The organism is Paenibacillus taichungensis, assembly GCF_047302525.1.
GTDB lineage: Bacteria > Bacillota > Bacilli > Paenibacillales > Paenibacillaceae > Paenibacillus > Paenibacillus taichungensis_B.
In genome coordinates, this window is sequence record NZ_CP168020.1 from 5,416,034 (window position 1) to 5,473,704 (window position 57,671).

41 protein-coding genes (2 of these 41 running past the window's edge) are annotated in these 57,671 nt (G+C 48.1%); 11 read left to right on the plus strand and 30 right to left on the minus strand.

Translation table 11 applies throughout. The annotated features are described in order from the left end of the window. Together ACDJ58_RS24465 and ACDJ58_RS24470 are read right to left on the minus strand one after the other, a co-directional pair. A protein-coding gene (locus ACDJ58_RS24465; protein WP_413373421.1) for a WIAG-tail domain crosses the window boundary here: on the minus strand, positions 1–2,705 show its 5' portion. It extends 2,551 nt beyond the left edge of the window; the window shows 2,705 of its 5,256 coding nt (coding positions 1–2,705); its start codon is at positions 2,703–2,705; its stop codon lies off the left edge, out of view. A 109-nt stretch (positions 2,706–2,814) separates the two neighbouring features. Further along, a complete protein-coding gene (locus tag ACDJ58_RS24470; protein ID WP_413373423.1) occupies positions 2,815–2,964 on the minus strand; it encodes a hypothetical protein in 150 nt (49 codons plus the stop codon). A gap of 178 nt (positions 2,965–3,142) precedes the next feature. Here ACDJ58_RS24470 and ACDJ58_RS24475 point away from each other — a divergent pair, with 178 nt between their 5' ends. Beyond that, positions 3,143–4,273 carry a YheC/YheD family protein gene (locus ACDJ58_RS24475; protein WP_413373425.1) on the plus strand — a complete coding sequence of 377 codons (1,131 nt, stop codon included), beginning with the start codon at positions 3,143–3,145 and terminating at the stop codon, positions 4,271–4,273. Positions 4,274–4,358: 85 nt separating this feature from the next. Beyond that, complete coding sequence (gene asd / locus ACDJ58_RS24480; RefSeq protein ID WP_413373426.1) at positions 4,359–5,150, plus strand: archaetidylserine decarboxylase; 792 nt, start codon at positions 4,359–4,361, stop codon at positions 5,148–5,150. Positions 5,151–5,647: 497 nt separating this feature from the next. Here the strand turns inward: asd and ACDJ58_RS24485 are convergent, their stop codons facing one another. Further along, positions 5,648–6,433 carry a helix-turn-helix domain-containing protein gene (locus ACDJ58_RS24485; protein WP_053783204.1) on the minus strand — a complete coding sequence of 262 codons (786 nt, stop codon included), beginning with the start codon at positions 6,431–6,433 and terminating at the stop codon, positions 5,648–5,650. 124 nt (positions 6,434–6,557) lie between these two features. Continuing rightward, a complete protein-coding gene (locus ACDJ58_RS24490; RefSeq protein ID WP_413373427.1) occupies positions 6,558–8,018 on the minus strand; it encodes a PLP-dependent aminotransferase family protein in 1,461 nt (486 codons plus the stop codon). 133 nt (positions 8,019–8,151) lie between these two features. Here ACDJ58_RS24490 and ACDJ58_RS24495 point away from each other — a divergent pair, with 133 nt between their 5' ends. The 3 genes from ACDJ58_RS24495 (at position 8,152) to ACDJ58_RS24505 (ending at position 10,658) form a co-directional block, all read left to right on the plus strand. After that, the gene (locus ACDJ58_RS24495) at positions 8,152–8,769 is read left to right on the plus strand and encodes a pyridoxamine 5'-phosphate oxidase family protein (protein WP_413373428.1); all 618 of its coding nucleotides are present in this window, start codon (positions 8,152–8,154) and stop codon (positions 8,767–8,769) included. A 178-nt stretch (positions 8,770–8,947) separates the two neighbouring features. Then, positions 8,948–10,246: an aminotransferase class I/II-fold pyridoxal phosphate-dependent enzyme gene (locus ACDJ58_RS24500; protein ID WP_413373429.1), complete on the plus strand. Its 1,299-nt coding sequence runs from the start codon at positions 8,948–8,950 to the stop codon at positions 10,244–10,246. Between the two features lie 280 nt (positions 10,247–10,526). Further along, positions 10,527–10,658 carry a YjcZ family sporulation protein gene (locus ACDJ58_RS24505; RefSeq protein WP_236703600.1) on the plus strand — a complete coding sequence of 44 codons (132 nt, stop codon included), beginning with the start codon at positions 10,527–10,529 and terminating at the stop codon, positions 10,656–10,658. Positions 10,659–10,817: 159 nt separating this feature from the next. On the opposite strand, the gene ACDJ58_RS24510 is transcribed toward ACDJ58_RS24505, so the two are convergent. From ACDJ58_RS24510 to ACDJ58_RS24530, 5 genes are all read right to left on the minus strand, one after another. Beyond that, entirely contained in the window at positions 10,818–12,035 is a 1,218-nt protein-coding gene (locus tag ACDJ58_RS24510) for an ABC transporter permease (protein ID WP_413373430.1), read from the minus strand. A gap of 2 nt (positions 12,036–12,037) precedes the next feature. Beyond that, positions 12,038–12,790, minus strand: a complete 753-nt coding sequence (locus ACDJ58_RS24515) for an ABC transporter ATP-binding protein (RefSeq protein WP_072735467.1) — start codon at positions 12,788–12,790, stop codon at positions 12,038–12,040. A gap of 27 nt (positions 12,791–12,817) precedes the next feature. Beyond that, positions 12,818–14,191, minus strand: a complete 1,374-nt coding sequence (locus ACDJ58_RS24520; protein ID WP_413373431.1) for a DEAD/DEAH box helicase — start codon at positions 14,189–14,191, stop codon at positions 12,818–12,820. 477 nt (positions 14,192–14,668) lie between these two features. Beyond that, positions 14,669–15,442 carry an SDR family NAD(P)-dependent oxidoreductase gene (locus tag ACDJ58_RS24525; RefSeq protein WP_053783210.1) on the minus strand — a complete coding sequence of 258 codons (774 nt, stop codon included), beginning with the start codon at positions 15,440–15,442 and terminating at the stop codon, positions 14,669–14,671. A 56-nt stretch (positions 15,443–15,498) separates the two neighbouring features. After that, positions 15,499–15,957, minus strand: coding sequence for a chemotaxis protein CheX (locus ACDJ58_RS24530; RefSeq protein ID WP_413373432.1), 459 nt, complete (start codon positions 15,955–15,957; stop codon positions 15,499–15,501). Positions 15,958–16,406: 449 nt separating this feature from the next. On the opposite strand from ACDJ58_RS24530, the gene ACDJ58_RS24535 reads away from it, so the two are divergent. After that, positions 16,407–17,309, plus strand: coding sequence for a LysR family transcriptional regulator (locus tag ACDJ58_RS24535; protein WP_024632619.1), 903 nt, complete (start codon positions 16,407–16,409; stop codon positions 17,307–17,309). Between the two features lie 31 nt (positions 17,310–17,340). Further along, positions 17,341–18,150 carry a histidinol-phosphatase gene (locus ACDJ58_RS24540; RefSeq protein ID WP_413373433.1) on the plus strand — a complete coding sequence of 270 codons (810 nt, stop codon included), beginning with the start codon at positions 17,341–17,343 and terminating at the stop codon, positions 18,148–18,150. A gap of 447 nt (positions 18,151–18,597) precedes the next feature. Here ACDJ58_RS24540 and ACDJ58_RS24545 read toward each other — a convergent pair whose 3' ends face one another. From ACDJ58_RS24545 to ACDJ58_RS24570, 6 genes are all read right to left on the minus strand, one after another. Further along, positions 18,598–19,230, minus strand: a complete 633-nt coding sequence (locus ACDJ58_RS24545; protein WP_413373434.1) for a GNAT family N-acetyltransferase — start codon at positions 19,228–19,230, stop codon at positions 18,598–18,600. 170 nt (positions 19,231–19,400) lie between these two features. After that, on the minus strand, positions 19,401–20,135 hold the full coding sequence (locus ACDJ58_RS24550) for a metallophosphoesterase family protein (RefSeq protein ID WP_413373435.1): 735 nt from the start codon (positions 20,133–20,135) through the stop codon (positions 19,401–19,403). Between the two features lie 39 nt (positions 20,136–20,174). Beyond that, positions 20,175–21,116: a metallophosphoesterase gene (locus ACDJ58_RS24555; RefSeq protein WP_413373436.1), complete on the minus strand. Its 942-nt coding sequence runs from the start codon at positions 21,114–21,116 to the stop codon at positions 20,175–20,177. A gap of 177 nt (positions 21,117–21,293) precedes the next feature. Next, on the minus strand, positions 21,294–22,058 hold the full coding sequence (gene sdhB, locus ACDJ58_RS24560; RefSeq protein ID WP_315793606.1) for a succinate dehydrogenase iron-sulfur subunit: 765 nt from the start codon (positions 22,056–22,058) through the stop codon (positions 21,294–21,296). A gap of 461 nt (positions 22,059–22,519) precedes the next feature. After that, entirely contained in the window at positions 22,520–24,262 is a 1,743-nt protein-coding gene (sdhA, locus tag ACDJ58_RS24565; RefSeq protein ID WP_413373438.1) for a succinate dehydrogenase flavoprotein subunit, read from the minus strand. A gap of 43 nt (positions 24,263–24,305) precedes the next feature. Continuing rightward, positions 24,306–24,974, minus strand: coding sequence for a succinate dehydrogenase cytochrome b558 subunit (locus ACDJ58_RS24570; RefSeq protein ID WP_063566173.1), 669 nt, complete (start codon positions 24,972–24,974; stop codon positions 24,306–24,308). 303 nt (positions 24,975–25,277) lie between these two features. Between ACDJ58_RS24570 and ACDJ58_RS24575 the strand changes: the two genes are divergently transcribed. After that, on the plus strand, positions 25,278–26,201 hold the full coding sequence (locus tag ACDJ58_RS24575; protein WP_063566089.1) for a LysR family transcriptional regulator: 924 nt from the start codon (positions 25,278–25,280) through the stop codon (positions 26,199–26,201). A 63-nt stretch (positions 26,202–26,264) separates the two neighbouring features. On the opposite strand, the gene ACDJ58_RS24580 is transcribed toward ACDJ58_RS24575, so the two are convergent. Both ACDJ58_RS24580 and ACDJ58_RS24585 read right to left on the minus strand, forming a co-directional pair. Continuing rightward, complete coding sequence (locus ACDJ58_RS24580; RefSeq protein ID WP_053783221.1) at positions 26,265–26,936, minus strand: potassium channel family protein; 672 nt, start codon at positions 26,934–26,936, stop codon at positions 26,265–26,267. A 17-nt stretch (positions 26,937–26,953) separates the two neighbouring features. Further along, positions 26,954–28,288, minus strand: a complete 1,335-nt coding sequence (locus ACDJ58_RS24585) for a TrkH family potassium uptake protein (RefSeq protein WP_413379812.1) — start codon at positions 28,286–28,288, stop codon at positions 26,954–26,956. Positions 28,289–28,764: 476 nt separating this feature from the next. Between ACDJ58_RS24585 and ACDJ58_RS24590 the strand changes: the two genes are divergently transcribed. Next, complete coding sequence (locus ACDJ58_RS24590) at positions 28,765–30,462, plus strand: CPBP family intramembrane glutamic endopeptidase (RefSeq protein WP_413373440.1); 1,698 nt, start codon at positions 28,765–28,767, stop codon at positions 30,460–30,462. On the opposite strand, the gene uvrC is transcribed toward ACDJ58_RS24590, so the two are convergent. Together uvrC and trxA are read right to left on the minus strand one after the other, a co-directional pair. Beyond that, the gene (gene uvrC / locus ACDJ58_RS24595) at positions 30,431–32,521 is read right to left on the minus strand and encodes an excinuclease ABC subunit UvrC (RefSeq protein ID WP_413373442.1); all 2,091 of its coding nucleotides are present in this window, start codon (positions 32,519–32,521) and stop codon (positions 30,431–30,433) included. The two genes, ACDJ58_RS24590 and uvrC, sit on opposite strands and share 32 nt — an antisense overlap. 478 nt (positions 32,522–32,999) lie before the next feature. Continuing rightward, entirely contained in the window at positions 33,000–33,317 is a 318-nt protein-coding gene (gene trxA / locus ACDJ58_RS24600) for a thioredoxin (protein ID WP_036605788.1), read from the minus strand. Between the two features lie 263 nt (positions 33,318–33,580). Here trxA and ACDJ58_RS24605 point away from each other — a divergent pair, with 263 nt between their 5' ends. After that, on the plus strand, positions 33,581–33,736 hold the full coding sequence (locus ACDJ58_RS24605; RefSeq protein WP_090810527.1) for a YqzM family protein: 156 nt from the start codon (positions 33,581–33,583) through the stop codon (positions 33,734–33,736). A gap of 115 nt (positions 33,737–33,851) precedes the next feature. Here ACDJ58_RS24605 and dnaI read toward each other — a convergent pair whose 3' ends face one another. The 11 genes from dnaI to ACDJ58_RS24660 all read right to left on the minus strand — a co-directional run bounded on the left by dnaI (position 33,852) and on the right by ACDJ58_RS24660 (position 55,183). Beyond that, on the minus strand, positions 33,852–34,802 hold the full coding sequence (gene dnaI, locus ACDJ58_RS24610) for a primosomal protein DnaI (protein WP_413373443.1): 951 nt from the start codon (positions 34,800–34,802) through the stop codon (positions 33,852–33,854). A 230-nt stretch (positions 34,803–35,032) separates the two neighbouring features. Further along, positions 35,033–37,855 carry an alpha-mannosidase gene (locus tag ACDJ58_RS24615; RefSeq protein ID WP_413373444.1) on the minus strand — a complete coding sequence of 941 codons (2,823 nt, stop codon included), beginning with the start codon at positions 37,853–37,855 and terminating at the stop codon, positions 35,033–35,035. Between the two features lie 4 nt (positions 37,856–37,859). Then, the gene (locus ACDJ58_RS24620) at positions 37,860–41,033 is read right to left on the minus strand and encodes a beta-galactosidase (RefSeq protein ID WP_413373445.1); all 3,174 of its coding nucleotides are present in this window, start codon (positions 41,031–41,033) and stop codon (positions 37,860–37,862) included. Then, entirely contained in the window at positions 41,030–42,349 is a 1,320-nt protein-coding gene (locus ACDJ58_RS24625) for a glycoside hydrolase family 125 protein (protein ID WP_413373446.1), read from the minus strand. The genes ACDJ58_RS24620 and ACDJ58_RS24625 overlap by 4 nt, the downstream gene beginning before the upstream one ends. Before the next feature lie 294 nt (positions 42,350–42,643). After that, complete coding sequence (locus tag ACDJ58_RS24630; protein ID WP_413373447.1) at positions 42,644–45,751, minus strand: alpha-mannosidase; 3,108 nt, start codon at positions 45,749–45,751, stop codon at positions 42,644–42,646. A 4-nt stretch (positions 45,752–45,755) separates the two neighbouring features. Next, complete coding sequence (locus ACDJ58_RS24635; protein ID WP_413373449.1) at positions 45,756–48,104, minus strand: glycoside hydrolase family 3 N-terminal domain-containing protein; 2,349 nt, start codon at positions 48,102–48,104, stop codon at positions 45,756–45,758. A 34-nt stretch (positions 48,105–48,138) separates the two neighbouring features. Beyond that, positions 48,139–48,993 carry a carbohydrate ABC transporter permease gene (locus ACDJ58_RS24640; protein WP_413379814.1) on the minus strand — a complete coding sequence of 285 codons (855 nt, stop codon included), beginning with the start codon at positions 48,991–48,993 and terminating at the stop codon, positions 48,139–48,141. Between the two features lie 84 nt (positions 48,994–49,077). Then, positions 49,078–50,007 (minus strand): ABC transporter permease, encoded by a 930-nt coding sequence (locus ACDJ58_RS24645; RefSeq protein ID WP_413373451.1) that lies wholly within the window; start codon positions 50,005–50,007, stop codon positions 49,078–49,080. Between the two features lie 75 nt (positions 50,008–50,082). After that, on the minus strand, positions 50,083–51,555 hold the full coding sequence (locus ACDJ58_RS24650; protein WP_413373453.1) for an ABC transporter substrate-binding protein: 1,473 nt from the start codon (positions 51,553–51,555) through the stop codon (positions 50,083–50,085). Positions 51,556–51,837: 282 nt separating this feature from the next. Continuing rightward, positions 51,838–53,352 (minus strand): response regulator, encoded by a 1,515-nt coding sequence (locus ACDJ58_RS24655; protein WP_413373455.1) that lies wholly within the window; start codon positions 53,350–53,352, stop codon positions 51,838–51,840. A gap of 1 nt (position 53,353) precedes the next feature. Then, positions 53,354–55,183 carry a sensor histidine kinase gene (locus ACDJ58_RS24660; RefSeq protein ID WP_413373457.1) on the minus strand — a complete coding sequence of 610 codons (1,830 nt, stop codon included), beginning with the start codon at positions 55,181–55,183 and terminating at the stop codon, positions 53,354–53,356. 211 nt (positions 55,184–55,394) lie between these two features. Between ACDJ58_RS24660 and ACDJ58_RS24665 the strand changes: the two genes are divergently transcribed. Next, positions 55,395–57,671, plus strand: the 5' portion of a protein-coding gene (locus tag ACDJ58_RS24665) for an endo-beta-N-acetylglucosaminidase (protein ID WP_413373459.1). The gene runs 480 nt beyond the window's last position; only the first 2,277 of its 2,757 coding nucleotides appear in the window; its start codon is at positions 55,395–55,397; its stop codon lies off the right edge, out of view.

A 57,671-nucleotide genomic window follows, 5' to 3' on the forward strand; every position in this document is an offset into this window, starting at 1 on the left:
CTTACCGCTTCTTCTTCCAGATGAGACGTTCCGATGCTGCGTTCATGGATATGATGAGGAAGAATCTCACCATCTTGAATATGACGAGAATGTACAGCTCCTTGCTGCAGGTGAACAGCACTTGTCGACTCTGCCTGAAGATGCAAACCACTGATCAAACCTGGCTGAAGATGAGCCGCTGTAATTGATAAAGGTGCCAGATGGTCTGTTTCGACAGATCCAGGTGCCAAGTGATGGGATGTGACCACCTGTTCAGCAATATGCTCCTCATGAATGATATCTGCCTTCAGATGCTGTGAGCTCACTACTTGAGCTCCCAAATGCTCAGACTTCACGCTTCCTTCAACCAGATGGACGGATTGCACAACGGATGGCTGCAAGTGCTCGCTACCTACAGCAGCCTGTTGTAATTCTGTCCCGGATACTGAGTCTGCTGTCAAATGGTCCGCAGTTACGGACCCATGCCGCAGTTTGTTGCCAGTAATACTGCCATCGGCGAATAATTCTGGTGAACGTATTTCCTCCGACAAATGTTCCAGTGAAACGGCATGCTGCTTCAGGTGATAACCGCGAATGGTTCCTGCTGGAATATGTTTGGCGTTAATGCTTTCTGCCATAATCTTGGAAGAAGTTACGCTGCCGTCTGCCAATTTAGCTGACGTGACAGCAAAATCCGCCAGTTTATCTGTAGCAACACTCTCTGGTGAGAGCTTGGGGGAGGTAACCGCATGATCTGCCAGATGTGGCGGAAAAATGGACCCACCAGCCAGCTGGACTGAAGTTACACTACCAGGAGCCAATTTGTCTGCTGTGACCGCCGCCCGTGCAATAGCGTCCGTTTCAACACTGCCCGGCTGAAGATGAGGTACACCTACGGCATGTTCTGTCAGGTGCTCCGATTTCACTGCATAAGGTCTCAGGGCCTCGGATCCCACGCTGCCTGGAGCCAGATGTGTACCTGTGACTCCACCGCTCGCAAGATGCGAGGATATGACACTTCCCGGGGCAAGCACTCTGCTGCTAACCGATGCCGTTCCAAGTTTTTCTGTTGTCACACTTCCATCCGCGAGCTTAACGTCTGTAACGGCAGCCTCCTGCAATTCATACGTACCTACGGCCGACTCTGCAAGATGCCGCTCAGACACCACGCCATCTGCGAGAGCATCTCCGGACACACTTCCAGTAGATAGATGGGTTGCCTCGATGCTTCCACTTGCAATGTGAATGGAGTGAATTGCGGAATTGTCCACATGTACCGGCGTGATTCCACGATTCGCAATGTGTTCCGCACGAATAGACCCTTTGGCAAGATGTTTACCCTGTACGGCTTCATCCGCAATTTTGGAAGAAATGACGCTCTGATCAGAGATCTTGGAGGCCGTAATTGACTGTTCCAGCAATTTTGCTGTTCCAACAGACTGGTCTGCCAGTTTGCTGCTGGTTACTGCACCTTCCGTCAAATGCTCACTGCCCACTTCTCCATTGCCAATCTGCTCCTTGCCAACTGCATGAGCGCGAATCTGGCTTGAACCGATTGAACCGTCCAGTAGATGTCTTCCACTTAGCGAACCCTCAGCTAAATGTCTTGTTTGTATGGAACCATCCTCAATCTGGTCACTTCCAATACTGCCATTAGATAGTTGTGAACGACCGACAGCCCCTTCTGCCAGATGTGTCTGTTTAACAGCACCTGCCTGAATATGGTGAGACTCGATGGATAGTTCTTCGATTTTGCTGCCTGTGACAGCACCTTCACGAATTTTGGATGTAGTCACCGCATCGTCAGCCAGTTTGGAGGTATGCACAGCTCCTCCCGTGAGATGCCTTGTATCCACGCCGCTAATCGCGATCTTGTCTCCAGTTACAGAATGATTCTTGATTAATTCTTCCGTAACCAGCATGCGGCTGAGATGTCTTGTGCCGATGGAACCGTCGGCAATTTTGGCTGAATCGATTACCTGGTTGCCAAGCTTCTGAGAAGTAATGCTGCCATCTCTGATTTTCTCACCAGCAATAGAAGCATTTCGTATTTTGTGACCGGACACGGAGCCGTCAATCAGGTGCTCCTCGGATACAGACGCTTCCGCAAGTTTCGCGGAAACAATTGCCCCGTCTGCAATGTGAATGCTGGTCACCGCATAATCCTGCAATGCTTCACTGCCGACCGCATCCGGTTTCAGCTTGGAAGCGTCCACAGAGAACGGAGCCAGTTTGCTCTCCGTGACAGCAAATTCACTCAAGTCATCCGTGTAGATATAGTGTCCGGTATGACCCGGCATCTGGTTCTGGTTCAGGATCTGCAGCCGGTCCTTGCTTACTGTCTCCTGTTTGTTGATGCCCTGCTCTTCTTCCAGAGCAAGCGGAGCCACGCTGCTGACCTGAATCTGCTTTTCCGGGCTATCTTGCGTCTCGACTTCCTTGCTATCAGACTCTACGGGTTCCGGCTTGATGATTTTGTCTACGATCTCTAGGTCTTCCAGCTCGTTCGTTGTAGCAGGTAGTTCCGTTGATTCGGATAGGAAATCTTCTGATGCCTGAATGGCCCTCGAAACTCGTTTATTTGTATTCAAGCGTTCTTCCCTATTCAGAGTGAAACCTGAGTTCATTGTATCTGACCGTCGATTGGTCAGTTCCAGTTCCTTAAATTTGGGACTCACATGCCGCAGTTTCGGCGTAGGAACCTTCTTATTGCCTTTTTTACTCATGCAGCTAGCTCCTTCCTCTGACGTTCGTCTCCGGCATCATATGCTTCGATATAGGCATCTGCCACTTCAAATCACGACTTTTGCTGATAACATTGGATGAATGTAGGAGTCAACATGCGAATGATGTACCTGTCCATGGCGAAATAGGCTGTGCCCGGCTATAGATGAAAGGCGGCTGTCCACGCCCTTGATCCAGCAATGTCATACGATACTCCATAAGCATTTCGTATAAATCCGTAAAATGACTTCCAATCCGCACTGTAAAACCCGCCTCTATCTGGATTGAACGGAAGCGGAAGGCTAACAAGAACATGTCGGTGCATATCGATGCATCATGATTCCGGTCTACGTTATCGTGATGTCCATCATGCGGTGACAGGCCGGCATTCCATGAATGGATGATCCATGGTCGCGATAACATTGAAGGAGGAACGGTCATGCTACAAGAAACGATCGGCATTATGTTCGATTCACGCATGTACCGGGGGATACCGGCTGGAAGGACGGGTCAGGAATCACTCGCGAATTATGAACAGGCAGCGGCCTGTTATGGATTAACCCCTTGTTTTTTGCGGCTGGAGGATGTGGATTCGGACAACAAAACCTGTTTTGCTTATGTAAAAAAAGAGGGCATATACGTTCGTCAAAGGATGCCATTGCCCTCCGTTATTCATAACCGGGCTCTCCAGCTTCGCCGTACGGAGCAGCATCAGGTGACCAAACTGCTGTTGCAGGGCATACAGGTATACAATGTACGTAATCGATACCGCAAAGACCACATTCACGAGATGCTTTATCAGGACCCCGGTCTCAGGCAACATCTCCCCCGCGCGGTCAAAGCTACACCTGAGTCTTTGGCATATATGATGGAACATTACGATGATCTGGTGATCAAGCCATGCAGCGGAAGCATCGGTCACGGCATCATGCGGATTTTCCAAAAGGATGGTCAATGGAAACTGACATGTGAGACAAGGACTTCACGTAAGGGATGGGCCACCTTTCGACTGAGTAAGGGACAACTGCCATCAGCCACCCTGCGCCGTATTTTCCGTCATGCCTATCTCATTGAAGAGCGTATACCTCTGGTTCGTTATCAAGGAAGACCCGTAGATCTGCGGGTATCTGTGCAACGTGGAAGTGACGGTTTGTGGGGGATCACGGGCATATTCGCCAAGGTGGCTCCTGCTCATACGTTTGTCACGAATATCGCCCAAGGCAGCAAAGTCCTGACGCTGGCTGAAGCCGTTGACTTGGAGACAACAGACTGGCATGTACTTGAACTGGAGGCCAGAATCCGGTCTGTCGGACTCCGAATCGCACGGACTCTGGCTTCGAGCCTGCCACATCTTGCGGACCTTGGACTTGATCTGGGCATAACAGAGAAGGGCCAGATTTATTTTATCGAATGCAACGGAAGGGATCAGCGCTACGGTTTCCGCAAGGCCGGGATGAAGGAGCATTGGAAAGCCAGCTACCGGCAACCCATGGCTTACGGACGTCTCCTGCTGGAGCAGAATTCGCGCATACCGCGGCAACCCCAGACGTATGATCGTGGCCTATATTGATTTCGTGGGCATTCTGTGTCAATATTATGCAGAACGGCCGGTCCTGCCGGCCTTGAAGTTCGCACTAACCCTAAGGGGGATATTCATGGCAAAAACGCTGTTGCGGTTAATGACCGAGCTTTCTTCTCGCAAATGGATCTCCCGGACTGTGGGAGCCTTCTCCAAGAGCCGGGGAAGCAAGGCATTTATCCCTTATTTTGTCCGGACCTACGACATCCCTGTTCAGGAAGCTGAGAAAGACTGGAAGGAATATCGTTCTTTGAATGATTTCTTTACCCGTAAACTTAAACCGGGCATGCGCCCGCTTGAACTTTCAGAACATGCACTGATCAGTCCGGTAGATGCCAAAATCACGGCAGCCGGTCCTGTATCTGCTGGAACGCTCCTGAATGTTAAGGGACAAAATTATACACTTGCTGAATTATTAAACCACTCACCACATCTGGAGAAGTACAAGCACGGTTATGCCTTTGTCCTGTATCTCAGCCCACGCGACTACCACCGCATTCACGCGCCTGTTAGCGGTCGCCGCATTGAGAGTGAGCATATTAAGGGCAAGGTTTATCCCGTAAATGATTTTGGTCTGACCCATATGAAATCGGTGCTGAGTCGGAACGAACGGCTCATTACGTATATTGCTCATGATTATGGAGAAGTTGCTGTCGTGAAAGTAGGCGCAATGAATGTGAGCAGCATACAGTACGCTGGTACGGATGTAAGTTCATGGGCACAAGGCGATGATCTCGCATATTTTGAATTCGGTTCCACCGTCGTACTGTTAACACAGAGCGGCACATTTGAACCGGACCCAGGCTTGCAGCCTGGCGACTCCGTCAAAATGGGAGAATTGCTCGGTCGGTTAAAACCAATCCATTGAGCAATGCGCAGATGATTCCTGAATAACAGGAGTCATCTTTTTTAATTTCAGATCTCAAGAAAGAGATTACACAGAACTTTGACCTATATAAAAAAATATAAAAAGGTACTCACAGCCGGAACACCTTTTTAGGGTAAAGTGTCCAGGCTATGAGTACCTTTTGCCGATCAGAGAATCCGATTATCCGCTTCAGAGCTATGTAGAAGTCAGGATGATTACCGTTCCCATTCCATTTATACATGCAATACGAAGCTAAGCTTCGTCATATTGGTTTTCTGACCATTCCTTAAAACCATACGTCCTGCATTTCCTCTGCCGGTTTGGAGCGGCGCAGACGGTTCCGGAAAATATTAAAGCCCCTGATAGAGCATCCCCGGTTGCGGACCCGACGTTTTCCGTTCATCACAAGTTCCCCCTTTCGATCGTCTGGAATGCTACATACTTACCCCCGCTTCCCAGAATTGAAACGTTGCCATATTCTACCGGACAGAGAGGCCCTAACGGATCTCCGACGGACTTTTGCCGGTGTACTGCTTGAACTGACGACTGAAGAAAAAGATATCGCGGTACCCAAGGGCATCTGCCACTTCGGTTACATTCATGCCGGTATGCACCAACAGATGCTCAGCCCGCTCAATGCGCATGCGGATGATATAGGATTGCACGGACGAACCAATCAATTCCTTGAACTTGATCGAGAAGTATCGAGGCGATAATCCAGCCCTTGCAGCGAGGTCTTCCACGCGATGTGTTATCCCCGGATGTTGACGAACATAGTTAGCAACCTCCTGGATGACATCAGACAACTGGTTGCTCACCTTTTTCTCCACAGGAGCTTCTGTATCTGCACGTAGCAAATGAATCATCAACTGTTTCAGAATCAGCCGGCTCTCTTCATCCCGCCCATATACATCGGATAGGAACAGTCTTACATACCGAGCCAGCAAGTGCTCAAATTCCACCGTTTCCAGTACCTCACGATAGGACTGGGGAACATCATTAACGGGTATATCTACATCAAAATGAATATACGTAAGTACCAACGGTTTTTGCTTATTATGTGTTGCAGTAGGATGATCGCCTGGCCTGAACAGAAAACAACTACCCTTGCCAACTTCATACGACCGGTCATTCAGCACAACGGTCCCTTCACCACTCCATACATAAAATAAGTCATAGTTTTGCATCGGTTTTTCCCGCTTCTGCCACTTCCATCCCGGTTCGCAGACAATTTTGGCGACGGCGGGCAAAATAACAAAAGATGACGGCGATGCCTGCAGCATGTCGCCACTCCCCCTTGAAAGTTAATCTCTTTTGCATACTGCATCAATAATGATGCGATATGTGTCTATATATGATTTCTGCTCCTGCTGGAGCGAAACGCCTTATTCCATTATACAGCGGAATTCACCGAAACGAAAATGTGCACTTCTCCCATGCTAACCTCATTCGCCTTATCCCCTCTTGAATCTCCTCCTTCTCCAGATGTGCAAAGCCAAAACACACAGCCGGAGGACCAGGAGTCAGCCGATAACGCACCGCATCGCGGAATACGACACCTTCTTCCTGAGCCAGTGCCTTGAACCGCTCGTAACTGTCGATATTCCCTTTCCATGCAGCATAAATATGCAATCCAGCATCCCCAGGCTGCATGATGAAGGGTTCCGGTAATTCCCGCTTCATCTCATTGACAAAATAAGCATGCCGTTCCCCGTAGAGACGGGTTAACCTTCTTAGATGGCGCAAATACCCTCCTCGGGCCATAAACTTCGCAAGTGCGCGCTGCTCCAGAAGGGCAGGAGGTACGGGTTCGTATAGTGCTTTTGCAGCGATCAGTGGCTGCACCAGACTGGGTGGCAGAACCGCATAACCAAGCCGGAAGGATGCAACCATCGTTTGTGAGAACGATCCGACATAGATGACCCGTTGTTCACGATCGAGTACTTTGAGCGGTTCAATCGGCCTACCTCCCCAGCGAAATTCACTATCATAATCATCTTCAATAATGACGGCATTTCGCTCCGAGGCCCATTCAAGTATGGCTCTCCGTCTGTCCAGACCTAGAACAGCTCCTGTAGGAAACTGGCGGGTTGGTGTCACAAATAACGTCTGTGCTTCCCAGGACTGCGGAATAATCCCCCCGGTATCTACTTCCGCTGGAATAATCTTTCCTCCACAGGACTTAACGGCATGAGCAATTCCCTGATATCCCGGATTTTCCAATACGACAGCGGCCCCCTCAGGGATAAGCAGCTGTACCAGCAAAGTGATGCCCTGCATGGAACCACTAAACAGCACAATCTGTGATGCCTCAGCCTGGATGCCCCGTGTCCACCTCAGATGTGATGCGATGGCCTCACGCAGTTCAGGGTCTCCGGCAGCACCACTTCGTTCATGCGATCCGCTCCGATGAACAGCGGCCAGCGCACTTTTCCATTCCGCTTGTGGGAAATGATCGGCTGGCATACGCTGTACATGGAAGTTGATGACCCTTTGCTCCCGGTCAAGGGCTGACAATTTCTCCTTTTGATTCTGAATATTCAGCGTACTCACCCGCTCTCCCCATGGAGAAAGTTGAATGATTGCCTCCTGTTCCGCATGTTCCTGTGCTGTTATGGTGTCCGAAACAAAAGTCCCTCTTCCCCTATGTGCCCGCACATAACCATCGGCGAGCAGCATGTCATATACCTGGGCTACGGAGCCGCGTGACATTTCATATTGACGTGCCAGCTCTCGGGTGGAAGGCAGTCTTGTGCCTCCAACCAGCGTCCCAGCATGAATGGCGTCACGCAAAGCATGGTACAATGCCTCGTATTTGTAGCGGTGTTGAAGCTCGTATGAATCCATAGGCAGCCACAATTCCATCATGCACCTCTTTTTCTGAAAAAATTGGTCTATTAAAGTGAATGTAAATTGGATCTTTTTATATGTCAATGTAGGTTCTATTGTTATGGCTAAAGTACAGCGATCTAATCCACATGCCTTTCAAGGGGGAACAACGATGAGAAGAAAAGAATTCAATGTAGATGAAGAGCAGGAAATGATAACATTTCTGGACCAATGCTCCTTTGGTTTCCTGGGAACGGTCAGTCCGGACGGGCAGCCACGGGTGACACCGCTAAACTTCGTATATATGGATGGTTGTTTTTATTTCCACGGCAGTCTTGCCGGAGAGAAGATGAAGCAGATCAAGCAGGATTCCTCTGTCAGTTTTACCGTGGCAGAAGAGTTTTCCCTGATTCCATCTTATTTCAGTGATCCGGAGTTAGCTTGTCCGGCAACCTCTTTTTTCAAAAGTGTAATGGCATTCGGTCAGGCAGAGCCGATTCAGGATTTGGACATCAAGGGCAAGGTTCTGCAACGCTTTATGGAGAAACTCCAGCCGCAGGGCGGATATATCCCCATTGATGCAGCTGATCCCCGCTACAAGGGTAATCTCAAAGCCGTTGCTGTGGTCCGCATTGTTCCTGAACGGATGAGTGCCAAGTTCAAATTTGGACAGAACCTCTCGGCTGAACGCTTTGATCATATTAGCGGCGAACTGGAACAGCGTAACGAAGGACGAGATGCGGAAACTGCCGAAATGATGCAGAAATATTGTCCTTTTCATCAGAAATAACATCCATTTTCCATACTATAATCAATCGGGAGAAGTAACATTAACCTAACTCAAAAACACCTGCAACAACGCGGTGAAGTGATAAAACTGTCATTATGCGTAATTTCCGTGACGGGGGCAAGGCAAGGTGTTATAATGTTAGGCAGTTGAATCCCAAAGACTTGGAAGGATGAAAAGAATGAATCCACTGGCTGAACAGTTGAACGAAAGTATTCAGGCAGGCAGCAGTCACGTCTACTCCATGCTGTCGCAGCTCGGCAAAGAAATCTATTTTCCAAAAGAAGGTATCTTGAGTCAGTCTGCTGAAGCAGCAAGTCTGGCCAAAACCTACAATGCTACGATTGGTATTGCTCTTGAGGGTGGCGTGCCGATGCACTTAGCTGTTATTCAGGATAAGCTGTCCGCATACCAACCGAAGGATTTGTACCCTTACGCTCCGCCTGCAGGAAAGCCTGAGTTGCGGACCGTATGGAGAGACAAGATGCTGAAGGAAACACCTTCCCTTGAAGGTAAAACGTTTGGTAACCCCATTGTGACTAACGCATTAACTCATGGACTGAGTATCGTAGCCGACCTGTTCGCCGAAGAAGGGGACGCTGTTATATATCCGGATAAAAACTGGGAAAATTACGAGCTGACCTTCGGAATTCGTCGTCACGGCGAGTTAGTTCATTATCCCCTGTTCGATGATCAATTGAACTTCAACAGTGCAGGCCTACTCGAAGCGTTGCTTGCGCAGAAGGACAAAGGCAAAGCAATCGTGCTGTTGAACTTCCCGAACAACCCGACAGGTTATACGCCTGGAGCCGAAGAAGCAGATGCGATCGTGGATACGATTCTTCAAGCGGCTGAGGCTGGTGTGAACGTTGTTGCTGTGACAGATGATGCCTACTTTGGTCTCTTCTTCGAAGATTCCATTCACGAATCCCTGTTTGGCAAACTGGCGAACCTCCACCCACGTGTGTTGACTGTCAAAGTTGACGGTGCCACGAAGGAAGAATTCGTATGGGGCTTCCGCGTTGGATTCATCACGTACGCCCATGAAGATGCTGCAGTTCTCCATGCTCTGGAGCAAAAAACACTCGGTATTATCCGGGCAACCATCTCCAGTGGTCCGCATCCTTCCCAAACTTTTGTACTGGATGCGCTGAAGGCACCTGAGTTCGAAGCACAGAAGCTGGAAAAGTTTGAAATCATGAAAGGCCGCGCCAACAAAGTAAAAGCCATCCTCGATAGCGATAAATACGGTGAGGTATGGGATTACTATCCGTTCAACTCCGGTTACTTTATGTGTCTGAAGCTGAAGGATGTGGGCGCAGAGCAACTCCGGACCCATTTGCTACAGAAATACGGCGTCGGTACCATTGCGCTGGGTGAGGCTGATCTTCGGATTGCCTTCTCCTGTATTGAAGAATCCGGACTGGAAGATCTGTTCGATACGGTCTATCGTGGAGTTTTGGATCTACAGACAACTTAATTCATATGCAGTAATGCTTATCCAAATAAATAAGTCAGGGAGCGGAATAGCGTCCGTTTCCTGACAAATATGAACCCCTTTGTATCCTGATGAATATCTCTCGATACAAAGGGGTGTTTTGTGTTCCACCCTGAAAACGTATTACTATCTTGACGGGCAAATGCCCAAAACGATGATTTTCAGGCTCTACCGGGCAACGGCCCAATCAGCCTATCCCCAAAGCACATAATATACGATGTACGCAAGGGCGTGCCCAACACCACTTGAAAGGGGAATGACCATGTCTGGAGTAGTTGAAGAAACAAGAGGCGGTTATGGATGCGGCGGTTACGGAGGAGGATTTACAAATACAGGTGCCATTCTCGTTCTGTTCATCTTGCTCGTCATTATCACAAAATCGTTCCTCTGTTAGTTCATACGTCCTCACCAGGAGTCGGAACAAGGTAAGCTGACTGTAGCACAAAGAAGGGTATTCCGGGATACAGCTCGGAATACCCTTCTTTTGTTATGTTACGCAAGCGTCCCTAGTCGGCGTTGCCATTGAACGTTAACTAGTCAGACGCTCGATCGTTCATTCATCCTCTTCTTCCTTCAACCACTTGTTGCCCTGAGAACGTCGCATCAAGTAGATGACCAGCACACCAAGGACCAGTGCTGCTCCGATCATGCTCAGTCCATTCCATCCCGCAACCAGCATCGGCAGCCACATGAGCAAGGCAGTCAGTGCATGCAGATTCGAGATGAACCCCAGCACCTGGGAACGACGACTTTCTCCCGAGATGGGATAAATCATAATCCAGAACGATTCACCATGACTGCGACGCAGTGCACCCAGTTGCACACCCACAAGCAGCAGGAAGAACAGGTATACACCAATCCCAAAATAACTGCCTGCCGTCCACCAGGACAGCAGCATGCCCAGTACAACCAAGCGCACAACGATAGAGAACACTTCAGTTCGGATGAACGTTTTGGTGATCAGATAGCGATAGGCTTTCCCTGCGTTCCACGGGAGGCCACTCCCCCATTTGCTGAGCCAGCGGCGAGAACTTACTTTTTGGCCTGATGAAGGCACATCTACGAACCATCCCAGCGTGCGCATCACTCGTCCAGCCTGGCCCTGCTCCACCTGAATGAGACGGTCCCATGAAACCCGATGTTTCAGAGGGATACGCAGAGCAACGATATAAACGATGGCCAGCAGCAGCAGGAACCAGATACTGCGCTGTGGAGGCTGCCACAACCAGGCGGCAATCGCCAGTATAGCCAAAGCCCATCGGAGCAAACGATATCCTCTAGCGGCACCGATTTGCACCATGCGTAGTTCTTGCCAAGCCCCATAGCTTGATAACCCTTTCCACAACAGAAGAAGCAGGATAAACCAGCCAAATGGCCTTGCATCCTGATCTGCTCGAACATAGAGCGGCCATAACGTTACAAATACGAGCAGCATACCCAAGGTTTTATAGATAATGCCACGAGCGAAGCTGTTTTTCAGATATTCGTGCATCCGATACTCCTGCGGACGTAAAAATACGATGTCTGCCGGATGCAGATATGTACGATAGCTGCTAAACAGCACCAGTGGCGCCAACAACAGCAACGTAATCCATCGAATCGGAAATCCCGCCGGAATGTGCTGTACAAACGATGTATACCAGGCGGAGAACGCAATGACGAGAAATAAGAACACCATGGCTACGCCGCTCTGAATGACATAACCCAGATAAGGAAGAATTCCATTCCAGAATCCCGTGCGTCTTTGCTTCCATAACTGCTTGAGATCCATGCTTAATCCCTGCCTTGTACAAGGGAATAGAACATATGCTCCAACGTGGCATCCGATTCCCCGAATTGAGTACGCAGCTCATTCAGCGTCCCTTGAGCAATGACCTGTCCTCTGTGCAGGACAATAAAACGGTCACAGTAATTTTCAATGGTGGACAGAATGTGTGAACTCAACAAAATGGATGATCCCGAAGCCTTCATTTCAAGCATAAAATCAAGCAAAGAGCGGATTCCGAGGGGGTCAAGTCCCAGGAAAGGCTCATCAATGATATAGAGTGGCGGACCTGCCACAAAGGCACACATGATCATGACCTTTTGCCGCATACCTTTGGACAGGTGGGTCGACAGACTTGTACTTTTCTCATTCATTCGGAACAAGTCCAGCAGTTTCTCCGTACGCTTTTTGAAATCAGCCTCAGAAACACCATATGCTCTGGCCGTAAACTCCAGATGCTCCATGACTGTCATCTCGTCGTACAACTCAGGAGATTCCGGTACAAAGGCCATGGCGGATTGATATACCTGTGGGTCTTCGTCCCGCTTCTTGCCCATGACCCGCACTTCTCCCTGCTGCGGGGTCATCAATCCTAAAATATGCTTCATCGTAGTACTTTTTCCAGCACCGTTTAATCCGATCAGTCCGACCATTTCTCCGCGCCCAACTTCAAGATCGATGCCATGGAGGACGGGCCGTTTGGCACTATATCCTCCGCTTAGCCCGTTGATTTTCAATACGGGTGGTTGAACGTTATCCATCTATCCCTGCACCTCTTTCGTCAGGTTTTATTCTTCAGAGCGTGGCTCTTTACCTTTGCTCCATTTGGGAGCGCCCTTGTTCTTGCGATCCTGGTCCCGTTCTGTTCTGCCTGTATTGCCAGCTGGCTTGCCGCCCGCCGGACGTTGATTCGGAGCAGCAGTTCTGGCGCCGCCATTGCGGCTGGCCTGACCTGGTTTACGATCCCGGGACTGCCCTGGTTTTCTGGAGAAAGAATGCCCTTCAGGCCGCGTATCCGGACGAGGATCAGCCTCCAGCACTTTACCCCCGAACAATACACGTTCCGGCAATTCGATTCCTAGTTCCCGCGCAAACTTGCGCATAATGAAAATTTGCGTTTCGTCCACGATCGACAACACGATACCACTACGACCCATACGACCAGTTCTTCCTGCACGGTGAACATAGTGTTCCGAATCAAATGCAGGGTCATAGTTAATGACCATCGGCAAACCTTCAATATCCAGTCCTCTGGCTGCAACCTCGCTCGCGATCAGCAGTTGCAGTTTGCCGTTGCGGAATGCAGATAGCACGTTGCTGCGGGTCACTTTGTCAGCATCTCCATACAGCGCAGCTGCGGAGAAGCCCAGATGATTCATTTTCGCTTCAACCTCGCCAATATCCTCGGTAGCATTCACAAAGACAATGGCACGATCCGGGTTATACTGTCTAACCAGACGTCGCAGCATATCAATTTTGTTACGGTTTTCTTCCACAAAATAAAAATGCTCCAGTCCTGCCGCGGTTGCCCGGTCCGGTTCAATTCCGATCTGTACCGGCTCTTTCATCTCCCGCTTCGCAAGTCCTGCGGTATGTTCATCGATCGTTGCTGACAGGAAAATGAGCTGACGGTCGCGCAGGGCACTGCGCAATACGAAGTCCACGTCACTTACCCCGCCGAGCTGGAATACCTGGTCTGCCTCGTCAATAACAATCGTGGAGACGTTGTGCATTTTCAGCTTTTTCAGCGTGATCAGTTCCTTCAGACGTCCTGGCGTTCCTACAACCAGTTCCGGGTGTTCACGCAGCTTCTCGATCTGACGTTTTACTGCGGCGCCGCCAATTAGCCCCAGAACGCCAATTTTGCGTTCTTCTCCATATCTCTGTGCTTCGCGTACAATCTGCATCGCCAGCTCTTGTGTAGGAGCTATGATGAGCTTCTGTGTCCCTTTCACATCACTTTTGATCGATTGCAGCAATGGCAGCAGATAGGCGAGCGTCTTGCCTGTTCCCGTCTGAGATTTCGAAACCACATCGCGACCTTCCAAAATAACCGGGATCGTCTGTGCCTGTACCGGTGAAGGTTCGTTGATGCCATGTCTGGCGAGTACAGCCTCAAGATCCTGTTCTACGCCAATTGAAGCAAATGTTTGATTCGTCATGTATGTCCATCCTTTAAATTTATTCGTTATGACGCTATATACATTCAACTAATAAATATTTACACTAACACTCCGATGACAGAACAACCTTCCGATCGCTGTTATCCCCAGATTTTTTTGATTCATTTTTGAAAAGGGGAAATCCGGGGATAGCGTATGCTTCCGATGTAGCTTTCTTTTAGAAAGCTTTTAGGCGAAGTGTATGCTTTCGAAGTAGCTTTCTTGCAGAAAGCTTGTAGCTTCGCTTCTTCAGGTTATTTCTGTCCTCTCCGTTATCGTGTAAATGTTTAGTTGAACATATATAGCCCTGCTTGTACTAATAAAACCGAAGCCTGTCATCACATTACCTTTCATTATATGCGAAAAAAGCCTCCGGACCAAATCTTATTCATGAAACATGTCTTTGCACGCAAAAAAAAGAAAAGCCCCTCGGCGGAGCCCTTCTTTCATCCGATATATGATGCCCATTGTTGCATCTTACTTCTGATTCATTACACCGTGCGACAATCTGTCAGCGAGACGCGGAAATAGCTGATACAGCCACACTCCAGCCGAAGCCAGTCTGGGCAGATTCACTTCTTCCTTGCGCTTCTTCATCGCCCGGATCATATGCCCCGCAACCTCTTCCGGCTTCAGCATCATCCAACGTACATTATTAACATAGTTACCGGAGGGGTCTGCCCTTTGGAAGAACGGTGTATCGATGGGTCCGGGATTAATGGTCGTTACCGTGACTCCGGTCTTGCGAAGTTCTTGGCGCAGGGCATTGCTGAAGCCAAGTACGGCATGTTTGGTCGCCGTATATGAAGCGGATTTTGCAGTTCCGATCTTGCCAGCCATGGAAGCTACATTTACGATTTGTCCTCTGCCTCGTTGTAGCATCTGCGGCAGCACTGCCTTGGTACAGCGGACAATGCCCATGTAATTAACGTCCATCATCTCATCGAATTCCTGCACAGACATATCCGTCATGGCCGCAAATTTTCCGTAACCAGCGTTATTCAGCAAAATATCGATTCGTCCGTATTTCTGCAACATCGCATCCACGGCTGTCTGAACTTGCTCATCATTCGTTACATCTAACGTGAGTAGTTCATGTTGCCCTTTCAGCGAGGCACCAATCTCTTCCAGCTTGTCCCGCGAGCGGGCAGCCAGAATCGGGATGGCTCCTTCTTCTATCAGCATCTGCGCACAGAGCGCACCGATTCCGCTCGACGCACCTGTGATAAAAACAACCTGATCTTTCAGCATACCCGATGTCCTCCCGTATTGAACACATATTGCCCCTAGAGGCGTATGGTTCTATTCTACGAGATCATCACTTGAATATCCATCTCACCGATTCCGTCCATCAGCAAAGGAATGCTCAATGCCTTCGTTGCACTAAAGGAAGTCAGATATTCAGAATTCATCACTTGTGGAGGTGTAATATCAACAATGACACCCTGATTGGACAGGATGGTACTTGCATTGCCGCTAATCATATTGCCAAGTTCCGAAATAGCACTTTTACTCATTTCGTCCATTTCTGTAATGACAAAACCGCCCATCATGGCAGAAACGATTTTCAATGCAACCGACTCTTGTATTCCAAACACAATGTTTCCGCTCAGTTGTCCAGTCATTCCGATCACGATCCAGACATGGTCTGCAATGTACTCCACATTTTTCACGGCAAGACTCCCGGTGGAAGGCGAAACTTGGATGAGCTGTTCGAATACGTTCCGTGCGGATTCCAGGAAAGGATTAATCACTTCCGCTTTCACTGTCTAATGTCCCCCTTACACTGGGTTATTGGTCACATACCAAAAGTCCCATATTCAATAAATTTATTATACTTTATCACGTACAAGAATTCACCAAGAATTCGGTAAAGCATGTGTACTATAATTTATCGTCATCCGCGTGGTAAATGTTTATAGCTGATTCTAGCGAATAAACAAGGCTTTTCGCATCTGCTGCAAGAACAATTGCCATAGAGAGGCATGGCAAAAGGCATTTAGGACTTTTTTACTGCTTCTTAAAACATTAAAAATTTTAATTTCTTGAAATTAAATTAATTTCTCGTTCTAATGGACCTCCCCAAATCCATGAAGTTCCCTTCATTGCCCTGCTGTCCTGAATCACCTATAATTTAAGGAACGCAAGCAATGACCAGTTACGGGATTCCACCTATGGATAGACAGAAGACATTTTGCGTGCAAGGAGGCCATACATGAATATCAGTCAACTGGAGACGCTGATTACCATCTCGAAAACGATGAGTTTCCGCAAAGCCGGAGAACTTCTAAACTTGACCCAGCCCGCCGTCTCGGCCCAGATCAAGAGCCTGGAGGACGAATTCAGAACCGTTCTTGTTGATCGTAACCAACCGGTCACCCTCACCGATCGTGGACAAGTGTTTCTTCAACATGCCGAACGTATGCTGGACATCGTGGGTGAGTTGAAACAGAAGCTGATGGATCTCGATGAGACTCCTCAGGGACATATCAGACTCGGTACAACCACGTCCATTGCCATTCAGATTTTGCCACGGGTCTTATCCTACTTTCAGGATCAATTTCCACTCATCAAGACCAGTATCCAATCCCTGCCTTCCTCACAGATCTATACCCAGGTCGAGAATGGTATGGTCGATATTGGTATCGGTTATCTTACGGAGCGTAATCCTAACCTGAATACGTCCGTGCTGTATTATGATACGTTCGAACTTGTCGTATCACCATTCCATCCACTGGCGAAGCAAAAGCATGCTGCGGTGGATGTCCTGCGCAGCACACCTCTGATTTTGCTATCTCCGGATACGGTGGGGCGTCGCTTTACGGAAGGCATTTTCAAGAAACATAATATTGAGCCCAATATCGTCATGGAGTTGTCGAGCAGCGAAGAAGTGAAACGGATGGTGGAAATCAATCTCGGGGCAGCCGTTATATCCAAACAATCCGTTGCCCACGAGTTGCGGCAAGGCACACTGCGTATGATTCCACTCAGTGAACTGGAGGTCAGTCACCCTGTCGGAGTCATTTACAAATCAAGTCGTTATCTCAATTCGGCCATGCAGCAATTCCTGAGCGATCTCAAAGGCATGCCGGAGACCCAGTTCATCAGTTCAGAATGATAAATGAGCCATGAGAAAGGAAGGATTTCATATGAAATTTGATCTTCACACCCATCATTTTCGTTGTGGTCATGCAGACGGCAATATTCGCGACTATATCGAGGCAGGTATCCAGTCTGGACTTCAGGTCATCGGTATCTCGGATCACACACCTTACTTTGGCAGTGACGAAGAACAGGCTTTCCCCCGGATTGCGATGGGCAAGTCGGAATTGCGTCATTACGTGGAAGAAGTACTGGCTCTGAAGGAAGAATACGCGGGCAAAATTGATGTGCTGCTTGGCATTGAATCCGACTATTTCCCTGTCCATGCCGAATTGTATCGCAGTACGCTGGGGCAATATCCTTTTGATTATATTATTGGTTCAGTTCATCATACGGAAGATGTCAGCATATTCAACAAAACCCGCTGGAATGGATTAAGCGATGCGCGTAAGGTTGAAGTGAAAGAGAGTTACTATGCATTGATTCGGCAATCAGCCCGAAGCGGCATGTTCCAGATTCTCGGACATATTGATGCTATGAAAGGAAATTATCCACCTTTCTCGGACATTATCGCGGATCAAGCCATTGATGAAACGTTGCAGGTCATTGCAGAATCGAACGTGGCTATTGAAATTAACACGTCGGGTAAAACCAAGCTCAGTGGCGGCTGGTACCCGTCAGATGCCATTCTGGAGCGTGCGCATCATTACGGGGTGAAGGTGACCTTCGGATCGGATGCCCACAAACCGCAGCGTGTTGCTGATGAACTAGATGACGTTTGTACACGTCTGCAAGAGATTGGATTCACCGAATGGGTATACTTCAAGCAGAAACAAATGCAAGTTGTACCTTTTTAAACATAGAGCATCACAATAGCCCTCACGGCGTAAAAAACGCTGTGGGGTTTTTCTTTGTATCCTAATATAAAAAAAATGTTATATAAGTTCAACTAAATATTTACACGATAACGGAGAGGACAGAACTAACTTGAAGAAGCGAAAGCGTTCGCCTTTATCCCCAGATTTCCCCTTTTTAAAAAGGATTCAAAAAATCTGGGGATAACAGCGATCGGAAAGTAGTTCTGTCATCGGAGTGTTGGTGTAGTAATTCCATAGTTAAACTTATATAGACAAAAAAAATGAACCCGCTAAGCGCGGGTCCCAACAGCATAATCTATTATCAAAAAGGGGGTCATGAGATAAGTTTACCCGCTGTCTGTTAGAGTTCAATTGCAGCTATATTTCAATTGTGTAACAAATGATTGAAGTTCGTTTCAAACCTCTGCTGTTTCATTTAATTCTATGTTACTCGTGCTTGTCGGATACCAACGTTTGCAGGCGATTTTCCCAATGAGAACGGACATGCTGTTCACGATACAGACTGTACACCTTAACATCCAGCAGAGTATCCGGCGTCTCACCATCCTCATGATTCAAAACAAACGAGGGTAGGGTCCGCTCATAAATCATACCGCTTTTGCAGAGAACCCGTTCGGATGATACATTTGCCTCGTAACAGCGGGCTTCCACTTTGCACAAATTAAGCTCGGCAAAACCGAATTCCAGCAATCGCTGTACTGCCTCGGTAGCCACTCCCTTACCCCAGCAGGATCTGTTCAGGATGTATCCGATCTGTGCGGTACCGTTCTGATCGTTCCAATGCTGGAATGAAGTGATGCCGATGATCTGTTCGCTGCCTTTCCAGCAGATGCCGTAATGCAGTGAATCCAGCTTGGCACTGCTGCTGCGAATCTGATTCAATAATCGCCTAGCCCGAATTGCCGTGGGCTGACTCCCCCTGTTTACATAACGGATCACCTGCGGGTCGGAAAACAGCTCCGACAACGTGCTGTAATCACTCTGACGTAATGATCGAAGAACAAGGCGCTCTGTCCATAAAGCAGGCAATCCTTGGCCCAGCATTTTTCGGGTCAGCATGACAATCGCTCCTTTTGCCTAACGGGTTCTAGTCCGGTAAGACAAGCATGCTCTGAGGATGATCCGGCGCAAATAAAATACATGGATAAACAATGAAACATCACTATACTCCGCTCAGTAGCCCGAACATTAGTATGCCAATTCATTACAGTCGTTTATTCCTGAGATGACTAATCCGTTTGCAACCCGCGATAAACGCCTGTACGAAGCTCTCGGATATAGAAATCAAGCGAAGGTACCTGGGCCTGCTGAGCAGTCTGTACTTCCTGCTCAATATCATAAGGTACCCTTACAAATTGAAGGTTGAATGGGGTGTTCCGATCGTTGCTGTTCTCTCCTTCAAGAATACAGTAAGAAGCCTGGGTAAAATCAAGCGGGTTACCCACACTGCCTGCATTGAACAACATTTTCCCATTCATAAATTGCAAGTATGCGTTATGCACATCCCCATATCCGACGACATCCGCCATACCAAGCTCAGGCTCATCTGCCGGAGGATCGAACATCGCTAACCTCTTCTCGATCTTATCCCATGGCTGTACGCGGTGATATACACTTTGGGGAGATGCGTGCACCAGGCGGATCGTACGACCACTCAGCTCTAATTGGTGGCTAAATGGCAAGCTCTCTAAATACGCCAATCGCTCCTTACCCAGCCGCTTCGCTTGCCAAGTAAAATTCTCATTGTCCTGATTAACCGCAACCAACTCATCCCAGTTGCCACGGATAACTTGCTCACATGTCTCTCTTACCAGATCTACAACCTGTACAGGATCAGGCCCCTTACCAACGAGGTCGCCAAGACAAAAGATTCGCTTCAATCCGCGACTCCGAATATCTTTTAATACCGCTTCCCAAGCAGTCATGTTGCCATGAATATCGGATACAATCGCAATTCGTTCCATCTGGCTAACCTCCCTTTATGCTCTATATTCTTTATGTTGTTAACCCTTTAGTTCAAAAACAGTCAATTCCGGCCTGCACAAAAAGCGAATCGGCAGTTGGGTCATGCCAAAGCCACGGTTCACATAGACTGGCATATGCTTATCACCTGCGTAATATAACCCTTGAATATACTTAAGTGAACCTCTCGGTGTTGTCAGTGCCCCAATCCACGGAAAACGTACCTGCCCGCCATGACTGTGTCCGGAGAGCTGCAGTCCGAAACCGTACGGTGCCGCAATGTCTGCATAATCGGGCTCATGCATAAGCAACAGTTTCCATACCTCTCTACTCAGTCCCTTGATTGCCGAAGCAGGATCAGGTCTGCCCGTAAGCGCGTCATCCAAACCTGCTATCGCGATACGTGAATCCCCTCGTTCAATCAGAACATGACTGTTTCGGAGCAACGTGAACCCGGCCTCCTTGAACATCAGCTCAACTTCATGCTGCTGTTGACCTCGATAATCATGGTTCCCCAATACGGCATATTTTCCATACTTCGCTTGCATCGAGGCCAGTACAGGAATACATTCACGCATCGGTTCTGCTTCCCGTTCAACCATATCTCCGGTAAAACAAATCAGATCAGGCTGCTGCTCCCGTATCGTTTCAGCCAGCTTCTCCATTTGTTTCAGCCCCGTATGGAATCCAAGATGAGCATCACTGAACTGAATCACACGCAGTCCCGCGAATGCTTTTGGAAACTTGGGCAGTTTCAATTCAACATGCTTGATCTCCAGATGACGAGGCTCCCACAACCAGGCATATCCTCCTGTGAGTAAACTAGCACTCGCCGTCATTAAGATCATGCGCAGCAAAAAACTGCGCCGGGAGGGATCATGATCCTTTTCCTCTCCGGGAAAAATGGAGTCCTCCGAATCAGATCCATACTGTGAGCGCCGGGGCGGCGAGATCTTGCTGCCCTCACGCGGTGTTTCTCCCATGCGTCCCCCTCCTTCTTCCGCTCCAAATCCATCCCCTTAGTATACCATATTCTGCATGACTAGCCCGGTTCCTCTGCGCATACAGAAAAAGAAGCCGGGATCTTAGGCTACATGCGCCAAGGATCACGACTTCTTCTAATGGTACAGATTCGAAGTTCTGCATTTGATATGACTAGATTACACGCCCAACCAGCGTTTGAACATGTGTTTGGTCGTTTGTTTGTTCATTTCGGCAATGGAAGTAGTCAGCGGAATACCTTTTGGACAAGAGCGAACGCAGTTCTGCGAGTTACCACAGCCCTCAATACCTCCGTCTTCCATAAGTGCTTCCAGGCGGTCTTCGGCGTTCATCTCCCCTGTTGGGTGAGCATTGAAGAGACGTACCTGAGAAAGTGCAGCCGGACCGATAAAGTCTGTTTTTTCATTAACGTTCGGGCATGCTTCGAGGCATACACCACATGTCATACATTTGGACAGCTCGTAAGCCCACTGACGTTTCTTCTCCGGCATCCGCGGACCTGGACCGAGGTCATAGGTACCATCAATCGGAATCCACGCTTTAACCCGTTTCAGGGCGTTAAACATCCGGGCACGGTCGATGACGAGGTCACGAACCACCGGGAAGGTTTTCATCGGTTCAATGCGAACCGGCTGTTCGAGCTTATCGATCAAGGCTGCACACGCTTGACGCGGCTTGCCGTTGATGACCATGGAGCATGCTCCACAGACTTCTTCGAGACAGTTCGATTCCCAGCAGACTGGGGCAATGGACTTGCCTTCTGTATTAACCGGGTTCCGCTGGATCTCCATCAGGGCGCTAATAACGTTCATGCCGGGACGGTACGGAAGCTCAAACTCTTCGTTGTACGAAGATGACTCCGGGCTGTCCTGACGGGTGATGATAAACTTGACGGTTTTTTTTGCTGTAGCTGTGTCCGTCATATCGTTGTCCCCTCCTTTGGTGACGATGATTGATTGCTATCGTTACAAGACCACAATGTTCACAAATGGTCACTCCGCTGGCAGAAGATCCTTCCGATCGCTGTTATCCCCAGATTTCTTTGATCCACCTTATAAGGGTGGAAATCCGGGGATAAAGGCGAACGCTTCGCTTCTTCAGTATTCTTCTGCCTTCTCCGTTCAGGTGTTAACTTTTAGATCATGTAAATATTAAATAAATCCTCTTGATGTTATGCAGCAAAGGCGGGCGCTTCGCTTCTTCAGGACATTTCCGTCTCCTCCGCTGCGTCGTGCTTATAGAGCGCTTTACTGAAAGTAGCAATAATTCATTCTTGATGGGCAGTAACGTTGAGAAGCTCCGCGAACGCTTCGCTTCTTCATCATTCTTCTGCCCTCTCCGTTCAGGTGCTAACTTTTTAATCCTTATAAATAAATTCGTTTACTTAATCCTTCGAGTAGTCCCGGATCCGTGGTGGGATCAGGGAAACGTCTACAGGCTCGTACGAAATTTTTGGACCTTCCTTCGACCAGCTTGCGATGGTTGTTTTCAGGAATTCCTCGTCATTACGTTCAGTGAAGTCTGGTTTGTAATGCGCTCCACGGCTTTCGTTACGCAGCAGTGCGCCCAACGTCATCGCTTCTGCCAGTTCAATCATGTTCCACAGCTGGCGGGTAAACGCTGCACCCGGGTTATTCCAACCGGAAGTGTCGTACATGTTGATTTTGCCGTAACGCTCTTTCAATTCCTTGATTTTGCCGATGGTCGCTTCCAGCTTATCGTTGTAACGTACCACCGTCATATTCGCCGTCATCCACTCGCCAAGCTCTTTGTGAATGACATAGGCATTTTCATTGCCCTGCATGTTTAGGATGCCTTCGTATTTATCGGTTTGGCGCTTGGTATAACCATCGAATACGGAAGAACTGATATCTGCGGACGATTTTTTAAGTCCTTTGATATATTCAACCGCTTTCGGTCCAGCTACCATACCACCATAGATTGCCGATACCAGGGAATTCGCACCGAGGCGGTTCGCACCATGATATTGGTATTCACATTCACCAGCTGCGAACAGTCCTGGAATGTTTGTCATTTGGTTATAATCTACCCACATGCCGCCCATGGAATAATGGACTGCCGGGAAGATTTTCATCGGGATTTTACGTGGGTCATCACCCATGAACTTCTCGTAGATCTCAATGATTCCTCCGAGCTTCACATCCAGCTCCTTTGGATCTTTGTGTGACAGGTCAAGGTATACCATGTTCTCGCCGTTCACACCGAGGCCCATATCCACGCAGACGCTGAAAATTTCGCGCGTCGCGATATCACGCGGAACAAGGTTACCGTATGACGGATACTTTTCTTCGAGGAAGTACCAAGGCTTACCGTCTTTGTACGTCCAGATCCGTCCACCTTCACCACGAGCCGATTCGGACATCAGACGCAGCTTGTCATCGCCTGGAATGGCTGTCGGGTGAATCTGAATGAACTCACCGTTCGCGTAATTTACACCTTGCTGATATACCGCACTTGCGGCAGTACCTGTATTGATAACCGAGTTGGTTGTTTTACCGAAAATAATGCCAGGGCCGCCGCTCGCCAGAATAACTGCTTCTGCCGGGAACGTTTGTACTTTCATCGTTTTCAGATCTTGTGCTACAATCCCGCGGCAGATGCCTTCGTCATCCACAACAGCCTGCAGGAACTCCCAGTTCTCATACTTCGTAACGAGACCCGCTGCTTCCCAGCGACGTACTTGCTCATCCAACGCGTAGAGCAATTGTTGTCCTGTCGTTGCACCGGCAAACGCCGTACGGTGATGCTTCGTTCCACCGAAACGACGGAAATCAAGCAAACCTTCCGGTGTCCGGTTAAACATTACGCCCATCCGGTCCATCAGGTGAATGATACCTGGTGCCGCTTCACACATCGCTTTGACTGGAGGCTGATTCGCCAAAAAGTCACCGCCGTATACTGTATCGTCAAAGTGTACCCATGGGGAGTCGCCCTCACCCTTGGTATTTACCGCACCGTTGATGCCGCCTTGGGCACATACGGAGTGGGATCTTTTGACGGGAACCAGTGAAAATAAATGAACATGGACTCCGGCTTCAGCCGATTTGATCGCCGCCATCAATCCCGCGAGACCTCCGCCCACAATAATTACATTAGATGATGCCATTGCTGTTCACTCCCTTATAAGTCAGCATTTAAAGTCCAAATGCTTAAATCAGAACTGTCTTAACTGCGTCAATCATCGAAGTTGCTACCTGGAAATCCATGCTCCGGAAAGCAAGCAACGATACAATAAACATGATGGCTACGATAGCAAACAAGCTCATGCAGATGTAGGAAGATACACGCTGCGCACGAGGACCGACGGTAATTCCCCAGCTAACCAGGAACGACCACAAGCCATTGGCAAAGTGATAGGATGCCGCAACCACACTAATCAGATATAAAATAAACGTTACCGGGTTCATCACGATGCCATGTATAACACCGCCAAGCTCTTCGTGTGTGACATTCCCCAGCGCAACCTGGAAACGAGTCTCCCAAATATGCCAGATGACGAACACAAACGTAATGACACCGCTGACGCGCTGCAACGTATAGCGCCAGTTGCGCTCATTGCCAAAACGTCCCACGTTAGGCTTGGCTTGATAGGCAATGTACAAACCATATACACCGTGATAGAACAGCGGCAACCAGATGAGAAGCGTTTCAAGTACAATCACGAGCGGCAGGCCATTCAGAAATGCAACTGCATCGTTAAAGCCTTCTTTGCCGCCTTCAACTGCCGAGAAGTTCGTCACCATGTGCTCAATGAAAAACAGACTGAGCGGAATGACGCCAAGCAAGGAGTGCAGCTTTCTGGAGTAAAACCCTTTCATAAAATGTCGATCCCCTTTCGCTAAATACAACGTTTTCATAAATAAATTCGCTTATCATGACACAAACCTTTCCCAAGGAAAGGTTCGACAAATTGTTCCGTTTTCTTCAGGTGTGAACAACTTGTGTCACGATTCATGTTACTCCTTTTTTTCTTATAAGGGAATTGCAATATAATTATTAAATGTTATAACCTATAGGTATAAGTTATAAACATCGGTCGTGCAGGCCATACAACATGAAGAAATATTTGACAAGGAGATGCCTCACGCAAAGTACGTTCATTAGAAAAGAGGTTAGTGCTCATGTTCGAGGAATTAAACGCTTTTGCGGCGGTTGTAGAGCAGTCCAGTCTGAACCGTGCATCGAAATTGCTGAATTTGTCACAGCCCGCGCTGTCTCGCAAAATCTCCAAATTGGAGGATGAACTCGGCGTGGCGCTCTTTCATCGCCGTGGTAAACGACTTGAATTAACCAGCGTAGGCCAGTTTGCCTACACTTTCGCGGTAGAGCAGAAACAGCAGCAACAAAAATTTCTGACCATGCTGGCCCAGTACAAGGACGAAGAACAAAGCTCCATTACGCTTGGAGCCAGTCTGACAACGCTTCAAACCACATTGCCACCGCTGGTAAATGCCTTTATGGAGAAACATCCGAACGCGGAAATCAAGCTGGTGACGGGGAAAACGCATGAAATTGTCTCTTTTGTGCGGGATAAAAAAGCCGATGTAGGTATCGTTGCCTCTTCTATAAGTGAAGCCGGGCTAAACTGTGTGCCACTATTTGATGATCATCTGGAGCTGGTTGTGCCTTTAACGCATCCCCTATCGGGTAAAGAAGCCGGAATGGAACATTTGCAAGATCTGCCGATGATTACATTCTCCAAAGGAACCTGGTATCGCAAATTAACCGACGATCTGTTCCAGCGCTGCGCCGTGATGCCGGATATTCGCATGGAGATTGATTCCTTTGAAGCGATTGTCCGTCTTCTTCCTACCTGCAAAGCCGCAGCCCTGTTGCCCAAGTCGTATCTCCGCCCTCAATTGCTTGCGGACAATGATCTCGTCTCGGTATATCTGCCACAACTGCAACAGACCCGGCGAACAACCTGCATGATCTATGGGGAAAAGGAAGACCTCAGCCAAACCTCCAGACAGTGGGTCAGAGAAACGGCTGCGCTCTTTACAGCAAAGGCGCCGCTGCCCTCACGGAGGACTACGACGCCTTAGCATTCATATCAATCAGCCGAGGGCTCTATCTACGCTCAGCGTTCAGCCTTCCGTTTAAAGGAGTCAGCTCTCCTGGCTGATCACTTCTTCCTCAAAACGGTCAATGTCATCATTCATGCCGATAATCACCATGATGTCACCCATCTGAAGCGAGTCCAGTGCAGTCGGGGCAATAATGACCCCGGCTTCCTTTTGCAAGGCTACAATGCTGCAACCAAAGCGTACTCGTGCATTCAGAGTGGACAGCGTTTTATTATGCAGGCAGGCTGGAACCTTCATCTCCACAATACTGTAATCATCGGACAATTCGATATAATCCAGCAGATTCGGGGTGACGAGTTGATGGGCAACCCTAATTCCCATGTCACGCTCAGGATAAACGACACGATCGATCCCCAGCTTGTCCAGTGCCCGTCCATGAAGAACCGAAATGGCTTTGGCCACAACTGTTTTTACACCGAGTTCCTTCAGTAAAATGGCAGTGAGAATACTGGTCTGGATATCAGCCCCAATAGCAACGATACAGCAGTCAAAATTGCGGATGCCCAGGGAGCGCAGCACTTCCTCATCAGTTGAATCCGCGACGACGGCATGGGTGACCAATTCACTTATGTCTTCAACGACTTCTTCATTTTTATCGATACCCAGCACTTCATACCCAAGCTCCATTAATTCCTGTGCCAGACTGGAGCCAAAGCGCCCAAGCCCAATTACCGCAAACTGCTGTGTTTTCATTGTTCTTCACGAACCCCTTATCCAATAATCATTTTGCCTTCCGGATACCTGTACAACTCTTTACCCTTTTTCTGTCCGAGTGCATACGCGAGCGTAATCGGTCCAAGACGTCCCGCAAACATGGTGAAACAGATCAAAAGCTTGCCGATCGTGGTCAGCTTCAGTGTAAGTCCCATAGATAAACCTACGGTACCGAAGGCGGATGTCGTCTCAAATAATATCATTAAAAAACTGCTGTCTTCCGTCGTACTAAGCACCATCGTTACGGCAATAATGAGCAACAGGGCAAGCAGCGTAATCGTCAGTGCTTTGAAAATCCGTTCCTGTAGAAGCCGATATCTGAAAAAGACGATATCTTCCCGTCCCCGCATCATCGCAATGACAGCTCCGGCCATAATGATGAATGTGGTTGTTTTAATGCCGCCTCCAGTGGAACCGGGGGAAGCCCCGATGAACATTAATATAATGAGGAAAAATTGCGTTGCCTGTCTCAGTCCAGCAATATCAACCGTGTTCGCCCCTGCCGTTCGAGGGGTAACGGACTGGAAGAACGAACCGAGAATTTTGCCACCCCAGTTCAGGCCACCCAATGTCCGGGGATTACTGAATTCAAACACAAAAATAACCAGTGCACCAAATACGATTAACAATCCTGTTGCCAGCAATACCACTTTGGAATGCAGCGACAGCTTCTTCGTCCTCCGATACTCCACCAGATCAGACAGAACGACAAAACCGATACCACCTGCAATAATCAGGAACATGGCTGTAAAATTTACGAGCGGATCATACACATACCCGGTTAAGCTGCGGAATTCTCCGAACATATCAAACCCAGCATTGTTGAACATAGAGATGGCATGCCAATATCCATAATAGATAGCCTGCCCCATTGGCATGTCGAACGACCAGCGAATGGCGAACAACGTGCCACATATGCCTTCCAATATGAGTGAGTAGACTACAACCTTGCGAATAAGGCGGACAATTCCCTCCATCGTACTTTGGTTCATCGCTTCCTGCAAAATCAACCGCTCACGCAGAGAGATCCGCCGTTTGAATGCAATTGCCACCAGTGTCGACATCGTCATAAAGCCGAGGCCGCCAATTTGAATCAGGATTGCAATCACAATCTGACCCAACGTCGAAAAATGGGTACCCGTATCCACCACAACCAGCCCTGTTACGCAGACTGCGGAAGTCGCGGTGAAGAGTGCGTCAATAAAAGGAAGGCTGACCCCGCTTCGACTGGATGCCGGGAGCATCAACAGAAGTGTCCCGAGCAATATAATACCCGCGAACCCTAGGACCAGAATTCGGGGTGGTGACAGACGCATCCATTGAATATTCATTTTCACTTGAGTATCATCCACCTCTGCCAAAAAGAAAATGACCCCACGACCGTGGAGCCTTTCTCCGAAGCGCTTTTCCATATGACTTGACGGAACACCCAAGCCCTTGGAAAGCTCTATTTCGGAGCGTAAACATGTATGATTTTTGCTGTAACACATATACATTAGGTTGGAATACATTTTATACTTTCTATTCGTTCCCTTGTTAGCCTAAAGACATGCGGAATATTGGACATTTGATTCAAAATTATAAGCGCTGCGACGTTTGTATACAAAACGATTTTTGTGTAAATAGCATCGAATTCCGTCAAAAAGGGAAAAACTCAGATATGGCGACGGATAGATCAGATTGTTTCGATCATTTTCATTCGTTTTCATGCATTTGCACGACTTCTCGTTTCGCCATTGGCATTCGGGGCTTGGGCTGTGCTATCTTTACTTTAATATCCATATTAATAAAGGAGGAACAATATTAAATGAATCCCTTAGGGCAGCCTTTGGTACTCAAAGCTAACTTCAAGCGTTTAGGGTTGCTTGCGGCGATTGGCCTGATTCTGTTTTTCGTTTTTCAAATCTTTCCTGCCACCTCATCGCAAACGACTGATATCCAGTCTACTTCCTTCATAAGCAAGGAGAAAGCGGCGGAGTCGGCACGATCTTTTGCAGCTTCTCTACCTGATTATACCCTTCCGACGGATACCGGAAACGAGCTGGTAACGTACCAAACCCATTCCGATATCTATGGGTATATGGCCAAAACCAAGCAGTTAGAAACCTATAACAAGAAATGGGAAACAACCTATCCTTACGATGTGTACCGCGTTCGTTTGCCCGATCAGGACAAAGGCGGTTATTTGAATGTTGACGTACATATGAGAACAGGAAAAGTTGTCGGTTTCAAGCGCGAACTCCCTTCTTCCCTGTATGCATCCATTGAGGCTGAGCAGGACAAAAGTAAAGTGAATGCTGCCCAACGATTAGCTGAAGATAACCTTTCCCTAAATGAAAAAGAGCAGCTTGCCGCTGGCGTACTTGGCGAATTCGGGTATAATGTACCGAAACTTCAGCTGGACACCCGTGGAGAAGAAGCGGGGCTGCAATACACGGATAATGAAAAGCAAATTGGGGATTCCAAGCTGGAACTGAATTTCACGTTTGAAAATGGAGCGGTCCGCTCCTTCGAATCGGTCTTCTCGGTTCCTACCTCCCATACCGACTATGTACAAAATCAGACCCGGCAAGCCAACTGGATGACTTACGGCGGTTATGCTTTTCTGACCTTTGTGCTTGGCGTGCTCGCGATCATCTACAGTATTCTGACGAGAGCACACACGTCATTCAAACGCGGAATCACTCTGTCTCTGGTATACTTTGCGGCTTCCGTGATTGGCACACTGAACATGATTCCGCTCTTTCAGGCGCAGGGGCTGTCTAACTTTATGCTGACCTTCCTGATGGTGATGCAAGCTGGGATAACGCTAGTCATGAGTGCAACCATCTATCTGTCGCTCGTTGCCGGTGACGGCATGTGGCGCAAAATCGGTCTGAATCCTTGGCCTCGGGCCAAAGAACCCGGATATGGCAAATATGTACTGCACAGTATGTATACAGGATACTTATGGGCGTTGATTCTGCTGGGTGTGCAATCCGTACTGTTCTTTATTCTGGAACGGAGTATTGGAAGCTGGTCAACAACATCGGCTGACCAGTCCACATACAACATGAGTTATGCCTGGATCTTCCCGATTATGGCCTGGATGGCCGGGATCGGTGAGGAAACGGTCTATCGTCTGTTCGGGATTCGCATGATGCAGAAGGTGGTACGAAACACGTTCATCGCCTGCCTCATCCCAACATTGATCTGGGCACTGGGACACACCCTATATCCGATCTATCCAGTCATCACACGTCCAATAGAGCTTACTGTCATCGGACTCTTGTTCAGTCTGATCATGCTGCGTCACGGCTTCATCGCCGTAGTATTCGCACATGTTATCTTTGACAGCCTGTTGATGGGCCTGAGCCTGATCTTCATGGGTGATGTGCTAAACATTTCCGCCGGGCTCTTCTGGATTGTGCTTCCCGCCATCGTTGGTTATGTCATCTACAAACTGAATCCAAAACAAAAAGAGAAGCCGTATGTCACGACTCCTCATCACGAAGTGCTGCAATAATCTGATTCGCAAGCTTGTCACCAATAGATAGAGGCCGGAAGTCTTCGACGCTGGCCTCTTTTATTTTGCGTAAAGAGCCAAAATGCTTCAGCAGCAGCTTGCGCCGCTTTTCTCCGATCCCCGGAATGGCATCCAGACGGGAAGTCACCATCGATTTTCCACGTTGCTCCCGGTGGAACGAAATTGCAAAACGGTGGACCTCTTCCTGAATCCGCTGCAACAGGTAGAATTCCTGACTGTCACGCGGCAAGGAGATGACTTCCGGCGGATTGCCGATCATCAATTGTGAAGTCTTGTGCTTCGCATCCTTCACCAATCCACATACCGGAATAAACAATCCCAATTCATTCTCCAAAATGTCCACGGCTGCCGAAATCTGGCCTTTGCCTCCATCGACAACAATCAGGTCAGGCTGGGTTAAGTTTTCCTTCAACACCCGTTCGTAACGGCGACGGATGACCTCTCGCATCGTTTCATAATCATCCGGTCCTTCAACCGAGCGTACTTTGTATTTGCGGTATTCTTTCTTATCCGGCTTACCATCAGTAAATACAATCATAGCAGATACCGGATTCGTTCCCTGGATGTTTGAGTTATCAAATGCTTCGATCCGGCGCAGCTGATCCAGACCAATAAAGCGTCCCAAACCTTCCGCGGCCTTCGAGGTCCGCTCTTCGTTGCGCTCGATCAGACGGAATTTCTCCTCCAATGCTACGCGCGCGTTATCCACAGCCATTGTGATCATCTGCCGTTTCAACCCGCGCTGCGGAATGTGGACTTTGATTTCCAGCCATTCCTGCAATGCTGCTGCGACTTGAGAAGGATCTTCAAGACCTGGAGGCTGTTTATCAGCCGATACATCTTCCTGAGCAACAGCGTCTTCCTGGATAACCATCGCAGTTTCTTCCGCTTCTGCTTCGGGTTGGATATCGCCATAAGCTGCACGGGACTCGGCAACACGTAGCTCAATCGCAGAATCTTGCGCCAAGTGCGTTGTCTGTTCTGACTCGACTGTCACGGCCGCAGGTACCGCTCCATCAGCTTCGGATATATCATCCGCACTATCGTCACCAGCTCCCAGATCTTTTGGCATTTCCGGCAGTAAGATCTCCTGTGGCAATGCTGGATTATCACTGTAGTACTGGGTCACGTAAGACATAAAATCACTGTACGCCTCACCATAAAACGGGAACGTCGATACGTGGCGTTCGATCATTTTCCCCTGACGCATATATAGAATCTGGACACACATCCAGCCTTTATCAATGGCAAAACCAAACACATCGCGGTCTCGGGCATCCGCCATCGTAATTTTCTGTTTTTCCATCATCGCATCAATGGCAATGACCTGATCCCGAAGTTCCTTGGCACGTTCAAAATACAGATCCTCAGCCGCTTCCTGCATTTTGCGCTGTAAATCCTTCTTGATCTCCTCATGCCCACCGCTCAAAAATGAACTGATCTCCTGGGAGATCTCATCATACTGCTCCTTGCCCACTTCTTGCACACAGGGAGCGAGGCACTGTCCCATATGATAATACAGGCATACTTCCTTCGGCATCACGCCGCATTTGCGTAACGGATACATCCGGTCAAGCAGCTTTTTCGTTTGGTGTGCCGCATATGAATTCGGATAAGGTCCAAAGTATTTGGCTTTATCTTTGAGCACCCGCCGGGTCACTTCGAGTCGGGGATGCTTTTCATTCGTAATTTTAAGGTAAGGAAATGTCTTGTCATCCTTGAGCAACACGTTATACCGCGGCATATGTTTCTTGATCAGGTTACACTCCAGAATGAGTGCTTCCATATTGCTGCCGGTAACGATATATTCGAAATCACGGATTTCGGACACTAGGCGCTGTGTCTTCCCATTATGACTGCCGATAAAATATGATCTTACGCGATTCTTTAGCACTTTGGCTTTACCTACATAGATAATAGTACCTTCACTGTTTTTCATCAGGTAACAGCCGGACATGTCGGGCAGTAAAGCCAGCTTGTGGCGGATCTGCTCTAGTGCCTTCTCCTGCTCCTGCACGTTTGTAATGAATTCATCCATAATTCGGTGGGTCCTCCTTCCCGAAAAAAGTATAAATAAAAGGTTACACTGTACCATTCCGATTGCAGTACGATCTTCCGATCGCCGTTATCCCCGGATAATTCACACCGACACTACGATGACAGAACAACCTTCCAATCGCTGTTATCCCCAGATTTTTTCGATTCCCTTCTTTCAAAGGGAAAATCCGGTGATAGCGTATGCTTCCGATGCAGCTTTCTTTCAGAAAGCTTTAGGCGAACGCTTCGCTTTTTCAGGTTTTTTCTGTCCTCTCCGTTACTGTGTAAATAATTAGTTCCATTAATATATAAGGGAAAAGAAGTCTTGGGATAGATACAAGCACTGCGCTTCTCCAGATCGGCTCTGCACTCTACGTTATCGTGTAAAAATAATTATACTTTATATTGTCCTATATGAAAGTATTCGACGCAAAACGCCCCCGGCGCATAACCGGAGGCGTATGTGAAATCTTGATCAATTATTGGTGTTTTTCGATAATTCCTTTGAGAGCATCTTTTGAGTTCAGACCAACCACTTTATCAACCGGTTGACCATCTTTGAAGAAGATCAATGTTGGAATGCTCATTACGCCGAAGCGGGAAGCGGATTCCGGATTTTCGTCCACATTGACTTTAGCAATTTTCACTGCATCGCCAACTTCGGTGGACAGCTCTTCCAAGATTGGAGCGAGCATTTTACAAGGACCACACCAAGGCGCCCAGAAATCAACAAGAACCGTTCCTTCGCCTTCGACTTCAGCGTTGAAGGATTGATCGGATACGTTAACAATAGCCATGAAATTGTCCTCCTTATATATACTTACGGTTTATTTTAACCTGTAACGTCGCGAACGACACTTCCAGTATAACACAGCTACTCTAATGTTGTGAAATGAACGGATCAATGTTCATCTTCCCAACATCAAATCTTCACAATTGAAGAACTTGCAGGTTCACTGCAAAATCTTTACAAACGCTTTCTTTTCCAAGTATACTAAAATTACTCCGGGCTTCAGTTCCCTGTAAGGGCAAGCTGTTATCCCCATAAGGAGGCAATACCATGGATGCAAATGTGCGGATCAACGACCCGCGTGAACATGTGAACGAGGAACCCCGTAATGATTTGTTTGATCTGATAGCGGGTGTTGCTGGCATGGCCGGCCTGATGACGGTTATCTTTTTCGGAATGGTGATTTTCAAATTTATCACCGAATAGGATCTTCAGGCTGCACGCAGGCCAAAAAAGCCCGGTTTTCGCGACAATGCGAAAGCCAGGCTTTTTTTGGGACTATATGAGTAAAAATAGATCAGATCAGTAACATAAATAGGAATTAACGTTTACCACGCTGATTCTCACCCCGAACCGAGATGACATCAACAAACGGACGAATCCGGTCCATCAAACGCTGGCCTTTGTTCATTTCCTCGCCATCCCGATTGGTGAAGCTAAGATGTTTCTCAAGCCCCTCCAGATTGTAATTGGACGTGTAAAACGTAGGTTTGCGATTCATACGGTAGTTCAGAATGGACCCCATCACATGATCCCGTACCCACGAATTCAGATTCTCTGCCCCGATATCATCAAAGATGAGCAGATCACAGCTTTTCAGAATATCCGTCGTTTCCTTCAGCTTGTTTCCTTCACTAATCATGGATTTCAGATCCTCCACAAAATCAGGCATGTAGATAATAACACCTGTGTGGCCCACAACCGCGAGTTCATGCAGCAGATAACACATCAGAAACGTCTTGCCCGTTCCAAATGATCCTTCCAAAAACAGTCCTTGCGGAGACAATCCATTCTCCTTGGTGTCGTTAATATAACGCAGAACCTGGTTCACCGCCGGAGCACGCATCCGATCCTTGCCCATAATTTCCACATCGTTATATCCTGCATTGAGCGCACGCTCGTCCACATAGAAACTGCGGATTCTTTGCTTGATAACATGCTCATTTTGCCGTGCGATATGTTTGGAACAAGGCGCTTTTTTATCTATAATTTCGGGTTTACCGTTAAAATGCTCTACTTCCAGTTTGCAAAAGTGACCCTGGAAATCGTTAGGACAGTTGTCGAGCCCCGGACAGTTCGCACAGTTCTTCGAATCTTTGGCATACTGATACAGCTTGCTCAGATCGGTAATAAGCTGTGCATCTTTCAGTTCAGGATGACCTGCGCGGAATTCGCGTACGTACGGATCTTCCATCAATTCCGCCGCAATCCGCCGCGACTGTTCACGAAAGGAAGGATTCAGCTGCTGAAGCAGTCCTCCCAAGGATTCCATGGCTTCAAGCCCCCTTAATAGTTTCAATATAGAATGAACAATTGAATTTTACGATGACCATCATGATGGCAGGGTAACCTTCGATCGCTTGTAATTCTAATGTTCATTCTATATAAACTTGAGGAATAACTCAACATTTTCAGCTGGAAAAAGCATTATCCATTCCATGACAATACGCATAACTTCAGGTAGAGCTATACACAAAGATTGACCCGATCACACTTGCAAAATTATCTACGCAACCCCACCGTAACAATCTCACAAGGTCCCGCTTGAAGAGCCCATTCTTTGCTGATCAAGGCAGTGGAAGATTCATTTATAACTGAAGAATTCAGCTTACCTGTCTCTTCCTCCAGAATGTTGCTCTGATATGCATCTTCCAATGCTTGCGGAATGGACTCAGAAGCAGCAAACTTCAACTCAGTCGTATTAGATCTCATATTATACCAGCGCAACATCAGATCACCCGAATCCTCGTTCACCTTCAGTGAAGAAAACGCCAGACCGTCCCCTTGCCACTCAAACGGTGTGTTGCTTGGCGTCAGGAAACCCGGGTGTACGTTCGTCTGAGCCACAGTCCATGGAATCTGGAACTGGTAAGCTTCATTGTACGCTCCGGATGTTGCCCCGTTCCCGTCATGAGGGATAATCTCCAGCTGGAAGGAATGCTCGCCGAGACACTGAGCTTCCGGTGTCGGGAACAATCCCCAGTCTCCAAGCTCTCCCACGGCACGAAGCAGTGTTACGGCAATCGTATTCCGTCCATCCTCAAGAACCTCATATTCATTCAGCCCCAGATTGGCTACAACTAACCCAGCCTGATCCTCGCTCACATCAACAAAACTTTGCTGATGCTGGGTGTTGCTCGGATTCTGCCATTCCGGTGCAGGCGTATTATCACGAGTAGCAATTTCGAACATCGAGTCTACGTAATGAACAGCCGCTGTCAGATCCGTCGGGAAGAGTACCCGCACCCGATGATCCTTCGCCTGATTGTTGAAGGTTGTTTCGAGCTTGATGCCTTTTCCACTGCGGCTTAACGACACAATGGTACGGATTTTGAGCGTAACCATTTGTTTGGAACGTTGAGCTTTGCGATGCGGATAATAGATCAGTTCCCGCTGCTCACGATCGAGCGTTTCGTCGGCGGATTCAGGAATTTCCCAATGATGAACAATTTCGTACGAAGATCTGTAAGGCGCATCTTCGATAACCCGAATTTCTGCCTTAAGATCTTTCGTAGTCAGTGCTAATTCGTTCTCCGGTTGCTTGAACATATACTCATTTCCGATATCACCGACATTTTCATACACGCCAAGATCTTTATACGTCCGGCCTGTCCGTTTATCCGTGAGTGCAAAAGATCCATTGTCTGCAATATTTACGATAAAATATTCATTTTCCATACCACGTTCGCCACGCAACAGTGTATTTGAAGTCGTAGTGGTAACCAAAGACTCTCCAGCAACAGCATTTGGGTCACTCACAGCATTGCTGTCCATTCGAACCAAAGCATACGTCTTCAGGCCAAGTGCAGGCACATTCTCTGCTTCAAACGTAATGCTGACCCGACGGCAGCTATATGGCTGACGGAATCGATCATCCGGCAGATCATAGCCGAATTGCAGACCCAGATCCTCTACCGTACACGGAACTGGTTTGCCTTCTTCATCCACCAATATACGACCTGACAGGTCGATGGCGTTCATTTTGGCTGCCATATCTTCCAATGAGAAACCTTCACGGAAGTACAGACGGGCCGCATCCAGTTCAATCTGAACCACACCGCTGCGCTCCCATCCCGAAGTGTTAAACACAACCACAGGCCGCGCTTCTTCACCATAGCGTTCAAATGTTGAAGTATCGACCGCTGCGGCGATTTGGCTGGTGCTATCCTCAATCAGGGCCTCAGCGACATGACGGCTCTTATCAAACCGTGTGACCATCTCGCGATGTACCTCGTCTACGCTACAGCCACAGATGCTGTCATGCGGATGATTCTGCATCAACGTTTTCCAGGCATAGGTAAACTGATCATGCGGATATGAATGACCCAGCAGATGCGCGAACGAAGCCAGTGGCTCAGCCACTTTTTCCAACATGGCTTGGCCCAGTTGGTTCATCTGTTTCAGATAAACACGTGCGGAAGCCGTGTTCACCAGAGTGCCCCAGCCATCAGTACGCTGGCTACGCAGCTCTCCTTTTACAACAGACAACTCCTGAACCGCAGATGCTTTCAACGCTGACAGATAGTCCGGGAAGTTGGAGTGAACAAACTCGATATCGGGATACAATTGTTCAGCCATACGGATGGCTTCAGGCAGATCCTTCTGAATCGGCTGGTGATCACATCCGTTCATGTACAGCAATTCATTCGTCGATGCATATTTCTCCGCGTCAGCCAGCTTGGTTTCCCAGAACTTGCGAGCTGAAGCTTCGTCCACCGGAACCTCATTCCCGTTGGAGTACCAGTTGGCAAATAAAACACCGAGTACTTTAGATCCATCCGGACCTTCCCACATCAACTCTGAGAAACTGGATTCGTATCCATCGTCAGACACCATGTTGTTGAAGCCGGTTGGCTTCACGCCTCGCCCGAAAAAGACATTATCGATGCCCGATTGCAGCATAAGCTGCGGTGTCTGTCCTACAAGTCCGAACGTATCTGGGAAGTATCCGATCTTTGAAGGTGTTCCATAACGTTTGGCATCCCGATGTCCAACCTGCATATTACGAACGTTCGCTTCACCACTGGTCAGGAAGGCATCCTGCAAAATATACCAAGGCCCAATGACAATACGGCCATCGCGAATATGCTTCTCCAGCCGTTCCTTCTGCTCAGGTCTAACCTGAAGATAGTCATCGATGATGATCGTCTGTCCGTCCAGGTAAAAGCTTTTAAAATCCGGCCCATGATCGAGCTGATCCAGCAAGGCATCCACTAGTTGCACCAATCGCATATGATGTTTCTCATACGGCAAATACCATTCCCGATCCCAGTGCGTGTGAGAAATAATATGCGCTCTCTTCGATTTGCTTGTCGGTTTAGTCATTGAATTATTCCCCCTCTACCTTTTGTTGTACAATCTCTACCTCATCCGGACGATACACGGCTTGCAGCTGTCCGGCAGCATCTGTGGCAAACAGTACGGAACGATTTTTCTCCAACAGGAACGTATATATGACTCCGGTACGCGTATCTCTGACTTTCACCTCATGATCCAAAGCAAACTCCGATACAAATACGTACAGATTCCCTTTCGGGAAGCTCAACTTCCGACCATAAATCCCTGCAAGTTCACCGCCAGATATCCATTCCAGTTCATTCTCAATGCCAGCCACTTCTGACGCATATCGATACAGGTCAGCCAGCGGCTCATCCCGGCCGTTCAGCTCCAGCGGCAGCGGGCTCCAGATCAACTTGCCTTTGCCTAATGGCAGTACTACTACTTCATCAGGTGTATGATTCTCCGCATGAAGCAACGTTTCCTTCGCCACTTCGGCAATCCGGCGACGACCATACGTGACGCGGTGATTCACCCCGTTAATATTCAGCATTTCTTCTCGCTGTACGTTACCCAGACTGCGCTGGCCGACAAGATGATCTGCCCGATCACTTCTCTTCCAATAAGCATCCAGCCCAAGCGGCCCAGTGATAAGCAGCGTAGCTCCTTCATTCTCCGCGAAGTTCAGCAGTTCGCTTAACGCATCGCTGTCCATGTTGTGCGGACTCGGAACCATGATCAACTTCGGTGGTTGTTGCTTCAACGCTTCCAGATGATACTCGGATACAGCCCGGAATGGCTGCTTCAGCTCATAAGCCATCACACGGGTCAATTTTGTGGTTGCATCGTAAGCCAGGGAACGGTTCGAGAAATCGTTGGAATACGGGAAGACCACCGCAATTTCCTCCAGCTCGCGATCGGTAAACAGGTCTCGAATCTGCTCCATGAATCGGCCAAAATCGTAAGACACATCAGCCTCAGGTTTTTCCGTACCATCCGCTCGCAGCGCTCCGATATGAGATTCATTGGCATTATCCATATAGAAGTTGGTATTCCAGATCCATTGCACAGCTCCAGCACCGCCTGTTGAGAAGGCATAGGCGTATTTGCGCTCCAGAATGCTGTGAAGCTCTTCCTCTGTGCGTTTGGCCCGGCCATCCGGAGTTTCCACATACATGATGCCTGTCTCCTGAATGAGATTGGGTTTATGTGGTGTTTTGGCGAAAATGCCGTCCCAGATCAGGTCATCGTTGAGCCACCAGGAATGCACAGTTGTATAATCCACTTCCCGCTCATAGAAGAACGGTGAAGGCCGCTGTGCTCCGAGAGCTTCATCCTGCCCCACCGTAACCAGATGATGGGGAACAAGATCCTTGATCGTGCCTACAAGCTCTCTCGCCCAAACATTATGCATCTCCATCGAGAAGAGACAATAATCGAGCCAGCGTGTTCCCTTTTTAGCCTTGTGCATGTCCTGTACATCGAAATTGATCTCTTCCGGTTCAGGAATGACTGCTGCGGTAAAGTCCGGGAGCTGCTTAGGCGACATGTTCCATGCCTCCTGCAACGCTTCAATCGTCTGATGCCGCTGCTGGAGCCACTCGATAAACGCCTGCTGCTCATATGAATCTCTTGCCGAACGTGGCCCATCGGAGAATATGCGCACAGGATCAAACATCGACGGTTCATTAATCAAGTCCCAGTCCACATGTGTGGAATGTCTGTGACGACTAACAATGCTGCGGATGAATCGTTTCTGTGCATCTACACTCTGCGGGTCCAAATATGGATTTGTTCCTTCCCACGTCTCGGGTGTAAAGGAGAAAAAGGTGAACGTCACTTGAAGGCCATGCCGTTTTGCCGTTAACAGGAACGCATCAATAGCACGCAGTACATCCTCGGACATGTGACCATCCACCTGCATCATGTTACGATAAGCAGTCCAGATTCCGGTCCGAATCCAGTTAATGCCGGCTTTTGCCATCTGTGCCATATCCCGATCCCACACATCCGCATTGGGAAGGAACAGGAATTTCCGTGCCACGTCCGAGGTCATGTAGGTCATACCAACAACAGGTAGCGGACGACCGTCTTTGATAAAATAATCTCTGCTGCGTGTAATGACTTCCCCTTCTGCCAACAACGCTGCGTCCTGACCCCAGAAGCCCTGCCGCAGTATGCGAACTTCTCCATCAGGTGCCTGAACACGACCGACGATTCGATACAGCCCGCTCTCGATTGAAACCGGAAGAAGAATGCGTTCAAAACGCTGTTCGCCGGAAAGTTCCATCTCCAGTTGATGATTCCATACCTTCACTACCGTGCCGTTTGTGCGATCTTCCCGTTCAACTGTTAGATCAAACATCCAAAGTTCCGGCTCACTTCGTCTGCTACCCGCACGCTGTAGAATTTGGGTTTGAAGGATCAGTGAAGCTCGTTCACCCAGTTCATACGAAGCATAGTTCGGCTTCAGAGATAGTTCGGTTACACCTTTGGCGCAATACTGCGCCCAGTTCACCATTTCGGCTGCTCCATTCTGCTCCCAGAAGGTAGCCGTCAAAGGCAGATGCACAAACAGCCAGCGCGAACCGGCAAACGTACTGCGGGAGTTTTCCCATAATACGATTGGGGCAGCGATGCTGCGACCATCCTTGCTGTGGCCGCGAAGCAGCGGAGAAATCTGCGTGCTCATCGGACCTGAGGAACCCATCTGATGTGGCAAATCGCTTGTTTTGGTTGTATGAGGTACCAGATTCCACGTATCCGCACTCTCGAACAGTCCCTCTTTGCCTGCAAGGAGTGGAATATCTTCTGAGGAAGTTAGTGAATCCACTTTGGCTGCGGATACCTTTAACGCCTCATGAATATAAAGTTCCTGGTGATAGGCCGTTTGTTCCGACTCGGAAATCCATGCCCCATTCTCCTGACGAACAGGACGTTTGAATGGCGCCCCACCAATGCTGATCAGACTTCCACCCTGATGAAGAAAAGCTGCAATTTCGGTCCAAGCGGATTTAGGAAAATAAGGCGCATGCAGGTTCACGAAACATCCTTCACCTGCCGCCCTGCTCAAAGCCGAAGCCAATTCATCCGCGCCCACAACGATGATCTCTTCCGATGCTTTCCATGAATCAAGAGCACCTTGCGTTGGCAAAGTGCCTTCCACCGGAAACGTTGGATCAGAGAAAATAATCAGCTTGGTTCTCTTCACCTGTGCGCTACTCATAGCAAACCATCCTTCATGGATTTATAGACCAACTGGGAGAACAAACTGTTGGACCAAGCAAACCATTTTCTCGTAAAAATCGTCGGATCATCGGCATGGAAACCTTCATGCATATATCCTGTATCTGCATCCGTTGCTTCCAGCATCTGAATGATTTCGAGCTTCTCTTCAGCAGACTGGGCCGTCAATCCTTGCATGGACAGACCCATATGCCAGATGTAATCCGGCGGTGTATGCGGGCTGCCAATTCCTTTGGCTACTTTGCCTTCATAATAGAACGGATTCTCTTTGCTGAGCGCAAAACGTCTCGTATTCTGATAGATCGGATCATCCGCTGTGACGTAACCAAGATAAGGAATGGACATCAGTCCCGGTGTACCCGCATCGTCCATCAGGCAGTAGTTGCCGAAACCATCCGTCTCATAAGCATAGATCGGACCAAATTCAGGATGACGGTAAATACCGTACAGCTGAATACCATGATCTACTTCGGCTTCCAGATCCTTAAGCTCCTGCAGGAACTCCATATCCCGGAATACCCACTCCGCGAACTCCTGCATCTGACGCAGGGCAACGACGGCAAACATATTGCCTGGAATGTTGTAATGGAAATCACACGCATCATCACTGGAACGGAAACCGGACCAGATCATGCCTGTGTAATTGACGGGCATACCTCGTCCGTTATTACGAATTGAATCCGTAGCAATGCCGTTATTGCGGGTAAAGCTGTATGGTGATTTCTCCATGTGATGCTGCTCCACTCGGAACAAATCCACGATTTTGCGCATTGCGGCTTTGAAGCTGGAATCGAAAATATCCGTCAGTTCAGTTTCTTTCCAATATAAATAAGCGAGACGCACGACAAAGCACAAAGAATCAATCTCGAATTTGCGCTCCCACACCCAAGGTGACATCTCGGTCACGTCGGTGGTGTTCCAGTGCCAATCATTGGCTGTCTCGTTGAAGGCGTTGGCATACGGATCAATATGAACGTACTGGATGTGGCGCTTGATCAGACCACCAATAATGCGTTGCAGGTCTTGATCTTCTTTGGCAAATGGAATGTAATGCACCACTTGCTCCACGGAATCCCGTAGCCAGGAAGCTGGAATATCGCCAGTGATGACAAAGGTCGTGCCGTCATCCATTAATTTCGTTGTTGTTTCAATCGTATTCGGGAAACAGTTCTTAAATAGTTGAAGCAGCTTCGGTCGATGTGCCAGCTTCTGCTCCGCTTCTTCCATTACAGCCTGTACGGCTTGTGGCAATGCAACAGGTGGCATCGGTATTTTGGGTAGTCTGAATTGTTCCATGAATGAGTGCACTCCTTAAACAAATTGAATGGTGTAGCCGTAGCAAGATCAGCTGAGAACATTCACACTAGCCACTACGATGACAGAATAACCTTCCGATCGCTGTTATCCCCAGATTTTTTGATTCCCTTCTCCAAAAGGTTAAAATCCGGGGATAAAGGCGTAGCATATGCTTTCGATGTAGCTTTCTTTCAGAAAGCTTTTAGCTTCACTTCTTCAGGTTATTTCTGTCCTCTCCGTTAACGTGTGAATAAAGAGCTGAACATACATAGCTCAAAGTATTTTCAAAAAGGTTTACCGTAATAGCACGGTTTTTATTTCGTAAGGTTTAAAAGATAATGTAATCTGACCATTGGTGCTATCCAAAGGCTCGCCTGCTTCTTCCAAAGCATTGGAGAGATAAGCTTGCTCAAATGCATGCGGCCATTGCAGCGTCACACGTTCACGTGTTCCCGAAGATTCATAGAAACGGAGCACTGTACCGTTTCCTGCCTCTGCCGGTTTGACCGTATCCAAGATGACATGGCTGCTATCGAATTCAATCCATGCTCCAGTTGCCGGGCGTACGCCTGCGTTCTGGTCCACCTGATGCACAGGCACTTCATGGTTTAATTCGGCCGCCTGACGTACCGTATGTGCACTTCTCCAGTCGCCTTCATGTGGATACAGGGAATAGGTGAAGTCATGTTCTCCAATATCCGCAGTCCGGTCAGGCCATCTCGGTGCACGCAACAAGGAAAGGCGAATCGTGCTTCCCTGTACGTCGTATCCATATTTGCAATCATTGAGCAGACTGACGCCATATCCGTGCTCGGCGACATCTGCGAAGCGGTGTCCGCACACTTCATACTGAGCTTGCTCCCAACTCGTGTTGCGATGAGTCGGACGCTCCAATGCACCGAATGGAATTTCATAGGTCGCTTTGGAACTCACTACATCGATTGGGAAGCCCACTTTGAGCAATTTATGATCTTCATTCCAGCTTACATGGGTCTTGAAATCGATCCGTCGATTGTCATGATAGAACACCATATCCTGTGTAATCACAGACTGATGAAGCTTCCACTGAAAACGAAGTACGTCCTTCGTAGTACCCGCCAAAACCAGTTTTTTCTCCACAAGCTCGACTTCTCCAGCAACCTGAGCCTCATAACGGCTGTCGATATCCCAGGCATCCCAGAGCGTCGGACGGTCATGGAAAAAGTAAAATTGATTGCCGCATTCACCCGGCTTCAGAATCTCACGTTCTGCTGTCTTGTCCCACAAGCGGGATATCTCGCCACGCTCGTTAAACTTCACATGGTAATACGCGGTTTCCCATGTATCTGTAAATTTCTTTTGCCCGGTAATGCTCGCCATTTCCCGGACATTCGTTTCCCTTGCATTTTCCGGTACGAGCCAAATCGTCTTATGACCAAACGCTGGAATATCCGTAACCAGAACCGAAATTTGGCTATCTTCCCGATCCATGCACAAACGCTGACCTTCTTCATCTATAACGTAACGATCCAATCCATCGTGCATTTGAAGTTGAACAACTTCACTTCGAGTCCAGCCGAGGCTGTTGAACACAACATAAGGAACAGAACCCTCTGGCCCCTGCGTGTTAATTCCGCTCGTCAATGCGGCAACCCCTTGATTCAGTCCTGCTCGACCCAATTCAAATACCCGGACATATTCCTCGTCTGAAGTTACATACGATTCGGTAATTGCCGAGCCTGGGATAATATCATGGAATTGATTCAGCAAAATCAGTTTCCAGCCATCATGCAGTGAAGATCGTACTTCCGTTTCCTGCTGTGCCTCCATATCAGGTAGCGCAAGTGTGTTCCAGAACTCCGCCTCACGATAAAGCACTTCAGCCTTCCGATTGTTGCGCTTATTGCGGCCATGGGTCGTGTAGGTACCCCGGTGAAGCTCTAGATACAAGTCGCCATGCCACTTCGGAAGATCAGGCTGTGCCTTCTCGATTCCGGCAAAAAAGGCTCCGGCGGTACTATAACCATTCTTCGGCTGTCCCACCATCAACTCGGATCGATCCACGTACTCCAGCATCTCTCGCGTTACTCCCCCGCCACCATCACCGTGCCCGTACAAAAGCATATGCTCAGGATGCGCTGCTTTCTCGCGGTAAGACTGCCAATGATCATGAATGTCCTTCGGCAGCGTATGCTCGTTGACGCCATGATTGAGATAAGACAGGATGGCCGTACCATCAATGCCTACCCAGTGGAAAAGATCATATGGAAACACGTTCGTATCATTCCATCCGAGCTTGGTCGTCATGAAGTACTCGACATTACCATGCTTCAAAATCTGAGGCAGGGAAGCACAATAACCAAATGTATCCGGCAGCCATTCAATCTGTGATGTTTTGCCGAACTCCTCCATATAAAAGCGCTGACCATATAACATCTGACGAATCAGGGATTCCCCGCTCGGAATGTTCAGATCCGGCTCAACCCACATCCCACCAACTAGTTCCCAGCGTCCTTCGGCAATGCGCTTCTTCACCCGTTCATACAGCTCGGGGTCATGTTCCTTCAGAAAAGCATACAGCAAAGGCTGACTCTGGGAATAAATATAATCGGGATATTCATTCATGAGTGCATCCACCGTGGAGAATGTACGACTGGTCTTGCGCACCGTCTCACGTACAGGCCACAGCCAGGCAATATCGATGTGCGATTGCCCCACCATATGCTCCAAGCCTTCGGCGTTTCCACCAATCTCTCGCACTTCATGGATCAATCTTTCTTCGATACTATGGATGCCATTCCCCTGCTTGACAGCCTCTTCTGTCAGACTCACGAATTGATCCATCGCCCGATAGATCGCTTCCAGCAGGCGCACACGGCGGAAATCACTTTCCGGCAGCAGCACCGCGGAATCACGCACAATCGTAACCGTGTACATCAGGCTACGGACAGGTTCATTCGGTCGCACCAACAAACTGCTGATTGATGTAATCGGCGGCTGAATAACCGCTTGTTGGTTCAGTGGATCTACAGGCTCGGGTACTGGATCAAATAACTCAATCTCAAGTTCAGGCTGAGCCCCTATTCGGGAAGGGTCGAGTGTTACATACGTATGATTACGATCCAGCCCCTGATAGGAATGTCCATTCACCCGAAGCAAGCCTTCCCCACCGGATTCAAATACAAGTCCGTAAGGTTCTTTCTGCCAGGAGGCAGGTACATCCAGCCGTGTCCGGAAGAAATAGGTCGTTCCCTGATCACTCGGGAAACGATTCAACCCCTCGCCTTCTGGATAAGCCTTCTGATCCTCATATTGTCCTGGCACTTTATAATAAGCGCGGGTGATGTCCCAGCTGCGCAGCTCCATTTGCTCCAACCACTGACGTTCGGACAACTCGCGAATAAATCGTCTGATGCGTTCCATTTCCTTACGCCTCCTCTACGGTCAACTCGGCGAACTGCGTATCTTTCACATGTCTTCCGATATGAATATGGAATTGACCTGGTTCAACGATAGGTGTGAGATCACGACCGATATATTGCAGCTGCTCCGCTCCAATATGGAAGGCTACCGTCTTCGTCTCTCCAGGTTCCAAATTCACTTTTGCAAATCCCTTCAGCTCTTTGGCTGGACGAGCGACTCGACTGACCACGTCGGATACATACATCTGTATGACTTCTGCACCTCTGCAAGACCCCGTATTGGTGACCTCCACCGATACGGTGACTGTCTCGTCTGCCTTCATCGATTCTGTACTCAGCTTCGGCTCACTGTAATTAAAGGTAGTATAGCTAAGCCCATATCCGAATGGATAACGAGGCTCCAGATCCTCTTCCAAATAACGCTTGCCGCGTGAACGTTTACCATTGTAGTAAACCGGTAATTGACCCACATGCTTCGGAATGGATATCGTCAGTTTGCCGGAAGGATTTACTTCGCCGAACAAAATATCCGCAATGGCATGCCCACCCTCTTGACCAGGATACCAAGCTTCCAGAATGGCATCGGCATGTTCATCCACCCAAGGCTCGGTAATGGGACGACCGTTGATATATACAATGACAAGTGTTTTGCCAAGCTTGTGAATCTCCTGAATCAACTCCAGCTGGACTCCGGCGAGTCCAAGCGTCATGCGGTCAATGCCTTCGCCACACTCCATGTCATTCCATGAGTTATCGGACACATTGGAAGCACCTGTCTTCAGATCGATCGTTCCTTCACCAAAATCACGGGCACTCGAGCCGCCAACGACCATGATGACCGTATCCGCCTGACGTGCAGTTTCTATTGCATGCTCGAACCCTTCTCTCGAATCGCCCTTGATGCGACATCCCGGTGCATAGAGCACCCGGGCTTCACCATTCGAATGTCCATCTGAGTTCTCCTCCGCGTGCCCACTCTCACTTACAGCAAGCTTACTGCAGATGCCATCCAATACCGTAGACACTTTGGACTTCGGTTGGGGAGATGTATAATCGCCCAACTGGTTGTAGGCTTGGTCTGCATTAGGACCAATGACAGCAATTCGGCCCGCTGTTGCCGTCGACAGAGGTAACGTTGCAGCTTCATTTTTAAGCAAAACCACACCTTCTGCAGCCAATTGGCGTGCCAGTTGAATATGCTTTTCACTGCCAATGACTTCTGCAGCTCGATCGGCATCCACATAAGGCTGCTCGAATAATCCCAGCTTGAATTTCAGTGCCAGCACACGGCGGACAGCCTGATCCAGTACATGCATTTCAAGTTTGCCTTCCGAGATCGCCTGCACCAGATATTGTCCAAACATCTCACCAGACATTTCCATATCAATACCTGCCTGAATGGCCTGTACGGAAGCTTCCAATCCATCTGCCGCCACATCATGCCCACTTGCGAGCATGTTGATGGCACCGCAGTCCGTAATCACCAGACCGTCAAAACCCCAGTCTTTTCGCAGAACATCATCCAGCAGTTCCGTATTAACCGTGCACGGGATACCGTCGATTTCGTTATAAGCCGGCATAATGGATTGAGCGCCTGCTTCAACAGCTTTGCGGAACGGATATAGATCTACTTCCAGCAGCTCACGCCAGCCCATGTGCACCGGTCCCGCATTGCGTCCACCTTCCGAGCTTCCATAACCAACAAAGTGTTTCAGTGTAGCCGCTACCGCATCCTCTTGGTCCAAACGCTCGCCCTGAAGTCCTTGCACGGAAGCAACAGCTAGCTCACCAATGAGATACGGGTCTTCACCAAAGCATTCCTCGGTACGCCCCCAGCGTGGATCACGTACAACATCCAGCACCGGAGAATACGTTACCGCACCGCCTTGAGCACGCGTCTCGCGAGCGACCGCCCGGCACATGTCACGGTACAGATCCACGTTCCAGGTACTTCCCAAGAGCAGGGGAACCGGATAGACCGTACCGTCAATCGCCATATGTCCGTGAGAGCATTCCTCTCCGATCAGAATGGGAATCCCCAGTCTGGAATGCTCCACAGCATGGCGCTGAATGAGGTTTACTGCTTCTGCCCCTTCTCTGGCAGACAGTCCATTTTCAAGCGTAACACCCGTCCATGGATCTGCACGAAGTGCACCGTACAGGGAGCCTACGCCCCCGTTTTCCACCTGCTGCTTAAAGGATTCATTCAGCGTGATGTTCCCTTGATCATTGGTATATGTCTGCCAACCAAAAGGCTGGATGAGTTGACCCGCCTTTTCCTCCGTCGTCATTAAGCCCAGCAGATGTTCTACTCGCTCTTCCACGGATTTGCTTTTGTCCTTATATATCATCATCCTTCGATGCCTCCACCCTATAGAAGTGATTCGGTTACTCTTTGACAGCTCCGACCGTCAGACCCTGTACAAAGTAACGCTGGAAGAACGGATAAGCGAAAATAATCGGCAACGTGGCGAGAACCACCATAGCCATCCGTGAAGTATCCTGCGGGATGGATTGCATCGCCGCCAGACTCATCGAGCTGTTCGCCGAGTTCTGCTGGATGAACTGGATGCTGGACTCGATCCGCATCAGCATCGATTGTAGCGGTACGAGGTTGGGATTATCGATATATAACAGCGCATTGAACCAATCGTTCCAGTAACCGAGCGTACTGAACAATCCGATTGTCGCCAGCCCCGGCAACGATAATGGAATGACAATCTTCATAAACGTATAAAATTCTCCGGCTCCATCAATTTTCGCGGATTCAATGACCGCATCCGGTACACTGGTTGAATAGAATGTACGCAGAATCATGATATAGAAGGCATTCATTGCAAGTGGCAGAATCAGTGCCCACACGGTATCTTTCAAATGAAGAAGTTGGGACACGACCATATAGGTCGGAATCATCCCGCCGTTAAACAACATGGTCAGAATGGCAAATATGGAGAAAAATCTCCGATAACGGAAGCTCTTGCGGGATATCGCATAAGCATACAGCGACATTAGAATCAGACTGATGATGGTACCCAGTACCGTCACCAAAATGGTTACCCCATAAGCACGCAGCAGCGTGTCACCACTCTGCCAAACAAACTGATAGGCTGCGAGACTCCATTCCTTCGGAATCAGTCGATACCCGTCACGGGCGAGTGCCTTCTCGTCCGTAAACGAGATGATCACTACAAACACGAATGGAAATACACAGATTAAAGCGAATAGTCCGGCCAATATATTCATAACGACGTTCCAGGCATTGGATACATGATGGAAGTCGCGTTTTTTTACGATTTGAGCCACAGTGGTTCACTCCTTTCCCTTGTCCTAGAATAGGCTGCTATCTTTATCGATTTTGCGTACTACGTAGTTGGAAATGATAACGAGCACAAAGCCTACAACGGATTGATACAATCCGGCAGCCGTACTCATGCCAATCTCTCCGCTTGTTTTCAAGCCACGATATACATACGTATCAATAACGTTCGTAACGGAATACAGCGTACCCGAATCCCTTGGAACCTGATAGAACAGTCCAAAGTCGGCATAGAAAATGCGGCCTACGGCCAACAAGGTCATAATCGTAATGATAGGTGAAAGCAATGGAATCGTAATGTTACGAATCTGCTGCCATTTGCTCGCTCCATCAATCATCGCCGCCTCATACAGCGACCGGTCAATGCCCAGAATGGAAGCCAGATAAACAATACTGTTGTATCCAATCGTTTTCCACAAAGCTACGAACACCAGGATATACGGCCAATACTTCGCTTCCGAATACCACTGAATCGGTTCCACACCGAACCACCCAATAATCTGGTTCAACATCCCCCGATCCATGCTCAGGAAGCTGAACGCGAAGTAACCGACAATAACCCAAGATAAGAAATACGGCAGGAACATACCTGTCTGATACAATTTGGCCAATCTTTTATTGACCAACTCTGAGAGCAGAATCGCTAAACCTACAGCGAATACCAGCCCTAACACAATAATCGTGATGTTATACAAAAGCGTGTTTCGAGTAATGAGCCACGCGTCGTTGGTGCTGAATAGGAACTTAAAGTTGTCCCAGCCCACCCATTCGCTCTTCACAAGACTTGCCCAGAAACCTTCGCGGCTGAAGCGATATTGTTTGAACGCTGCTACTGTACCAACCAATGGTAAGTAGGAGAAGAAGAAGAACCAGATGGCGCCTGGCAGCACCATGAACAGCATGACTCGGTTTCTAATCAAATTTTTCAAAAATGCGGTCATATGGAGATCCTCCTTCAGGCTTGAATGAAAAAGGATCGGGCGCAACAAGCAGCGGCCCGATCCCTGAAATTACCCTTACTTATTTGCCGCTCTCCAGGCATCAAGCTGGGTTTGGGCTTCAGCCATCACTTTTTCAAGTCCGGCTTGATTGAACTTCTCAATCACTTGCTCCAAATTGTTCTCTGGGTCCAGCGTACCTGTCATCAATGCGGCCCAGTATTGCTCTTTGACATTCTGCACTGCTGTCAGTTCCGACGACACCTTACTTGAGTCAAAGTTAAAGCTCAGAATTGGGGAATTTACACCCTCTGCATTAAACTTCTTGAACTCATCCCATTTGTTATCCGGGTCATTGTTGTTCAGATACAACAACATGTTGTTACCGAGGGAGTAAGAAGGCATATCGTAGTTCTTGGATTCAGCCAGATTTTCCATGTGCGTATCATCCACTTTTTTGTAGTGAACGCCCTCAATACCGGAATCGACCATATTGCGCAGCACTGGATCTGTATTCAACAGGTTCAGGAACTCCATTGCTTTCTCCGGATATTCGGAGTTGGACGAGATGGCCATGATTGAACCTTGTACAGACGTGTTGGTGATGATCGCGTCACTAGCTGGTGTGGAAACTACCGGATATCCGTAACTTGCCGACCATTGGTTGTCTGCAAGCGGTTGAGTTTGTGCACGATCCAGGAACCAGTTGCCTGATGTAGTCAGGTCATTGGTGGAGCCTGTTGTTGCTGCCTCTGCAGATACATAACCAGCTTTGTAGTATTTGCTCATCGTTTTGAGTGCTGCTTTCATTTCTGGCGTATCCAGAATGTTCACAATCTTGTAATCCGTTGTATCCAGTTTGATTGCCATTGGCAAATTCTGAATGACATAGTCATAAGGAACATAAGGAACGAAGTTTTTATCCATTCCAAATGGAGTCACACTTGGCTCATTTTCCTTGATTGTTTTGAGCAGAGGCTCCAGACTGTCTAACGTACGAATATTGGAGATGTCCATTTTGTATTTATCAAGCAGCGTTTTGTTGAAACGCCATACCTCTTGTTGAGGCAACTCCTTGTTAGCCGGAATTCCGTAATTGTGTCCGTCTACTTTCGAACCGCTCAGGAATGCAGGATCGATGGTTTTAATGAGATCCTGACCGTATTTAGGTAGCAAGTCATCCAGCTCCATGAATGCGCCCTTTCTGGCATTTTGAACATAATCGAATCCGCCGGAAGAAGTGAACAGGATGTCCATTGGCTCGCCGGATGCCACGTTAACTTGCATCTTTTGCGGATAGTCACCCCAGTCAACCATCTTCATCGTTACTGTGGCATTGATTTTTTCTTTCGTGTACTTGCTGACTTCTTCCATCACTTTATTAACATCTTTCTGAGGGGTACCGATGGTGTACCAGATCAGCTCGACAGCATCATCTCCTGCTTCCCCTGATTCTGAAGCATCCTTGCTTCCTCCACAGGCGCTAAGAACAACTGTAACCGCCATCAACAATGCAAGAACGAGAGAAAAACTTTTTCTTTGTTTACTCATTTCCTTGATCCTCCCTTTTCGTGTTCCCTTTAGCTCTACAAACTAACTGCTTTAACCTTATCGAATGAAAGCATTTTCAAAAAGAAGATAAACTTAATATTTCGAGGTACAAATTAAAGAGAAATCAGTACCGATTCCTTAATTTGTACCTTTTTGAATAAATCGCTTACATAAAAAAGACATGCTGAGTAACATTTGGCACCAGCTTAGTTGCATGCCCTACTGTCCCCAGAATGTCTCATCCATTTCAGTCCACTGGTCCAATCTATGATCCACTGGAAATCATCCAAAAACCTTATAATCGGTAGGTGATATTCCCACATACTTGCGGAATTGTTTATAGAAATATCCTGTCTCCCAGTACCCAACATTCCTTGCGATCTCATGTACCTTCAGATTCGAATTGCGCAGCTGTTCCTTGGCACGTTCAATCCGGTATTTATTGATATATTCGGCAAAAGTCTCCCCCGTCTCCTTGTGGAACAGTTGTCCCAAATATACCGGATGAAGATGATAGTGAGCACCCAGCAGCTTCAGGGAGAGCTCTTCTGCATAATGTTTGTCAATATGTTGAAGCACCTGGTTGACGATCGGATTCTTTAAATCCTGAAGCAGGGACTGAATCGTCTCCGTACCGACCTGCTGCAACGCCTGCACGAGTTCATCAAAGGTTCCGCTGTCCAGTACAAGGCGAAGTCCACGTTGGTAAATGGCCGATTCATCCGAATGTTTGATGCCCTCTAATTCCATCTTGAAACGAATGACCACTTCCAGTGCGATGTTCTGCAACTCAGCCGGAGTAACCCCGTCGCGGTGCTGTTCAAAATCGACCCGAATTCGCTCCGCAAGCAGCTCTGCATTACGGGATAGAATGAGCTTCGCATACTCCTTCCAATCGATCGAGAAGGAAGAAGCAGAGCTCCCACCCTTCTCCAATATGGCATGATCGATTACTTTGAGGTCGGGATAGATCATCACATACTGGAGCGCCTTTTTCGCCTCCTGATAGCTTGCAGGCGCATGGTGAAGCCCACGCATCAGACTTCCTGCCCCAATCAGAACAGCAGGATGTGTCTCAGATAGCGCGGCGGATAATGCCTGAAGGCACTCCATAAACCTCTTTTTCTCGTCCTCACCTGCATGCACATTGGCAACTATGACGATGTCTCCATCGATGTCATGAAATATATTCACATAGGACTTTCCCTTCAGCATACCCTCCACTCGCTCGAACATGCCGGATACTTCCCCTTTAGTTCGCAGTATAGCTACTGCAACATCAGGTGCATCCAGCGAAAGATTCAAGAACTGTGCCCGTTCCTCGAATTCTGTGGCCGCAATCTGTCCCGTCAGCCATCGATGGAGGATGTTGTCTTTCAGAATCTGAACACCATAAGCATCATCCGTTTGAGGTGACGACGCATGGTCCAGCTTGGAAGCCGTATTGCGAAGCGTCGATTCCAGCTCTTCGACATTGATCGGTTTGAGCAGGTAATTTTCGATGCCCAGTTGCATGCCCTCTTTCAAATATTCAAACTCATTAAAACCACTTAAAATAATTACCTTGATGTCAGGCTGCACTTGCCTTGCTTCCCGAATCAGATCCAGACCATTCATGAATGGCATGGATATATCCGTGATCAGAATGTCCACGGGCTGCGCAGACAAGGCGTTTAATGCGGCCTGTCCATTGCCGGCATGGCTTACAATTTCCATATCAAACGACGACCAATCCAAAATATCGTACAATCCTTCAATGATGAACGGTTCATCATCCACAATAAATACCTTGTACATTTTAAATACCTGTCCCTTCTGTATGAGGATAACGTACCCTGATCAGGGTTCCTTCTCCGAGTGTACTCTCTATCGTGATGCCGAATTCCGGTCCATACAGGAAACGCAAACGGGTGTGAACGCTGCGCAGTCCAAACATTTTACCCGACTCTTCTGGACGTTCCAGTTCTTCTAAAATTTCAGTCAGGCGTGCAGGCTCAATGCCTTTACCATTATCTCTGACCTCTACCTGCAAAGCGTCGCCCAATTCTTCAACAACGATTGTTAATTGATTATCCGAACGTTCTGTCTGAATGCCGTGCACCACATAGTTCTCAATAATCGGCTGCAGGGATAGCTTGACCACCGGATGCTGGTTATGCACGGGGTCCAACTGAATCGTATACATGAAAATGTCCTTATACCGGATCCGGAACAATTCCAGATATAAGCGGCAAGCTTCCATCTCATCCTTCAGCGTATAATTTTTCTTCTGTTGAACAAGGCTCTTGAATAACACGGATAAACTGTAGATCATCTCGCCGACATCCTTCGCCCCTTGCGAAATTGCCCTCATACGGATGACCTCCAGCGTGTTATAGAGAAAATGAGGATTAATCCGTGCCTGGAGAGCGACCAGTTCTGTCTCCTTTTGTTTGATCTCGGCTTTGTAGACGCGTTCGATATATTGATTAAGTTCATCCAGCATATCGTTGAAACTGTGCGAGATCTGTCCAAGCTCATCATCACGGGCATCATCGATGCGTGCTGTCAGATTGCCGTATTTCACCCTTTGGGTGAAACGAATGATTCTGCGGGTGCGTTTGGCAAAATTAATAATGAAAAACGCCGGAACCAGCACTGCAAACAGGATACATATGATGCTAATCGAAACAATTGTATTGCGTGTACCCGCATAGGCCTCAGCCATCTCATCCACAGGAACCGTGCCAACGACCACATATCCCTGATCCGCCGAGACAAACTTGTTCACATACATATTTCGCTCCTTTTTCATCGAATCCATATCCGTCTGATCAAACAGGGAATCGGCCACATTTATATACGGATACTTTTTGCCGTAATAGTTACTGTTGGAATCGAACAATACTGTACCTTTGGCTGACAGCACCACAATTTCTCCCTTGAGATTACTTTCATAACTGTCCAAAGCGTTGCCAATACCTGCTGAGTCAAAGAAAACAAGGAACTGACCCAAATTTCGAAGGGTCTGTGTATCGTTGATAGGCACACGAATCGCATACAGCGCCGGGTCCCATTGATCAATTTCTTTACGAATCCAATAGTTTGGTGAGCTGATATTTGGTGTCTCCATCGCCATCACGTCAGGAATATAGGAATGAGCCACATTGGTGTTCAACTTTCTGAACTGCTTATGTTGATTGAAGGTGGACAGATCCTGCCGCTCTGCACTATATAACATCACTTGATTGATATCCGAATTGCGATCCATGATATTTTGAAAATGTTTCAGTACATCAGCTGAGTAATCATCCTGATTCGCATAATAGCCATTCGTCAGATGCTGTACATACTCGGCGTACGTGTGCTTCATCAGATAGGTGATATTAGACGATAACGCCTCATTCTGATGCATATCTCTCACCATATTTTGCACTGATTCATACTGCTGATGAATATATCGGTCGACACTCTCCATGGCCGCTTTCTGAATCGCCAATTCTCGGCGAATCGTGGCATCGGACACTGACAGGAAAATGATATAAGACAAGGTAATAATCGTTATAATCGAAATCATGGAGAAGATGAACAGCATCTTCATAAACATATTATTTTTAAAGAAATTTTTGTAAACGCTAACAATTTTCAAGTCGCATGTTCCCCCCGATGCTGTTTTCCTGTCTAAAGTATATCATTTGCCTTCTGACATTAACTTGTCACCTTGAACTTTTATTTAGTTTATACCTGAGTTTCTTTAATTTAACCCTATTTGAAAATGCTTTCATGCCCTATCGTTAACCATAAGTTTATTTTTGTGTAAAAGAATACCTTACATTCATTCGACTTGAAGGAGGAACAGCATGACACGCAAACACAAACCCAAAGGCCTTATCCCCAAAGTAACCGCAATGGTTCTCACTTCGGCTCTGCTTGGACAAGTCATTGCCTCATCCGTTTATGCCGGAGACACGCTCCCTTACACAGGTGACAGCGCCAAGGGAGTAAATCAGCCTTATCAGCATGGCTACACGGCTGCCCAGATTCTGAATTGGACACCCGAAAGTGATATCCATGGTGATCTGCTTCGTGCCCATGTACCTTTGCAGCCACGTAATGATGCCTTTGCGGCCACGCAAGCTTACCCCGAACTCAGCCCGGACACCCAGTTGTTTACAATGAGTGGCGATTATGGCAACGCGTTCTTTGACAGCACTCCTTACACGAATGAATTCAGCGAGTACCTCTTTAATTATTGGCAGTACACAGACTATTACAGCTATTGGCATGGTATGGCTTCTGCTGGCGTGCCTGAGGAATTGTATGACCCCAATAAGGAATGGACGGAAAAGTACTTTGAGTTTGGCATTTTGAACATTCCAAATCCGGCCTACACCAATGCAGCACACAAAAATGGTGTCCGGTCCATCGCCAACATCTTCTTCTCCGACAACGATCGCGGACCACAAACCTACAAGCAGATGCTTGTGCAGGATGAAAAAGGGAATTTTCCTGTCGCTGCAAAGCTGGTCGAGATGGCAAAGTATTATAATTACGACGGATACTTCTTCAATCAGGAAGAGGTTGCCAAAGGCGTTGCACCTGAAGACATCGCTTCCTACAAGAAATTCATGAAATATTTAAAAAACGAAGGACTATATGTTCAGTGGTATGACTCCACCATCAATACAACGGGCAAAATTCAATACCAGAACCAGTTTAATGGACTCAACAGTCCTTTTGTGCAAGATTCTGCATTAGGCAGAGTCTCGGATTCGATCTTCCTGAATTACGTGTGGAACCATGACATGCTGCGTGATTCGCGCGATCATGCCCTAGATTTGGGACTTGATCCACTGGAAACGGTATTTGCCGGTGTCGAAGGTGGGAATGACCAGTTTGGCCGCTGGAAGCAGCTCTACGATCTGCGTAACAATCTGGACGAGAACGGTCAACCGATGAACAGTATTGCAACACTCGGTGCCGACTTTACCCATAATGCCCTGGATGAAGAGATGGGCGATGGCAGCACGAATCATAGAGCCGAAGATGAGTACCAATGGATGACCTTTGTGCGTGACCGCGCTTGGTGGTCAGGTCCAAATCAGGACCCAACCAATGCACGCCGTACGGCATCCGTCGATCTGTCCGATGTGTATGCTTCTGGTGCAAAGTGGGACGGAATAGCCGCTTATCTCACCGAACGCTCCGTTATTCACGGCTCCAATTTTGTGACCAACTTCAATACAGGCCACGGTCTGAAATATTATGAGGACGGAACCGTCTCCAATGCAACCGAATGGTCCAATATTAATATTCAGGATATCCCGGTCACCTGGCAGTGGTGGATGGATAGTCAAGGTGACAAACTCACTGTTGATTTTGACTATGGTCCAACCTATGAAAAAGGTGCTCGTTATACTTATGTTTCCGTTGGTGCGTTTACTGGCGGCAGTTCTCTTGTCGTAAATGGAAGTCTAAATACGGACAATTTCCTACGTCTGTACAAGACGGATCTGTCGATCAACGCCCAATCCAAACTGGAACTCACCTATAATAAACCGTCTGTCAACGACGCTTCCTCCATGTATGTCGGACTGATATTTGAGGATGAACCAACCAAAGTGGTCAAAGTTAAAGTGCCAGATTCAGGTCAGCACACGGCAGGCTGGAAGACTACTTCACTCGATCTGAGTGCATACCAAGGGAAGACCGTCGCAGCTTTTGGTCTATCCTTCAATCCTAACGGCACTACGATTGAAAAATATCAGATGAACATTGGTGAGATTCGTATATCCGACGGTTCTGCCGCCAAACCGAATGCTCCAACCGGATTCCATATTGCCAAAGCACTGACCAACACCGATGAGTTGGTTGTCGAATGGGATATCGAGGACTATTCGAAGGTTAAGCAATATAATCTGTATGAGAACGGCGCTTATGTCGGCGGCGTGTATGACTCCACATTTTATATTAAAACGCTCAAACATCCCGCTGGCGAACTGTCCATTCGTGCTGTAGGCGCAGATGGTACCGAGAGTGAAGCAACCGTCCTGTCCTATGATCTGAATGCAGCTGTTCAGGACATTGATGTGAAATTCAAGAACAATGGCGATGCTATTGTCAGTTGGAAAAACCCG

Excerpts from the sequence above, each read along its gene's own strand:
- ACDJ58_RS24475 (WP_413373425.1), top strand. The coding sequence starts at position 3,143 with ATGCTACAAGAAACGATCGGCATTATGTTCGATTCACGCATGTACCGG.
- asd (WP_413373426.1), top strand. The coding sequence starts at position 4,359 with ATGGCAAAAACGCTGTTGCGGTTAATGACCGAGCTTTCTTCTCGCAAA.
- ACDJ58_RS24485 (WP_053783204.1), bottom strand. The coding sequence starts at position 6,433 with ATGCTGCAGGCATCGCCGTCATCTTTTGTTATTTTGCCCGCCGTCGCC.
- ACDJ58_RS24490 (WP_413373427.1), bottom strand. The coding sequence starts at position 8,018 with ATGATGGAATTGTGGCTGCCTATGGATTCATACGAGCTTCAACACCGC.
- ACDJ58_RS24495 (WP_413373428.1), top strand. The coding sequence starts at position 8,152 with ATGAGAAGAAAAGAATTCAATGTAGATGAAGAGCAGGAAATGATAACA.
- ACDJ58_RS24500 (WP_413373429.1), top strand. The coding sequence starts at position 8,948 with ATGAATCCACTGGCTGAACAGTTGAACGAAAGTATTCAGGCAGGCAGC.
- ACDJ58_RS24505 (WP_236703600.1), top strand. The coding sequence starts at position 10,527 with ATGTCTGGAGTAGTTGAAGAAACAAGAGGCGGTTATGGATGCGGCGGT.
- ACDJ58_RS24510 (WP_413373430.1), bottom strand. The coding sequence starts at position 12,035 with ATGGATCTCAAGCAGTTATGGAAGCAAAGACGCACGGGATTCTGGAAT.
- ACDJ58_RS24515 (WP_072735467.1), bottom strand. The coding sequence starts at position 12,790 with ATGGATAACGTTCAACCACCCGTATTGAAAATCAACGGGCTAAGCGGA.
- ACDJ58_RS24520 (WP_413373431.1), bottom strand. The coding sequence starts at position 14,191 with ATGACGAATCAAACATTTGCTTCAATTGGCGTAGAACAGGATCTTGAG.
- ACDJ58_RS24525 (WP_053783210.1), bottom strand. The coding sequence starts at position 15,442 with ATGCTGAAAGATCAGGTTGTTTTTATCACAGGTGCGTCGAGCGGAATC.
- ACDJ58_RS24535 (WP_024632619.1), top strand. The coding sequence starts at position 16,407 with ATGAATATCAGTCAACTGGAGACGCTGATTACCATCTCGAAAACGATG.
- ACDJ58_RS24540 (WP_413373433.1), top strand. The coding sequence starts at position 17,341 with ATGAAATTTGATCTTCACACCCATCATTTTCGTTGTGGTCATGCAGAC.
- ACDJ58_RS24545 (WP_413373434.1), bottom strand. The coding sequence starts at position 19,230 with ATGCTGACCCGAAAAATGCTGGGCCAAGGATTGCCTGCTTTATGGACA.
- ACDJ58_RS24550 (WP_413373435.1), bottom strand. The coding sequence starts at position 20,135 with ATGGAACGAATTGCGATTGTATCCGATATTCATGGCAACATGACTGCT.
- ACDJ58_RS24555 (WP_413373436.1), bottom strand. The coding sequence starts at position 21,116 with ATGGGAGAAACACCGCGTGAGGGCAGCAAGATCTCGCCGCCCCGGCGC.
- sdhB (WP_315793606.1), bottom strand. The coding sequence starts at position 22,058 with ATGACGGACACAGCTACAGCAAAAAAAACCGTCAAGTTTATCATCACC.
- sdhA (WP_413373438.1), bottom strand. The coding sequence starts at position 24,262 with ATGGCATCATCTAATGTAATTATTGTGGGCGGAGGTCTCGCGGGATTG.
- ACDJ58_RS24570 (WP_063566173.1), bottom strand. The coding sequence starts at position 24,974 with ATGAAAGGGTTTTACTCCAGAAAGCTGCACTCCTTGCTTGGCGTCATT.
- ACDJ58_RS24575 (WP_063566089.1), top strand. The coding sequence starts at position 25,278 with ATGTTCGAGGAATTAAACGCTTTTGCGGCGGTTGTAGAGCAGTCCAGT.
- ACDJ58_RS24580 (WP_053783221.1), bottom strand. The coding sequence starts at position 26,936 with ATGAAAACACAGCAGTTTGCGGTAATTGGGCTTGGGCGCTTTGGCTCC.
- ACDJ58_RS24585 (WP_413379812.1), bottom strand. The coding sequence starts at position 28,288 with ATGAATATTCAATGGATGCGTCTGTCACCACCCCGAATTCTGGTCCTA.
- ACDJ58_RS24590 (WP_413373440.1), top strand. The coding sequence starts at position 28,765 with ATGAATCCCTTAGGGCAGCCTTTGGTACTCAAAGCTAACTTCAAGCGT.
- uvrC (WP_413373442.1), bottom strand. The coding sequence starts at position 32,521 with ATGGATGAATTCATTACAAACGTGCAGGAGCAGGAGAAGGCACTAGAG.
- trxA (WP_036605788.1), bottom strand. The coding sequence starts at position 33,317 with ATGGCTATTGTTAACGTATCCGATCAATCCTTCAACGCTGAAGTCGAA.
- ACDJ58_RS24605 (WP_090810527.1), top strand. The coding sequence starts at position 33,581 with ATGGATGCAAATGTGCGGATCAACGACCCGCGTGAACATGTGAACGAG.
- dnaI (WP_413373443.1), bottom strand. The coding sequence starts at position 34,802 with ATGGAATCCTTGGGAGGACTGCTTCAGCAGCTGAATCCTTCCTTTCGT.
- ACDJ58_RS24615 (WP_413373444.1), bottom strand. The coding sequence starts at position 37,855 with ATGACTAAACCGACAAGCAAATCGAAGAGAGCGCATATTATTTCTCAC.
- ACDJ58_RS24620 (WP_413373445.1), bottom strand. The coding sequence starts at position 41,033 with ATGAGTAGCGCACAGGTGAAGAGAACCAAGCTGATTATTTTCTCTGAT.
- ACDJ58_RS24625 (WP_413373446.1), bottom strand. The coding sequence starts at position 42,349 with ATGGAACAATTCAGACTACCCAAAATACCGATGCCACCTGTTGCATTG.
- ACDJ58_RS24630 (WP_413373447.1), bottom strand. The coding sequence starts at position 45,751 with ATGGAACGCATCAGACGATTTATTCGCGAGTTGTCCGAACGTCAGTGG.
- ACDJ58_RS24635 (WP_413373449.1), bottom strand. The coding sequence starts at position 48,104 with ATGATGATATATAAGGACAAAAGCAAATCCGTGGAAGAGCGAGTAGAA.
- ACDJ58_RS24640 (WP_413379814.1), bottom strand. The coding sequence starts at position 48,993 with ATGAATATATTGGCCGGACTATTCGCTTTAATCTGTGTATTTCCATTC.
- ACDJ58_RS24645 (WP_413373451.1), bottom strand. The coding sequence starts at position 50,007 with ATGACCGCATTTTTGAAAAATTTGATTAGAAACCGAGTCATGCTGTTC.
- ACDJ58_RS24650 (WP_413373453.1), bottom strand. The coding sequence starts at position 51,555 with ATGAGTAAACAAAGAAAAAGTTTTTCTCTCGTTCTTGCATTGTTGATG.
- ACDJ58_RS24655 (WP_413373455.1), bottom strand. The coding sequence starts at position 53,352 with ATGTACAAGGTATTTATTGTGGATGATGAACCGTTCATCATTGAAGGA.